The organism is Gordonia sp. 852002-50395_SCH5434458, assembly GCF_001665905.1.
Taxonomy (GTDB): domain Bacteria; phylum Actinomycetota; class Actinomycetes; order Mycobacteriales; family Mycobacteriaceae; genus Gordonia; species Gordonia jacobaea.
This window is the reverse complement of record NZ_LZTC01000045.1, coordinates 1-54350: the sequence shown is the minus strand read 5'-3', so window position 1 is coordinate 54350 and position 54350 is coordinate 1. Positions and strand designations below refer to the sequence as shown.

The 54350-nt window shown below is 66.7% G+C and carries 42 protein-coding genes and 1 pseudogene; 21 read left to right on the top strand and 22 right to left on the bottom strand.

The window, feature by feature from the left end; genetic code table 11:
- Window positions 1-248: 248 nt before the first annotated feature.
- From A5785_RS10900 to A5785_RS10890, 3 genes are all read right to left on the bottom strand, one after another.
- Window positions 249-701 (bottom strand): hypothetical protein, encoded by a 453-nt coding sequence (locus tag A5785_RS10900; protein WP_231894038.1) that lies wholly within the window; start codon window positions 699-701, stop codon window positions 249-251.
- A 135-nt stretch (window positions 702-836) separates the two neighbouring features.
- Window positions 837-1613 carry an SDR family NAD(P)-dependent oxidoreductase gene (locus A5785_RS10895; protein ID WP_049700373.1) on the bottom strand — a complete coding sequence of 259 codons (777 nt, stop codon included), beginning with the start codon at window positions 1611-1613 and terminating at the stop codon, window positions 837-839.
- A gap of 78 nt (window positions 1614-1691) precedes the next feature.
- Entirely contained in the window at window positions 1692-2261 is a 570-nt protein-coding gene (locus A5785_RS10890; protein WP_064866412.1) for a TetR/AcrR family transcriptional regulator, read from the bottom strand.
- Between the two features lie 105 nt (window positions 2262-2366).
- On the opposite strand from A5785_RS10890, the gene A5785_RS10885 reads away from it, so the two are divergent.
- Complete coding sequence (locus A5785_RS10885; RefSeq protein ID WP_064866410.1) at window positions 2367-2843, top strand: hypothetical protein; 477 nt, start codon at window positions 2367-2369, stop codon at window positions 2841-2843.
- 93 nt (window positions 2844-2936) lie between these two features.
- On the opposite strand, the gene A5785_RS10880 is transcribed toward A5785_RS10885, so the two are convergent.
- On the bottom strand, window positions 2937-4640 hold the full coding sequence (locus tag A5785_RS10880) for a VanW family protein (RefSeq protein ID WP_231894037.1): 1704 nt from the start codon (window positions 4638-4640) through the stop codon (window positions 2937-2939).
- A gap of 241 nt (window positions 4641-4881) precedes the next feature.
- Window positions 4882-6177, bottom strand: a complete 1296-nt coding sequence (locus A5785_RS10875; RefSeq protein WP_064866406.1) for an acetyl-CoA C-acetyltransferase — start codon at window positions 6175-6177, stop codon at window positions 4882-4884.
- 161 nt (window positions 6178-6338) lie between these two features.
- On the opposite strand from A5785_RS10875, the gene A5785_RS10870 reads away from it, so the two are divergent.
- On the top strand, window positions 6339-7703 hold the full coding sequence (locus A5785_RS10870) for a 3-oxoacyl-ACP reductase (RefSeq protein WP_049700470.1): 1365 nt from the start codon (window positions 6339-6341) through the stop codon (window positions 7701-7703).
- Window positions 7703-8605 carry a MaoC family dehydratase gene (locus tag A5785_RS10865; protein WP_064866404.1) on the top strand — a complete coding sequence of 301 codons (903 nt, stop codon included), beginning with the start codon at window positions 7703-7705 and terminating at the stop codon, window positions 8603-8605. The genes A5785_RS10870 and A5785_RS10865 overlap by 1 nt, the downstream gene beginning before the upstream one ends.
- Before the next feature lie 122 nt (window positions 8606-8727).
- Here A5785_RS10865 and A5785_RS10860 read toward each other — a convergent pair whose 3' ends face one another.
- Both A5785_RS10860 and A5785_RS10855 read right to left on the bottom strand, forming a co-directional pair.
- Complete coding sequence (locus A5785_RS10860; protein WP_049700367.1) at window positions 8728-9375, bottom strand: TetR/AcrR family transcriptional regulator; 648 nt, start codon at window positions 9373-9375, stop codon at window positions 8728-8730.
- Between the two features lie 90 nt (window positions 9376-9465).
- Entirely contained in the window at window positions 9466-10671 is a 1206-nt protein-coding gene (locus tag A5785_RS10855) for a glycoside hydrolase family 3 N-terminal domain-containing protein (RefSeq protein WP_197494433.1), read from the bottom strand.
- Window positions 10672-10685: 14 nt separating this feature from the next.
- On the opposite strand from A5785_RS10855, the gene A5785_RS10850 reads away from it, so the two are divergent.
- The 3 genes from A5785_RS10850 (at window position 10686) to A5785_RS24025 (ending at window position 16132) form a co-directional block, all read left to right on the top strand.
- On the top strand, window positions 10686-11291 hold the full coding sequence (locus tag A5785_RS10850) for a universal stress protein (protein WP_064866402.1): 606 nt from the start codon (window positions 10686-10688) through the stop codon (window positions 11289-11291).
- Window positions 11292-11322: 31 nt separating this feature from the next.
- Complete coding sequence (locus A5785_RS10845) at window positions 11323-11520, top strand: DUF2613 domain-containing protein (protein ID WP_005205438.1); 198 nt, start codon at window positions 11323-11325, stop codon at window positions 11518-11520.
- A gap of 112 nt (window positions 11521-11632) precedes the next feature.
- On the top strand, window positions 11633-16132 hold the full coding sequence (locus A5785_RS24025; protein WP_064866400.1) for an alpha-(1->3)-arabinofuranosyltransferase: 4500 nt from the start codon (window positions 11633-11635) through the stop codon (window positions 16130-16132).
- A gap of 14 nt (window positions 16133-16146) precedes the next feature.
- Here A5785_RS24025 and A5785_RS22905 read toward each other — a convergent pair.
- A pseudogene (locus A5785_RS22905) lies at window positions 16147-17220 on the bottom strand (acyltransferase family protein); the annotation flags it as partial.
- 170 nt (window positions 17221-17390) lie between these two features.
- Here A5785_RS22905 and A5785_RS10835 point away from each other — a divergent pair.
- The gene (locus A5785_RS10835; RefSeq protein WP_064866398.1) at window positions 17391-18695 is read left to right on the top strand and encodes a DUF3068 domain-containing protein; all 1305 of its coding nucleotides are present in this window, start codon (window positions 17391-17393) and stop codon (window positions 18693-18695) included.
- On the opposite strand, the gene A5785_RS10830 is transcribed toward A5785_RS10835, so the two are convergent.
- Window positions 18577-19863: a lipopolysaccharide biosynthesis protein gene (locus tag A5785_RS10830; RefSeq protein WP_156525577.1), complete on the bottom strand. Its 1287-nt coding sequence runs from the start codon at window positions 19861-19863 to the stop codon at window positions 18577-18579. The two genes, A5785_RS10835 and A5785_RS10830, sit on opposite strands and share 119 nt — an antisense overlap.
- A 41-nt stretch (window positions 19864-19904) precedes the next feature.
- On the opposite strand from A5785_RS10830, the gene A5785_RS10825 reads away from it, so the two are divergent.
- Both A5785_RS10825 and A5785_RS10820 read left to right on the top strand, forming a co-directional pair.
- A complete protein-coding gene (locus A5785_RS10825; RefSeq protein WP_064866396.1) occupies window positions 19905-20861 on the top strand; it encodes an HpcH/HpaI aldolase/citrate lyase family protein in 957 nt (318 codons plus the stop codon).
- A 44-nt stretch (window positions 20862-20905) separates the two neighbouring features.
- Window positions 20906-22627 (top strand): hypothetical protein, encoded by a 1722-nt coding sequence (locus A5785_RS10820; protein ID WP_064866394.1) that lies wholly within the window; start codon window positions 20906-20908, stop codon window positions 22625-22627.
- Here the strand turns inward: A5785_RS10820 and A5785_RS10815 are convergent.
- Complete coding sequence (locus A5785_RS10815) at window positions 22609-23751, bottom strand: glycosyltransferase family 4 protein (RefSeq protein ID WP_064866392.1); 1143 nt, start codon at window positions 23749-23751, stop codon at window positions 22609-22611. The two genes, A5785_RS10820 and A5785_RS10815, sit on opposite strands and share 19 nt — an antisense overlap.
- 110 nt (window positions 23752-23861) lie before the next feature.
- On the opposite strand from A5785_RS10815, the gene A5785_RS10810 reads away from it, so the two are divergent.
- Entirely contained in the window at window positions 23862-24590 is a 729-nt protein-coding gene (locus tag A5785_RS10810; protein ID WP_064866420.1) for a class I SAM-dependent methyltransferase, read from the top strand.
- Window positions 24591-24609: 19 nt separating this feature from the next.
- On the opposite strand, the gene A5785_RS10805 is transcribed toward A5785_RS10810, so the two are convergent.
- The 8 genes from A5785_RS10805 to A5785_RS10770 form a co-directional block, all read right to left on the bottom strand.
- Window positions 24610-25419, bottom strand: coding sequence for a hypothetical protein (locus A5785_RS10805; RefSeq protein ID WP_064866390.1), 810 nt, complete (start codon window positions 25417-25419; stop codon window positions 24610-24612).
- Window positions 25420-25631: 212 nt separating this feature from the next.
- The gene (locus tag A5785_RS10800) at window positions 25632-28190 is read right to left on the bottom strand and encodes an ABC transporter permease (protein WP_064866388.1); all 2559 of its coding nucleotides are present in this window, start codon (window positions 28188-28190) and stop codon (window positions 25632-25634) included.
- A 3-nt stretch (window positions 28191-28193) separates the two neighbouring features.
- The gene (locus A5785_RS10795) at window positions 28194-29090 is read right to left on the bottom strand and encodes an ABC transporter ATP-binding protein (protein ID WP_064866386.1); all 897 of its coding nucleotides are present in this window, start codon (window positions 29088-29090) and stop codon (window positions 28194-28196) included.
- 101 nt (window positions 29091-29191) lie between these two features.
- Entirely contained in the window at window positions 29192-30214 is a 1023-nt protein-coding gene (locus A5785_RS10790; RefSeq protein ID WP_064866384.1) for an esterase-like activity of phytase family protein, read from the bottom strand.
- A 44-nt stretch (window positions 30215-30258) separates the two neighbouring features.
- Window positions 30259-32085, bottom strand: a complete 1827-nt coding sequence (locus A5785_RS10785) for a phosphoenolpyruvate carboxykinase (GTP) (RefSeq protein ID WP_049700356.1) — start codon at window positions 32083-32085, stop codon at window positions 30259-30261.
- A gap of 217 nt (window positions 32086-32302) precedes the next feature.
- Complete coding sequence (locus A5785_RS10780) at window positions 32303-32653, bottom strand: DUF6802 family protein (RefSeq protein ID WP_064866382.1); 351 nt, start codon at window positions 32651-32653, stop codon at window positions 32303-32305.
- The gene (locus A5785_RS10775; RefSeq protein ID WP_064866380.1) at window positions 32650-33984 is read right to left on the bottom strand and encodes a hypothetical protein; all 1335 of its coding nucleotides are present in this window, start codon (window positions 33982-33984) and stop codon (window positions 32650-32652) included. The genes A5785_RS10780 and A5785_RS10775 overlap by 4 nt, the downstream gene beginning before the upstream one ends.
- 1 nt (window position 33985) lies before the next feature.
- Complete coding sequence (locus tag A5785_RS10770) at window positions 33986-34819, bottom strand: hypothetical protein (RefSeq protein WP_064866378.1); 834 nt, start codon at window positions 34817-34819, stop codon at window positions 33986-33988.
- Window positions 34820-34934: 115 nt separating this feature from the next.
- Here A5785_RS10770 and trmB point away from each other — a divergent pair, with 115 nt between their 5' ends.
- The 3 genes from trmB (at window position 34935) to A5785_RS10755 (ending at window position 39844) form a co-directional block, all read left to right on the top strand.
- Window positions 34935-35786 (top strand): tRNA (guanosine(46)-N7)-methyltransferase TrmB, encoded by an 852-nt coding sequence (trmB, locus tag A5785_RS10765; protein ID WP_064866418.1) that lies wholly within the window; start codon window positions 34935-34937, stop codon window positions 35784-35786.
- Window positions 35783-36574 (top strand): hypothetical protein, encoded by a 792-nt coding sequence (locus A5785_RS10760; protein WP_064866377.1) that lies wholly within the window; start codon window positions 35783-35785, stop codon window positions 36572-36574. The genes trmB and A5785_RS10760 overlap by 4 nt, the downstream gene beginning before the upstream one ends.
- 126 nt (window positions 36575-36700) lie before the next feature.
- The gene (locus A5785_RS10755; RefSeq protein ID WP_064866375.1) at window positions 36701-39844 is read left to right on the top strand and encodes an MMPL family transporter; all 3144 of its coding nucleotides are present in this window, start codon (window positions 36701-36703) and stop codon (window positions 39842-39844) included.
- 9 nt (window positions 39845-39853) lie between these two features.
- On the opposite strand, the gene A5785_RS10750 is transcribed toward A5785_RS10755, so the two are convergent.
- Genes A5785_RS10750 through A5785_RS10740 form a run of 3 tightly spaced genes read right to left on the bottom strand, consistent with a single transcriptional unit; the run spans window position 39854 to window position 43037 of the window.
- Window positions 39854-40522 carry a response regulator gene (locus A5785_RS10750; protein WP_064866373.1) on the bottom strand — a complete coding sequence of 223 codons (669 nt, stop codon included), beginning with the start codon at window positions 40520-40522 and terminating at the stop codon, window positions 39854-39856.
- The gene (gene macS / locus A5785_RS10745) at window positions 40519-41652 is read right to left on the bottom strand and encodes a MacS family sensor histidine kinase (RefSeq protein WP_064866371.1); all 1134 of its coding nucleotides are present in this window, start codon (window positions 41650-41652) and stop codon (window positions 40519-40521) included. The genes A5785_RS10750 and macS overlap by 4 nt, the downstream gene beginning before the upstream one ends.
- Window positions 41649-43037 (bottom strand): AI-2E family transporter, encoded by a 1389-nt coding sequence (locus A5785_RS10740; protein ID WP_231894036.1) that lies wholly within the window; start codon window positions 43035-43037, stop codon window positions 41649-41651. Before A5785_RS10740 ends, macS begins: the two co-directional genes overlap by 4 nt.
- 34 nt (window positions 43038-43071) lie before the next feature.
- Between A5785_RS10740 and A5785_RS10735 the strand changes: the two genes are divergently transcribed.
- Together A5785_RS10735 and A5785_RS10730 are read left to right on the top strand one after the other, a co-directional pair.
- Window positions 43072-44205, top strand: coding sequence for a lysylphosphatidylglycerol synthase transmembrane domain-containing protein (locus A5785_RS10735; protein ID WP_049700347.1), 1134 nt, complete (start codon window positions 43072-43074; stop codon window positions 44203-44205).
- 61 nt (window positions 44206-44266) lie between these two features.
- Window positions 44267-44710, top strand: a complete 444-nt coding sequence (locus A5785_RS10730; RefSeq protein WP_064866369.1) for a DUF3054 domain-containing protein — start codon at window positions 44267-44269, stop codon at window positions 44708-44710.
- Here A5785_RS10730 and A5785_RS10725 read toward each other — a convergent pair.
- Window positions 44686-46338 (bottom strand): NTF2-like N-terminal transpeptidase domain-containing protein, encoded by a 1653-nt coding sequence (locus A5785_RS10725; RefSeq protein WP_082937791.1) that lies wholly within the window; start codon window positions 46336-46338, stop codon window positions 44686-44688. The genes A5785_RS10730 and A5785_RS10725 overlap by 25 nt on opposite strands.
- A 297-nt stretch (window positions 46339-46635) precedes the next feature.
- Between A5785_RS10725 and A5785_RS10720 the strand changes: the two genes are divergently transcribed.
- From A5785_RS10720 to A5785_RS10695, 6 genes are all read left to right on the top strand, one after another.
- Window positions 46636-47403, top strand: coding sequence for a pirin family protein (locus A5785_RS10720; RefSeq protein ID WP_064866367.1), 768 nt, complete (start codon window positions 46636-46638; stop codon window positions 47401-47403).
- A 32-nt stretch (window positions 47404-47435) separates the two neighbouring features.
- A complete protein-coding gene (locus A5785_RS10715; RefSeq protein ID WP_064866365.1) occupies window positions 47436-49430 on the top strand; it encodes a M13 family metallopeptidase in 1995 nt (664 codons plus the stop codon).
- Window positions 49405-49950 carry a potassium channel family protein gene (locus A5785_RS10710; protein ID WP_049700343.1) on the top strand — a complete coding sequence of 182 codons (546 nt, stop codon included), beginning with the start codon at window positions 49405-49407 and terminating at the stop codon, window positions 49948-49950. The genes A5785_RS10715 and A5785_RS10710 overlap by 26 nt, the downstream gene beginning before the upstream one ends.
- Before the next feature lie 59 nt (window positions 49951-50009).
- Window positions 50010-52187: an MMPL family transporter gene (locus tag A5785_RS10705; protein ID WP_064866363.1), complete on the top strand. Its 2178-nt coding sequence runs from the start codon at window positions 50010-50012 to the stop codon at window positions 52185-52187.
- A 93-nt stretch (window positions 52188-52280) separates the two neighbouring features.
- Complete coding sequence (locus A5785_RS10700; RefSeq protein ID WP_064866361.1) at window positions 52281-53237, top strand: R2-like ligand-binding oxidase; 957 nt, start codon at window positions 52281-52283, stop codon at window positions 53235-53237.
- Window positions 53238-53285: 48 nt separating this feature from the next.
- Entirely contained in the window at window positions 53286-54143 is an 858-nt protein-coding gene (locus A5785_RS10695) for an alpha/beta fold hydrolase (RefSeq protein ID WP_064866359.1), read from the top strand.
- The last annotated feature ends 207 nt before the right edge of the window (window positions 54144-54350 follow it).

Sequence of the window (54350 nt, the reverse complement as noted above, 5' to 3'; positions counted from 1 at the left end):
TATGCGATCGTCGGCAGCGTCAGATGTGTATAAGAGACAGACCGAATCCGGTTGCGGGGCCGCAGTATTTGTCCTGGGGCTTGTCCGTGCCGGTCGCCTAGCACCGCTGCGGACAGGGCCTGAATGTGTGTTGAATCGAAGGATGTGGGTGCTGCAGCACCCACTTTTATCGATTGGACACACAGTCTCCAGATCCGAGTAGCAACCGCCAACCGGCAACGCCGCGGATCGATCCGTCCGCGTGGAGTTCAGCCGGCCTCACCGAGTCGTCGAATCAGACCGTTGTTGCCCGCGCGCATCATGTGAGAGTGGTTGAGCGCCAACAGCGGACGACACGCTGCCAGTAGCCAGGCGGGGGTCTTCTTGCGGAGCAACACTTCCTGAGTGAAGTCCGCGGTGGTGACGTCGTCTGTCTGCGACACACACCACTGACTCCAGCCGACGAGATCACCGGCAAGGGTCGCGCGGAGGATTCCGCGTCGGGGGTCGCGAACTTCTTCGACCGCACTGACGTACAGCGACATCGGGAGAAGCGAACGCAGTCTCGCAGTGCCCGACCGTTCGTCGACGCGGTGGACGTCGTGAACCTGCGGCCACCACGTCGGGTAGGCATCGGCGTCGGCCAACGCGTCGAAGACGGCGGTTCGGGCGAAGGGCAGACGCCAGCGACTCGTCATCCGGAAGAAGCGCGGATCGCCCACGGGTCCAGTGTGATCCGCGCACACCACATCGGCCAGGGCTGACACCAGCTCGAGACGCGAGAACTCCCACCGCCAACTCGTGCGGTGGGAGTTCTCGCCCTGTGAGAGTGGTCCGGGGTGACCCGACGCCGTCTACTACTTCGGTGGCATCCGGATGCCGCCGTCGACGCGGACGACCTCGGCGTTCATGTAGGAGTTGCTGACCAATTCGATGACCATCGAGGCGAGCTCGTCCGGCTCACCGAGCCGCTTCGGGAACAGGACGTTCTTGCCGAGGTTGGCCTTGAATGCCTCGGAGTCGGGGCCCGAGCCGTAGATCGGGGTGTCGATCAGGCCGGGAGCCACGGTGTTGACGCGGATGCCGACAGCAGACAGGTCGCGTGCGACCGGGAGCGTCATGCCCACGACGCCACCCTTCGACGACGAGTAGGCGGCCTGACCGATCTGGCCGTCGAATGCCGCGACACTGGCCATGGAGACGATGGCGCCGCGCTCACCGGTCTCGGTGGGCTCGAGGCGGCTCATCGCGGTGGCCGCGAGACGAATGGCGTCGAAGGTGCCGATCAGGTTGATCGCGATGACCTTCTTGTATGCGTCGAGGTTGTGCGCCGACGCGAATTCGCCGTCCTTGCCGACGGTGCGCTGCGCCCAGCCGATGCCAGCCGAGTTGACCAGCACGCGGAGCGGGCCGAGCTCGCTCGCCTGGTTGACAGCGGTTTCGATCTCGGCGGTGTCGGTGACGTCGACCGAGACGAACTCGCCGCCCACTTCCTTGGCCAGCAGCCCACCCTTGTCGGCGTTGAGGTCGGCGACGACGACCTTCGCGCCCTTGGCAGCCAACTGGCGAACCACTGCGGCGCCGATGCCCGACGCCCCACCCGTCACGATTGCACTTGCTCCGTTGATATCCACGTCGACAGCCTACGACGTACTGTGTCGCGGATAACAGTGGGGCCGAGCGATCGCTCGGGAGCGCGGATCGTCAGAGGTTCACGGCGCCCGATCGGTGAACATCGCGACGAGACGGTCGCGTCGCTGTGAGACCAGCGCGGGATCGAGGCGGTGCTGACGCGCGAGCGTGCACATGCCGTGCAGGGATGACCACAGCAATTCGGCGTCGACACCGACGTCTGGGTCATCCTGGCCCAGCGCGCGCAGGAACGGCGCGAACGCATCACGCATGACCTCCGGGGTGTCGTCGGCAGCGAACGTGACCCCGACAGGTAACGCGAACATCGCCTCGTAGGTGGCCGGATGCTTATCGGCGAAGGCAACGTAGCAGTCCACCAGCGCCGCGACGGGCTCGTCGGCGTTGCTGAGCGCAGCGTCAGCGGCGCGCGCAAACTCTGAAAATCCCTGCAGCGCAACGGCAGTCACGATCCCATCGCGACCGTCGGGAAAGTGCTGATACAGGACGGGCGGGGTGTATTCGATCTCGTCGGCGAGCCGCCGCGTCGTGACCGCTGCCCATCCCTCGCGTTCGGCGAGCGTCCGCGCTGCGTCGATCACCTTCTCGTGCCGAGCCGCCCGCTCACGTGCACGCCGTTCCTGAGCACCCATGGCTTCAATTTATCATCGTCATCCTAAACTGCCATTGATATGTAGATCTATCGCTGTTACATTCATGACAGGTCGCCGGAATCAGCACCCCATCAGGAGCAGGTCATGAGTTCAGCAATCATCCAGATCGTCGCCGGGATCTCGATCCTCACCAACGCGATCATCTACGGCATCGACGTCTTCGGTGGCGTCATCATGAAGTCGGTTCTTGCCGAGCTCGACGATGCGACGATGACGTCCGTCGCAGGTTGGGGCCACTACTTCGGCGACCGACGGCTGCCCGTCGCCGGCATCACCGGCCTGATGAGTGCTGTTGTCGCATCAGTGATTTCACTGACCACTGCTCACTACGCCGCCGCAGCCGCAACGCTCGTCGCCACCATCGCATTGGTGCTGTGGCTGGGCCTCTACGCAACTGCGGCGAAGCCGATCAACACCCTGCAGAAGGCGGCCGCACTGGGTGGAACCCTGCCCGACGACGCTCGCGAACTCCAAACCCGTTGGGATTCCCTGCTTCCGGCGCGCATCTCACTGCAAACGACAGCACTCGTCGCGCTCGTGGTCGCCGTCGCCCTGGCGTGAAATACCTGGCGCGAGATACCCAGTCGACGCTCCCGAGCGCACAGTCGGCAGTCTCGAGCGCACAGTCGGCAGTCTCGAGCGCACGGTCGACGGTCAGACGCAGCGGACGATCGGCTCGGGGTCGTACTTCACGGTGCGGGTGTGCCTGCTGATCTCGGCGCCCGTGGCGGCGTCGGAGATGACCCGCGTGTTCGACGTCGTGAAGCCGCGAATCCCGTTGTCGGCCAAGCAGTCGTCGCCGCGCGGCAACTCGACGACCGAGGGTGAGGTGTAGGCGTAGCGGTCGCCGGTGATCGACTCGACGTCGACCGACTTGGTGCTCCACATGCGTACGGTCACACCCGAGGCCGTCCAGCCGGTCTCGATCAGGATTCCGTGGCGGGTGTTGTTTCGGAAGACGAGGTCGATCGCGCCTTCGAAGACCGTCGCCTCACGCGCCTCCGGATAACGCGAGATGTAGTAGCTGTGCTCGGTGTGGTCGACGTCTTCGAGGCCCGCGAAGTACGACGCGTTGTACAGCGTCGTCGCGAACTGCGAAATCCCACCGCCGACCGCCTTCGACGGCCTGCCGTGATCGATGATCGTCGACGTCACGTAGCCCTGCGCCTCACCCCGAGGACCGGTGTAGGAGTTCAGCGAGAACGTCTCGCCCGGCAGCACCACGGCACCGTCGACCTGTTCGGCCACCAGCCTGATGTTCTCGCCGGACGCCGACGAGAAGCCGCCCGTGGTGAACTCCGAGACCACTTCCTTCACACCGAGACTCTTGGCCTTGTCGGTCGTCACCTTCGGTGTGCGCACCTGGTAGGTGGCGCTCACCGTGTCGGGCCGATCGTCGGCCAGCGCGGCGTCGACGATGGTCTGTGTCGTCTTTCGCCAGTCGATCCGTGCGCCGTCGCGGGCGGGCACGACCTGCGGGCTGCCGCCGCTCAACCGGAACGTCGCGCTGACGGGTGCTCGCTCGGTACGGCCCAGATCTGCGCCCACACGTTTCGACACCGCCTTCTCGTCGGCGCGGACCACGAGTCCACCGCGACCGTCGGCCACAAAGCGCAGCACCGCGCCCAGATCGTCGGGGCTCAACCGCGTCCGCGCCCCGTCGGTTCCCGTGACGGCCAGCGACGCCGACGTCGCGCGGGTGGCCGGGCCGTCGACCGTTCGACGCACCGTGTCGGCCGACACCGTCGGCGAGAACGGCTCCATCGGGAGATCGATCGGACCGGTGTCGTCGAGCCAGTGGTCGGCCAACTCGTCGGCAGCGCGCTCACGTACGACGCGGAGACCCTTGCTCGGCATCTCCGCGACCGGAGTGGCACCGCGGTAACGAACACCACCCTCGACGGCGGCCTTCTCCAGATCGGCCTTGCGTGCATCGAGCGTCGCGCTCAAGCGCGCCCGATCGACGTTGACGACCGGTTCGACGTCGCGTGTGCGTCCGAACAACGACGCCACGCGGTCGAAGAGGCTGCGCGGTTGCCGCATCAGACGCTCGGCGGTCGCATCGGCGTCGAAGGTGAGTCCGAGTTCGTGCGGCGCCACCACCGCGGTTCCCGATGGGGTCCTGACGGTGACGGGCTGCGCGGCTCGCTTCTGCAATTGCGTGAGCGACGGGGTCAGTTGCGTGCGTGAGAGGTTGCCGACGTCGAGACCCGCTGTGGTCGCGCCGCGCGCCGAATGTGAGTTCGTGACGACCAGATCGACGGCCAAAACCAGCGATGTGAGAAGCACCACACCCGTGATCAGCCGCGCCCCCATACGTCGTCGACGTGCGGAGGCGGGGAACACTTTGTCAGTCATACAGGACATTTCAGACGCGGGCGAGGTGGGCTCCGCTGACTCCATCAGGTCTCACTCTGCAGATGAGAGCATCTGACCTGGGAAAAGCAGGCGCTCCGGATGAGCTGTCGGGTCGGGGGTCTGACAGCTCAACCGGAGCTAACACGTATATCTACCCTGCATTCCGATTCGTTACATCTCGGTTGGAAAACCTTTGACGAATCTGACGCGAGGGGAGACTCGATCGATCCGGGGGAAGAACTCAGCCCTCGATGATCGCGGTGACGCCCTGGCCGCCCGCGGCGCAGATCGAGATGAGTGCACGACCGCCACCGTTGGCCTTGATCTGCTTGGCGGCCTGGGCCACGATCCGACCACCGGTCGCCGCGAACGGATGGCCCGCGGCCAGCGAGGAGCCGTTGACGTTGAGCTTGCTGCGGTCGATCGAGCCGAGCGCGGAGTCGAGTCCGAGGCGCTCCTTGCAGTACTCCTCGCTCTCGAACGCCTGCAGCGTCGCGAGCACGACCGACGCGAACGCCTCGTGGATCTCGTAGAAGTCGAAGTCCTGCAGCGTCAGGCCGTTGCGCTTGAGCAGACGCGGGATCGCGTAGGTGGGAGCCATGAGCAGTCCGTCGGGACCGTTGACGTAGTCGACGGCTGCGGTCTCGGAGTCGACGAAGTAGGCCAGCACCGGCAGGCCCTTCTCCTGTGCCCACTCGTCGGACGACAGCAGCACGGTCGACGCACCGTCGGTGAGCGGCGTCGAGTTACCCGCGGTCATCGTGGCGTCGCCCAGCGAGACACCGAAGACCGGCTTGAGCTTGGCGAGCTTCTCGACGGTCGAGTCGCCGCGCAGGTTCTGGTCGCGGATCAGGCCCTGGTACGGGGTGATGAGGTCGTCGAAGAAGCCGGCGTCGTACGCGGCTGCCATCTTCTGGTGGCTCGCCGCGGCCAGTTCGTCCTGGTCGGCGCGCTTGATGCCGAATTCCTTGGCGGTGATGGCCGCGTGCTCGCCCATCGACATGCCGGTGCGCGGCTCGCCGTTCTTGGGGATCTCGATACCCAGATTGGGCAGCGCCTTCAGGATCCCGAGCACCTGGTCCTTGGGCGACCGCGCACGGTTGACCTCGAGCAGCGACAGACGAAGGTCCTCGGAGACACCGATCGGGGCGTCGGACGTGGTGTCGACGCCGCCACCGACGGCGACGTCGTAACGTCCGCGCGCGATGCCGTCCGCGACAGCGGTGATCGCCTGCAGACCGGTGCCGCACGCCTGCTGGATGTCGAAGGCGGGGGTGTACGGCGAGAGCGGCGAGCCGAGCACGCATTCGCGGATGAGATTGAAATCACGAGAGTGCTTGAGGACCGCACCGCCCGCGACCATGCCGAGGCGCTCACCCTGGAGGTTGAAGCGGCCGACCAGGCCATCGAGGGCCGCGGTGAACATGTCTTGGTTGCCGACCTTGGCGTATGCCTTGTCCTGACGCGCGAACGGAATGCGGTTGCCGCCGAGGATCGCGACCGGACGCTCGTCGCGAGTCTTGGGTGTGTAAGCCACTTGGATCTCCCAGGGATGAGGGTTGACACTTATAGCGTATTCTTACTCCAGAGTAAGTTAGTTGTCGAACTGCTTCGGACCCCGGGTCCGTCGACTACCCGACAACCGACTCATCGATTCACCTGCACATGAGCCGCACATCACGATCAGAGGAGATTCACGTGGCTTCCAACGGAACCGCCGGTCTGTATTCGAGTTTTGTCCATTCCGGCCCCGGATCGTTCATCGCCAAGCAGGCAGGACTCCCGGTGCCCCCGACCCTGCGTCGGTACAAGCCGTCGGAGCCGCCGCTTCCGGGCCCGGTGCTGCTCGGCGGCAACGGCCGACTCGTCGAGCCGATCCGCGAGATCCTCTCCACTCCTGACTACACCCTGATCCACAACGCGACCACGGGTCGCAGCGCCGACAAGTACGGTGGCCTGGTCTTCGACGCGACGGGCATCAAGAAAGCAGCCGACCTCAGCGCGCTGTACGAATTCTTTCAGCCGGTCATGCGCTCGACGGCGGCCTGCGCGCGATTCGTCGTGCTCGGCACCACGCCCGAGCTGATCGACGACCCCGACGAGCATGTCGCCCAGCGCGCGCTCGAGGGCTTCACACGCTCGCTCGGCAAGGAGCTGCTGAAGGGTTCGACCGTTCAGCTCGTCTACGTCTCCCCCGACGCCAAGACCGGTGTCACGGGACTCGAATCGACGCTGCGCTTCGTGCTCTCGGCCAAGTCGGCGTTCGTCGACGCCCAGGTGATCCGCGTCGACGCCGACGATTCGGTCGCACCGTCGAACTGGGACAAGCCGCTCGACGGCAAGGTCGCGGTTGTCACCGGTGCCGCGCGCGGTATCGGCGCGACCATCGCCGAGGTGCTGGCGCGCGATGGCGCCCACGTCATCTGCGCCGACATCCCCGCCGCGGGTGAAGCACTCGCCGAGACCGCGAACAAGGTCAACGGAACGGCATTCCCGCTCGACGTGAGCGCCCCCGATGCGGGCAGCAAGCTCGCCGAGCACGCACTCGAGCGTCACGGCGGCATCGACATCATCGTCAACAACGCCGGAATCACCCGCGACAAGCTGCTCGCCAACATGGATGAGGGCCGCTGGAACTCGGTGATCTCGGTCAATCTCGTTGCGCCGCAGTCACTTGTCAACGCGCTCGTCGAGAAGGACGCGCTGCGCTCGGGCGGTGCGGTCGTCGACGTCAGCTCCATCGCGGGCATCGCGGGCAACCGCGGCCAGACCAACTACGGCGCGTCGAAGGCTGGTGTCATCGGCCTCGTCGACGCGTACTCGCCGATTCTCAAGAAGAAGGGCATTACCATCAACGCGGTGGCGCCGGGCTTCATCGAGACCAAGATGACCGCGGCGATTCCGCTCGCAACCCGCGAGGCCGGACGACTGATGAGCTCGCTGCAGCAGGGTGGCCAGACCGTCGACGTCGCGGAGACCGTCGCCTACTTCGCCAACCCGGCGAGCAATGCCATCACCGGCAACGTGGTTCGCGTCTGCGGCCAGGGATTCCTGGGGGCCTGATGAGCAAGACGATCACACTCGACGGCCCGCCGAGCACGCTCGACGTGTACTCGAAGGCTGTTACCGCGATGCTCCCGGTGATCGGCAAGTCGGGACCGGTGCGTCCCGATACCCCGCTACCGGACAGGCGGTATCGCCTCGAGAACGTGCGTGTCGACCCGGATCGACTGCAGGCGTACACCCTCGCGACAGGCCAGCAGTTCGGTCCGGTGCTGCCGATCACGTACCCGTTCGTGCTGCAGTTCCCCCTCGCGATGAAGATCATGACCGACGGCGACTTCCCTTTCGGCGCAGTCGGTTCGGTGCATCTGGAGAACACCGTCGAGCGGTTCCGTCCGATCGGCGTCGACGAGCCGCTGACCATCGAGACGCATGCGGAGAATCTGCGCGAACACCGCAAGGGCATTCTCGTCGACATGGTGTCGGAGTTCAGCGTCGGCACCGAGCCGGTCACGCGCCAGGTGGCGACGTTCCTCTCGCAGCAGCGCACCAGCCTGTCCGACGAACCTCGCGGCCCCGCGCCGCGTGAGCAGGCTCCACCACCGCCGAACGCGATCCTGTCGGTTGATCTCGGCCGCATTCGCGAGTACGCCGCGGCGTCGGGCGACCGCAATCCGATCCACATGAGCGATCTGAGCGCCAAGGCGTTTGGTTTCCCCAAGGCCATCGCGCACGGAATGTGGAGTGCCGCAGCGGCAATCGCCAACGTCGAGCCACAACTGCCCGACCACGTCACCTACGCCGTCAAGTGGGGCAAGCCGATCCTGCTTCCGGCGAAGGTCAACCTCTATGTTCGACGCATCGACGGGGTCGGCGGGAAATCGTCCGGCAACTTCGACATCGCGATTCTCAACCGGCGCAAGGGATATCCGTACCTGACCGCCACCACGCGAGGCGCCTGAGCCGCGCCCACCTGACACGACGCCGCCGCCCGCACTCTACGAAGTGCGGGCGGCGGTGTTGTTTTCTATGCGTATCGGCTCTATGTGTATCGGCGCCTGGAAACAGCGTGCGCGCGTGGCGGTCAGGCCTGCGCGCCGGAGTCCTCCGCGTCGACGCTCCCGCCGGCCACGGTGCCGCGCCCGACGCCCTTCAGGCCGCGCCAGGTGATGCCGACGAGAAGGTCGGTGGCCGTATCGATGTCGACGTCGCCCTCCGAAATGCGGTCGGCGACGGCCTCACCCGCACCGACAAGTGCCACCGCGGTGAGTTCGAAATCGATGTCACTCGCGCCCTCGACAGTTGTCCCGCGGCGGATCAGTTCGGCGACCATGTCGGTGACACGATCGCGACTGTCCCGCACGATCTGCGCGAAGTTGGCCGTGCCGATGGCGACGCGGTAGAGCACCTTCCACGACTGGCGGTGCTGGTCGACGTACCCCAGAAACTCACGGACCACCGTGCGGGCCTGATCACGCTGTCGCAGGGTGGGATCGAAGCCGATCGCCATCGCGTCGATGAATCTTCCGGACTCACGCGCGATGCACGCACTGAAGAGTTCGTCCTTGGAGCCGTAGTACAGGTAGAGCATCGGCTTGCTGATTTGCGCTTCTGCCGCAATCGAGTCCATCGAGGTCTCGCGGAACCCGTTCTCCGAGAACACCTTCACCGCGGCGTCGAGCATCTGTTGCTCGCGAACCGCGCGTGGGAGACGCTTGGTTCCGCCTGCCATCACTCATCTCCTCTTTGCGGCACTGCACATGTTGGGTTACCCACTAATTTTACCAGTGAGTAAGTTTGCGCGGCGGAACAACCGCCACTCTCAGCAGCGCAGCACGCCCTTCGCGCGCAGGATTCGCACGACGGACCGGTCGACGCGAGCCTGCGTGAGCGTGCCGGCGGTCACCGCGCTCTGCATCGAGTCGAGCACCGACGAAACGCGGTCGGTGGTGATCCACAGCGCGATGTCGCCACCGGCCTTGATGGACATCAGCGCGGCCTGCTCGATCGGATAGCGCTGGCTGATGGCGGCCATACCCGACAGGTCGTCGGAGAACACGACTCCGTTGAACGCAGGACCCCCGTAGGGCTTGCCCGTTCGCAGCATGGTCATCGCACGGGGACTGATACTCGCGGGCGTCTCGGGTCCGGTGAGTCCCGGCACGATCAGGTGCCCGACCATCACACCCGCGTTGCCGGGGTTGCGCAGAAGCGTCTTGTAAGGCACGAGGTCGCTGGTGATCAGCGACGACAGCGGCGGTGTGCGCACCACCCCGGTGTGCGAGTCGCCCGAGCCGTGGCCGTGGCCGGGGAAGTGCTTGTAGACCGGCATGATGCCCGCGTCCTCGAGTCCCGCGGCGAAGGCGCCCGCGTACTGGGTGACGACCTGGGGGTCGTTGCTGAACGAACGATCGCCGATCACCTCGTCGGCGCTCTCGTCGCTCACATCGGCGTCGGGCGCGAAGTCGACGGTGATACCGAGCCGCTTGAGCTGACCGCCGATCGACGCCGCAAGGGTGCGCACCTGGGCCGGCGTCTTGGTCTGAGCCAGCTCGCGCGCCGACGGACTGTCGATGCCGAGCGACGACAGCCGCGACACGCGGCCGCCCTCCTGGTCGACGGTCACCATCAGCGGGAATGGCTGCGAGCGCGAGAGCCGGGCGGCTGCACCGCTGGTCAGGATCGACTTGTCGGTCCAGCTTCCGACGAAGATGCCGCCGATGTGCTCACGTTGCACCACCTGCGTGGCCTCGGCAGTTCCCGTGACGCCGACGACGATGAGCTGAGCGAGCTTCTGTCGCAACGGCATTCGCGAAAGCTCCGGCGCCCCACACGCGTTGGGCGCCACGGCAGGCGACACCGCGGATGACGAGGCGACGCTCTGCGAAGAGGGAGTCGAGGCGTACGCCGACGTCACCGACGATCCACCACCGGACGAGCCGGTCTGGCATGCCGTCAGCGTTGCAGCGACAGCGAGCACCACACCAGCCGTCCGGACACCTGTGAAACGTCGTCGATCAAGGCGCATGTACCGAGTCTGGCATGTACGATTCCCCCATGGCTGCGGGGTCGTCACCCTCCCCCACCGGCCCACATGGCCCCGGTGGCGCTGACCAGCGCGAAAAGACCCAGCACGAGAACTCCCGCACCGGCCAGACTCTTCTGATCGCATACGACGGATCGCCCAATGCCGATCGCGCCATCCGATACGCAGCACGTTTCCTCCAGGCACGCGTCGCGCACGTCGTGACCGCGTGGGAACCCGGGGCCATGAGCGCTCCCCGGGTCTCGTCGCTGGCGGCCGGGATGCAGCCGTACCTGGACACAAGGGCAGAAATCGAAGTCGACGAGGCACTCGAGCGGGAGGCAACCGAGACCAATGCGCGCGGCGTCGCACTCGCGACCGAGTGGGGCCTGGATGCCACGGGAACGCTGGTCGAAGCGGATTCGACGGTCTGGTCGGCACTCATCGCGGCAGCGGATTCGTTAAATGCCGACCTGCTGGTGACGGGGACTCGCGGCGCCACCGGTTTCAAGGCTCTTCTTCGATCGTCCGTGGCGGAACGCGTCCTCAAGCACTGTCACCGTCCGGTCTTCATCGTCCCCGCCAAGTGCGAGTCGGAGCCACGCCCGGAGATCACCGTCTGAAGTCGACCGGCGAAATGGTAGTTTCGTCCGCATGCGCAACAACCGACTGATCGCCGGAGCCGTGGCTGGTATCGCCGGCATCATCGTCGGCCTGGGTGCGGTATTCCTCGGCGGAGCGATCGCGTCGGAGAACAGCCCGTCGACCGATGTCAACAACATCAACCCCAACAGCGGTTTCGTGCAGGGGTCCGTCGACTACGGCTCACGCCAGAACGCCGACGACAAGTGAGCGCACCTCGCATCGGACAATCTCGCATCGAATCACGCGGCATCTGAGGTCCCCCGACCGCTCGGCTGGTAAGGCCCGCTCGGCTGGTGAAGCCCACTCGGCGGATCGGACAATGAGTCGACGCGGCGTCGGCATCGTCTTCGGTGTCGCGCTGATCGTCAGCCTGCTGCAGTCGCCGGGGCGAATCTCCGCCGACACCAAACTCGACCTCACCGCCGACCCTCTCGGCTTCCTGGCACGGGCCGCTCATCTGTGGACGCCGACCGCTCCGATGGGCCAGGTACAGAACCAGGCGTACGGCTACTTCTTCCCGCATGGTGCGTTCTTTGCCGTCGGCGAGTTGGCGCACATTCCTCCGTGGATCACCCAGCGTCTGTGGTGGGCCATCCTGCTGACCGTCGGATTCGTGGGAATCGTGCGTCTCGCCGAACTGCTGCGGATCGGCTCACCGGGTTCCCGGATGCTGGCCGCACTGGTCTTTGTCCTGAGCCCACGAGTGTTGACGACGCTTGGCTCGATCTCGTCGGAGACACTGCCGATGATGCTCGCACCGTGGGTGTTGATCCCGGTGGTGCGAGCGCTCGACGCCGAACGGCCGTCGCCGTACCCGCTGTGGCGCGACGCGTGCCGGTCGGCGGTTGCGGTGGCGCTGATGGGTGCGGTGAACGCCGTGGCCACCCTCGCCGCGCTCGGCGTCGCCGTGGTGTGGTGGGTGATTTCGACAAGCTCAATCAGCGGTCGGGGCTCAATCAGCGGGAAGGGCCACCCGCTGGTCGAGCCGGGCGCGAGCGAAGCGAGCACCCGAGTCGAGACCACTCGCCGTGGCCTGCGCTTCGGCGTCGCGTGGGCGGGCGCGCTGGTGCTCGCGTGCGCGTGGTGGGTGGTGCCGCTGCTGATCCTGTCGCGCGTGTCGCCCCCATTCCTCGACTTCATCGAATCCTCGCGCGTGACAACGGAATGGACGTCGCTCACGGAGGTGCTGCGCGGGACCAGTTCGTGGACGCCATTCGTCTCGCCCGAGCGCGTGGCGGGCGCTGTGCTGACGACGCAACCCGCGGCGGTACTCGCCACCGGGACACTGGCGGCAGCGGGACTTGCCGGACTGTGCATGCGCCGCATGCCGTTTCGAGGACGCTGGGTCACCATCCTCGTCGTCGGCCTCGTCCTGATGTGCGTGGGCTACGCGGGCGGCCTGGGGTCGCCGATCGCCGAACCGATCCGCGCCTTCCTCGACGGTCCCGGCGCCTTCCTCCGCAACATCCACAAGTTCGAGCCGTTCATCAGAATCCCGCTGGTCCTCGGGTTCGCGCATCTTCTCGCCCGCGTGCCACTTCCGAGCACGGCGTCGGCGCGGGAGACGTTCTCCGCGTTCGCCCATCCCGAGCGTTCGCGTCCGGTCGCCGCGACCATGGTCCTCGTCGTCGCCCTGATCGGTGCGGGCTCGCTGGTGTGGACCGGGCAGTTGGCCCCGGACGGCACCTACCGCGCGATCCCCGGATACTGGCAGCAAACCGCCGACTGGCTGCGCGACCATGCCGACGGAGATGACCCAGACGGCAACAATCCCAGCAACTCAGCGCATCCCGGGCGGGCGCTCGTGGTGCCCGGTGCCCCGTTCGCCGATCAGCTCTGGGGACTCACCCGCGACGAACCGCTCCAACCGCTGTCGACGACGCCGTGGGCGGTACGCGATGCGATACCCCTGACACCGCCGGGGGCGATCCGCGCCATGGACTCCGTACAACGCGACATCGCAGCCGGGCGCCCCTCGCCAGGACTTGCCGCGACTCTCGCCGGTCAGGGCATCGACTTCGTTGTTCTACGAGCCGATCTCGACCCGGAGACATCACGGTCGGCCCGCCCCCTGCTAGCCCAACAGACGCTCACGGGTTCCCCGGGTCTCCGCCGTGTCGCTACGTTCGGCCCGCGGGTCGGCCCACCGTCTGCGCGAGGTGTTGTGCGAGACAACGGGTTACGACCCGACATGCCCGCCATTCAGATCTTCGCGGTCGACCACAGCGGCAACCCCGACGCCGCGTCGTTCCCGGGCACCGGTCCGATACTGACCGACACCTCGACCGCAACCCGCATCTCGGGCGGCCCGGAATCGATTGCCGCGGTGCAAGATCTGCGCGCACGACTCGGAATGCCACCACTCGGCCCGTCGCTCCTCGAATCCGACGCCACCCGCGCAGGTCTGGGCGACGCCCCGCTCGTGGTCACCGATACCCCGGCCGACCGCGAAACCGACTTCGGCCGCGTCGACGACCACAGCTCGGCCATCCGGGCACCCGGCGATGCACGCCGAACCCAGAACGCCGCGCCCGACTACCCGGTCGACGGCCAGCCCCTCGTAGAGGGACAGTGGCTTCTCGACAACGCGCCCGGCGAGGTATCGGTCTCCACGTCGGGCTCGGCGTCGGACGCCACCCAGCCGGGCCAGACGTCGCCCGCGAGTTCGCCTGCCGCCGCGTTCGACGGCGACGCGTCGACGGCGTGGGCAAGCAGCGGGCTGTCGTCTGCGGTCGGACAGTGGATGCGCATCGATTTCACCCGTCCGCGAAGCGATCTCGCCGTCCGGCTCACCACCGCGAAGGCGCTCGGCGAGGACGTGTCGTCGATTCTGGTCACCACCGAGGCGGGCACGACCGTCGCGCAGGGTGTCGAGCCGAACAAGCCGGTGACGGTGACCGTGCCCAGCGGCCCGACCCGCTGGATTCAGATCCGCGCCATCAGTACCGAGAATGGCTCTGCCGGAAACCAGTTCGCGCTCGGCGAGGTCGCACTCACCGACCTCTCGTCGGGCATACCGCTCACCATTCGCCACCGCGTGGTGCTGCCGACACTGCAGTCGGATACGAAGGTATCGAGTTGGGTCCTCTCCCAAGAACTCTCGGGTCGCTCGAGCTGTCTGCTCGACAACACCCCGGGTGATCCTGCCACCGATGTCGTGAGATGCGCTGGCGGACTCGGCCTCTCACCCGAGACGCCCGGGGTCATGACGCGCGCGCTGTCGGTGCCACAGCCGACCACCGTCGCACCAGTGATGGTGCTCAGGCCGAAGCCGGGCGACGTACTCGACGCGCTACTTGCTCGTCCGGGAACCGTGACAGCACGTGGCCCGTCGTCGGTGTCGGATACGAGAGGCTCCGCGCAGGCGGCGGTCGACGGCGATCCGACAACCGTGTGGACCGCACGCGACGATGACAAGGACGGTGACAAGCCCGGCCGTAAGTCCCGCCCCCGACTCGACATTTCGCTGCCCACGCCGCAACGCGTCGATCGTCTGCGCCTCGTGCTGCCGCGCGACTATCCCGCGGCACCGACACGCGTGTCGATCGACCTCGGAACCGGCCCACAGGAACGCACGGTCGGAAGTGACGGCGTCGTCGAGCTGAATCCCGCAGTCACCGATCGTATTTCGCTGACAGTGCTTGCACGGCGAGACCTCATCGACGTCAACAGCCTTGGGTTCACCAGCGTCGCACCGACCGGGATAGCCGAGGTGAAGGTAGAACCCGCCCCGCAAGCACCGCCACTCGACGACGAACGCCCGATCTCCGTCGGATGCGACGGCGGCGTGGGGATCACGGTGTCGGGTCAGGTAACCGGAATGAAGATCCAGACCACCGCCGGAGCACTTCGCCGAGGTGAACCGGTGATCGCGACGCCCTGCACGCCGACCATGCGTCTCGGTGCGGGCGAGCAGGAACTGTCGGCGAATCCCGGCAACGCTTTCACTGTCAACACCGTCGGACTCGACGCCGGCGGCGGCTATGGCACACCAGCGTCGTCGAACAGCACTGCTACACAGCCACATTCAAGCGAGATGCCGCGCGTCGTCACGTGGTCGTCGACGTCGCGTTCGGTACAGGTCGACGCCGCGGACGCCGCGCGGCTCCTCGTCGTGCCCGAGAGCGAGAATCCCGGATGGGTTGCGCGCCTGGGAGGCACCGGGTCGGGAAGCGCTGGGTCGGGAAGCACCGAGCTGCGGCCGGTCGTCGTGAACGGCTGGCAGCAGGGGTGGGAGGTTCCGGCCGGAGCGTCGGGAACCGTCTCTCTCGAGTTCCGTTACGACACTCCGTACCGCTGGGCGCTGCTCATCGGATTCGTCTTGCTCGCACTGCTTTTCGCGCTTGCCCTGTGGCCGATTCGCACTCGACGAGACCCCGACAAGGCGCCCGAGCCGACCGTCGAGTCGTCGACGCCGCTCGCGGCGTGTGCATGTGCGGGTGTCGGCTGGCTGGCCGCCTCCTGGCTACTGACGGGATGGTGGGGCCTTGCGATCTCCGTCGTCGGCGGCGCAACCGTTGCGGCACTGAGCCCGCGAGCGCGGGTGGTACTGACATTCGTCGCGATGCTGGCGGCGACGATCGGACTCGCGGCGGCGCCGTGGCACGCCGAGTCCGGATACAACGGATTCGCTTGGTGGGTTCAGCTTCCCGCGTTCGTCGCGGTCGCGAGCACCGTCTGGTCGGCACTCGTCTCTGCTGTGCCGGAGTCGTCGCGAGACGCGCTGTCCCGCTGGCTGCGCGCGGCAGGTGTCACTCCGCGGCGCCGCGCTTCCCGAGAGCGCAGCCAGTTGCGCGACGGCTCCTCGACGAACGCGTAACTCGCCGCCGAAATCCCGATACTGAGAACCGCGGTGATGATCCAGACCACCGCGGTGTGGCCGGTGAACGGGACGATCCCGAACAGCCCGAACACCACCGCGAGCACGGCCACATGCCAGATGAAGATGCCGTACGACCACCGCCCGAGCGCGAGCATCACCGGCGAGGTGAGGAACGGGAACGGTCGGTCGGACAGCCGGGACAGCACCCCCGCCCGACCATCCGAGCAGATCAGCGGCGCGAGCAGCGTGAAACCGCAGATCGCCCCCAGCGTGGTCTTCACGGCGAACTGCCACGGCTCGAGATCTCCGAGTCCCGTCGGTCCCGCGAGAGGTGTGCACGCCAGTCCATACGCGACGACGAACACGACGAGCATCAGTCTGCGTCGTGCGCCGACCGCGGCGACAACCCGTGTGAAGCGAGTCGGCTGGCCCAGTTCGTCGGCACCCGCCACCTCGGCGAGCACCAATCCAGCGATGAACCACGGAAGATGCCCGACCACCCAGTTCGTCGGCTCGACGCCGTCGGGTGTCGGAAGGAGTTCGGCGATCCACCCCCAGGTCAGGCTCACCACGCCGAGCGCGACCAGCACCGGGATGCGGGCGGACACGCTGCGGCCGCGCAGTGCGAACAACGCGAATCCCAGAATCGGGAGGAGCAGGTAGAACGCGACCTCGACCGAGAGACTCCACATCTGGGTCAGGCCCGCGGTCAGCGACAGCGGGACAAACACCTGCGTGAGCGTCAGATTGGCGAACCACACCGTCGCGTCGGCGCCCTGCGCTTCGGGCAGCAGAGTCAACACGACGACCACGACCACGAGGTAGGCGGGCCAGATGCGCACCACACGGTGACGCAGGTAGCGGCGTATCGGCGGGTGCGCCGCGTGATCCGACCGGCCCGCACCCGACCAGCCGTGCGCGCTCGCCACCCACGGCCGCCACAGCAGAAACCCCGACAGCGCGAAGAACAGTGCGACGGCGAGATCGAGTCTGCCCAGGATCGGGCCGATCCCCGGCAACGCGACGGCACCCGTCTGGAACGCTACGTGCGTGGTGAGCACCCCGAGTGCAGCAACCGCACGCATGCCCTCCAACTGCGGAAAGAACCTGCGCGCCGGGCCACTCGACGACGAGGTGATCTGCGTCGTCGATGGCTCTGGCACCAGCCCAGGATACGGACCTTCGCACGACGCGTATGCGGCCACCGAACCGGCACCCGACAGGCGAACAGCACCCGAACAGTAGTGTCGTGCCCATGTCGCAGGCCCGGACCCCGAGTTCACCCACCCCGGGCGCCCCGACCGCGAGCCGATTCAGCACGGCCGATCTCATCGGGCCGACCCTCATCTTTCTCGGCGCATTCCTGATCGCGGTGACCATCGCGTTGCCGACGCTGTTCGTCGATCGCCTCCGCACCATCCCGCTCAGCACCGATCAGACAACGGTGTCGACGGCCGGAATGTCCGACGACGAGCACGCGCAGATCCTCGACCGATGCTCGCTGAACACACCGCGCGCACGTGTCCTCGACGCGACGCTCGTACGCCAGCAACGTGTCGTCGCGGTGCGTCCCGCCGATGCACGACGGGTCACACTGCAGGCAGGCGCATCGGTGCAGGCCGACCGCATCTGGCTCGACGGGAAGGAATCCGAGTCCGACGCCGCTCGACCGGGCAGCGAGGTCGCGCCCACCGAGGGCGCCGACGCGTGCACGTCGCCGACGGTGTCGGCTGTCCGGGACCGCGTCACGCTGAACCGTCGCTCGGCGCTGCCCGACCTCGGGGCCGTCGGCGGAACGCGGGGCAACTCCGAGATTCAGTACGACAGCAACTCCGCGCCGGTCCAGGCGTCGGATCGTCGTGGCTACACCTACGTGCTGCCCTTCGATCCGCCGACGTCGGGCGCCCGGTACTTCGACGTCACCACGCGTCGAACCGTGCCACTCGTCGACGCCGGGGAGTCGCAGGTGGGCGGCCGTACCGCGATCCGGTACCGCGCCGAGATCCCCGACACCGACCTCGCCGCCATTGGCTCGGGCACGCCCTCGGGCACCCCGGCCACGCGCATCACGCGACCGGCGTCGTGGTTCGGCATCACCGACGGTGACCCGAACCGACAACTCACCGCGACCCTGCACCATCGGGCTAAGTGGGACATCTCGGTCGACGCCGCGACCGGCGTGATCCTCGACGAACGCGTCGACGTCGAACAGACCTATCGCGTTGCCGGTTCTGATGGATCTCAAGGCCCAGACTCGGGTGTCGCAGACTCGGGTGTCGCGCTCACCAACCTGCGCGCGACGTTCGGCTTCGACGGCTCGACGCAGCGCGCGATGGCCGACGACGCGGCGTCGCTCGCCGGGCCCGTCACGATCTGGGGGCGCGTGGTGCCCCTGATCGCGGGAATCGTCGGTGCGCTGGCGCTGATCGCGGGTGCGCTGCTCACGTTCCCGGGTCGGTGGCAGCGCTGGGTCGACGATCGCCCGCCTCGTCGTCGGAGGCACGACGACCAACCGCACCGTCGGACACACGACGATCCGGAGTCCGATGCGAAACCTTAAGGGCCACAAGAGTCGTCGTGACCGCGGAGACTGTCGCGGCGACAGCGGCGATCACCGCGAGCCGCATCACGCTGTGCCCGAGCAGAAGGATCGCGGCCGCCTCCATGGCAAGGAAGAGCCAGGCGAGGATCGAAATGCGGGTGCGGTCGTGCGCAATGGCCGCGAGCAGGGCAACCTGTAGCACCGCGAACGCCGCGCCGGTGTAGGCGAACAGTCCGAGCAGGTCGGTCAACTCCCGATAGTCGTCGCCGATAAGCGTGGGCAGCAGTGGGCCGGCGAGGGCGCCGAGCACCGTGATCACCAACCCGATCGCGGCAACCACCCCGACTGCCTGCCGCAGTGACCGACCAGACGACGCCGGGTCGGCGAGTTGCGGATAAAAGACAACGCCGACCGCCTGTGGCAACCAGAAGGCCACTTTCGTCGCGATGGCACCGAAGGCGTAGACGCCCGCATCACGCGGGTCGAGGACGGTGCGCGAGAGCAGCACGTCGAGCGAGACCGCGACGACGAGCACCAGTTGCACCTGCGACGCCCGGACGACGGTCGACAGGCCGGCACCCGGCAGTCCGGCACCAGCCGTGCTCCCGGCAGGCATGCGCGCACGGGCAAGGCCCCACACGACCGCAGCGGCGACGGCGGTCCCCACCGCTCCGGCGAGCAGCGCTCCTGCCGGTCCGGCGCCCGCGGCCAGTGCCGCGATCGTCGGAGCAGCGCGCACCACCCCGACCGCCGCGAGGACGACCCCGAGCGTTCGGAATCGTCGACGCCCCTGCAGCACACCCTGACCACCGCCGACGACGGTCAGCAGCGGCGCGGCCGCCAGCCCTGCCGCGGTAAGCGTCCACGACGTCGACGCGACCGCGGATACGACCGGGACGGCGATGACCGCAAGTACCGCGACGGCGAGCGCACACCGCATGGTGAGAGTACGTATCCGCAGGTCATCGCGGCCATGAACGACTTCGCGCGCAACCACGGCCTGCAGCGCGAGCGCGGGAACGGTGAGCACCAACTGTGCCGAGAGCGCGACGGCCAGTTCGCCGTACTCCGCGGGCGTCAGCCACCAGCGGCCAGCACCGAGATGGACCGCGTACGCGCAGACGTTCGCGAGCATCGAACCGACAGCAACCCACCCGACTGCATCGACGACGGGGGAACGCACCATGTGGTCAAGTGTGCCTCTCCGGTGTGAAACGATAGACAGCGATGTATGACCAGAACACGCAGACCGACGTCGAGAGCACCGACGTCGGCTTTCGCATCGACCCGGTTCTCGCGCGTAGCTGGCTGTTGGTCAACGGCGCCCAGCACAATCGATTCGCACACGCTGCGCGGTCGCGCGCCGACATCGTCGTGCTCGATATCGAGGATGCGGTCGCTCCCAAGGACAAGCTCACCGCGCGCGACAACGTCGTCCAATGGTTGACCAGCGATCCCGGCTCCGGCCCCGACGGCAACCCCCTTCCCGGCGGCGCAGGCGACTGGGTGCGTGTCAACGGCTTCGGTACGCCGTGGTGGGCCGACGACCTCGAGGCGCTCTCGAAGACCCCGATCGGCGGCGTGATGCTCGCGATGGTCGAGTCCGTCGACCACGTCACCGAGACCGCCAAGCGGCTCCCCGACGTGCCGATCGTCGCACTGGTCGAGACGGCACGCGGGCTCGAACGCATCAGTGAGATCGCGTCGGCGAAGGGCACCTTCCGGCTGGCGTTCGGTATCGGAGACTTCCGCCGCGACACCGGCTTCGGCGACAACCCGATGACCCTGGCGTACGCGCGCTCGCGGTTCACCATCGCGGCGAAGGCGGCACACCTACCCAGCGCCATCGACGGCCCCACGGTGGGATCGAGCGCACTCAAGCTCAGTGAGGCGACGGCCGTCAGCGTCGAATTCGGCATGACCGGCAAGATCTGTCTGACACCTGATCAGTGCGCTCCGGTGAACGAGGGCCTCACACCGTCGATCGACGAGATCACCTGGGCGAAAGAGTTCTTCGCCGAGTTCGAGGCCGACGGCGGCGAGATCCGCAACGGCTCCGACCTTCCCCGCATCGCCCGCGCGACCAAGATCCTCGACCTCGCCCGCGCGTACGGGGTGACCGGCACGGAGTACGAGGTCGATCCCGGGCACGCGTCGGCACCGTCGGACACCTACCACTACTGAGTTCGCCGGACTCAGATCACCGGACCCAGATCACACGGCACGCCATGCACCGGTTGCTGCCGACGCTCTGGGTGATCAGCGCAGCGTTGACCGCGCTGATCCTCGGTCCGCTGCTGCGCCCGGGATATCTGCTCTACCGCGACGCGGTGTCGACGCCCCGGTCGTACGTGACCGACACGACGTTGGGGATCGGCGACCTACCACCGCGTGCCGTTCCGCAGGATTGGGCTGTGGCACTGGGGAGTTCGGTGGTCGACGGCGGATTCCTCGTCACGGCAATCCTGTTCGCGGCACTGACCGTAGGCGGCGTCGGATACGGCAGACTTGCGGCGCATCTCGTACCCGGCGCCGGCCGGACCGGCGCCGTCGCGGCCACGATCGTCTCGTTGTGGAATCCCTTTGTCGCAGAACGACTTCTCCAGGGCCACTGGGGGCTTCTCGTCGGGTACGGCGCGCTGGGATGGATCGCGCTGGCCGCTGCGCAATACCGTGACACAGCGTCGATGCGCCGCTGGTGTGTATTGGCGGCACTTCTCGCCGTCGCCGGATTCACGCCGAGCGGTTCACTTTTCGGCCTCGTGGTTGCAGTGGTCTGCGTCCGCGCGCGGCCGCTGATCGGGGTGCTGGCGGCGTGGGTGTTGTCGGCGCTGCCGTGGCTGGTGGCCGCGCTGCTGACCTCTGCGTCGACCTCGACGGACGGCACTGCGGGGGTGCGCGCCTTCGGGTTACGGTCCGAACCAGGGCTCGGACCGCTCGGAACTGTGCTGGGTCTCAGCGGTATCTGGAACGCCGACGCCGCACCTGCGAGCCGCACGTTCTGGTGGGCAGCGGTCGCGACGGTCTGCCTGATCGCAGTCGTCGGGGTCGGGTCGATCACGTTGTGGCGCAGGCGCGAACTGCTTGTCGACGCTCCCCTCGTACGAGCGCTGGCCGTGCTCGGTGTTGTGGTGGTTGTTGGTCTGGCGATCACGGCCTTCGGACCGGGCAGCGGCGCGCTCGCGGGGGTCGTCTCCGCGATCCCGGGCGGTGGGCTGCTGCGCGATTCGTCGAAGTTCGTGGCGCTGGTGATGCCTATCGTCGCGGTGGCGAGCGCTGCCGCGGTGTGGCGGTTACGTGACCTCGTCCCTTCGGGTTTCGCGCTCGCGGCGGTGGTTCTTCTCGTGGTGGCACCGCTGCCCGACCTTGCGTGGGGAGTCGGCGGACGACTCTCGACGGTGCAGTATCCCGACGATTGGGCGCGCGTTGCGCAACTCGTTCCCGCCGACGCGGGCGACGTCGCGCTATGGCCTCCCGGCACCGTGCGGCAGTACCCCTTCACCGACTCGCCATCACTCGATCCGGCCGCACGCATGCTGCGCGCGCCCGTCGTCGAATCGGGCGAACTCGTCGTCGACGGCGCGACCGTCGACGAGGCGACACCGCGCGCACAGCAGGTGACCGAAGCGCTGCGCACCGGTGGTGACCCGATAACTCTCGCTCGGCTCGGCGTCGGCTGGGTGCTCGTCGAAAATCTCTCGGGCACAGCTCAACCCGATGTACCGGCCACGCTGGCCGACCGCGCGGACGTCGTCTTCCGCGGCCACGATCTCGTCCTGTTCCGTATCGCCGACCCGACCGACGTCGGCGACGCCTCCAGCGCAGCGCGCGTAACGGCCTACGCGGCACACCTTGTTTGGGCTGCGCTGATCATCTGCGGCGGTGTGGCTACGCTGTGGCCGCTAGGGCGCCGCCGGGCTCGCAGTGAGGTTCAGCCGCGCGAGGACTGATCGAAGACCGACATGAAGCCGTCGGCCGTCGCCGACCACGAATAACGTTGCGCGCGTTCGCGTGCGGCCACTCCGAGGCGGTTGCGTTCGGCAGGATTGTCGAGGAGTTTTCTTGTGGCGGAGAGCATCTCGTCGACGCCGTCGACCAGTAGTCCGGTCTCGGCGTCGTCGATCGATTCCGCGAGTCCGGTGGCGTGGCGGTAGCCGATGGTCGGCACACCCATCTGTGCCGCTTCGATCACCGCGAGTCCCCACCCCTCCTTACGCGAGGGCATCAGGTGCACGTCAGCCTCCGCGAGGACCTGATACTTGCGTTCGTTCGACACGTGCCCGTGGAAAGTCACAAGACGCTCGACACCGAGTTCGCTTGCAGCCGAACGCAATCGAGACGACCACCAACCGTCGCCGATGACGTCGAGATGCACATCACGCTCACCCGCGCGGTGCAGGTCGGCAAGAACCCGCAGCGCATCCTCGACCTGCTTGTGCGGTACGAGACGCGAGAGCACACACAGCCGAGCCGGCCCGTGATCGTCACGCAGTACCGGCACCGCCAAGTCAGGCGTCGGGTCGATTCCGTTGTGCACCACGGTGATCCGGTCGTCGTCGACACCGAGTTCGACGAGCTCGCGCGCCGACGGCGCCGACACCGTCACATACCGGTTGCGACGGTGGACCCGCGGCGACACCCGCGACTCGAGGAACCATCCCAGTCTGCCGAGGAGTCGGCCGGCCACCGGCCACTGCTCTCGGTGACAGTGATGCACGAGCACGATGGTCGGCGACGACGAGACCAGTGTCGCGAAGAACGGGATGCCGTTCTGTGTGTCGACGATGGCGACGGGCGAGACTCCCGCGAGCGGACCGAAGCCCAGCCGACCGGCGAGGAGCACGGCCAGGATCGCCGGATACACGGTGATCCGACCCCCTGCGCGTACGAAGCGCATGCCGTCGCGGTCCTCGGTGCGCAAGGCACCCGGGTACGTCGACGTCAGGTAGGTGACGCGCATTCCGCGTCGAGAGAGTTCCGCACCGACCCGCTCGAGGTAGGTTTCGCTGCCTCCACCCTGGGGGTGGCGGGTATCGCGCCAGCACAGCAGCACGACGTCGGACGGGGTGTTCATCGCCGACAATGCTACGCACCCACCCCGGTAGCATCTCCGACGTGCCGCGACCGAGAACGACCAAAGACTCCTCGACGGCGGGCTCGACCACGACACGTGCCGACGCCGGGATGGCCCGAATCGCCACGCTCGCACGCGCGGCGGGGCTGCTCAACGACTTCCGCTTCGAGCAGTCCGATCCCGCCCGCTTCTACCGCGCCCTCGCCGACGACACCGCCGACCTCGTGGGCGCCTTCGCCGAGCTCGACGGTGCCGTGGTGCTCGACGTCGGCGGCGGTCCCGGCTACTTCGCCGATGCGTTTCGCCAGCGCGGGGCGTCGTACCTGTCTGTGGAACCCGACCCGTCCGAAATGCACGCGGGCGGTCTGGAACATCGGGGATCGGTGCGGGCGTCGGGCCAGGAGTTGCCGTTCGCCGATGGCTCTATCGACATCTGCATCTCGTCGAACGTCGTCGAACACACGCCTGCGCCGTGGGAGATGGCCGACGAGATGCTGCGGGTGACACGTCCCGGCGGCATCGTGATCGTCAGCTACACGCTGTGGTGGGGTCCGTTCGGTGGACACGAGATGGGTCTGCGGCACTACTTCGGCGGCGCCCGGGCCGCGCGCTGGTACACGCGGCGCAACGGGCATCCGCCGAAGAACCTGTTCGGGACGTCGCTGTTTGCCGTGACCGCCGACGACGGTCTGCGGTGGGCTCGGTCCCGACGCGGCCGCGCACGGCTGGTCGCGGCCTTCCCGCGCTACCTGCCGAGCTGGGCGTGGTGGGTGCTGCGCATACCGCTGGTGCGCGAGGTTGCGGCCACGAACCTGGTGCTGGTGCTCGAGCCGCGCTGAGGCTTGGGCGCCCCTGTGCTCAGCCGAGCCCCGCTGCGCAGCGCAGTGTGCCGCCGTTGCTGGTCGCCGAGGCGAGCAGTTCCTCACCGCGAAGGATGTTGCAGGTCACCGGGCCACGCACGACGACTGCGGTCAGTTCCGCGTCGGTGCCCGTGACTGTGGCCTGCCGTGACCACGGGGTTCCGGTCGCCGCGACGATCTCGTAGTCGTTGCCCTTGCGGAACCGCAGTGCGACGACGTCGCCGTTGCCGGTGATCTGGTAGGTCACCGCCCCTGCCGCCGGCGCGGGTGTTGTCGTGGTGGTGGTCTCCTCGGTGGTGGTTTCCTCGGTCGTCGTCGTGGTGGGTGTCGTAGTCACCGTGGTGGTCGCGGGCGCGGTGGTCGCGGCCGTGCCGCCGTCGCCTCCGGAACTGCGGATGATCGCATAGGCGACTACGGCGATCAGAGCGATGACCGCGATGATCGCCACCACCAGGATCGCGGTGCGTTTCCCGCCGCCCGACGAGTCGGGGTCCTGCCCTGGCTGCTGCTCGTTCCCGTAGCCCTGCCGGCCGTACTCCTGGTTGCCGTAGCCCTGCTGGCCGTAGCCCTGGTCGGGGTAGCCCTGCTGGCCGTAGCCCTGGTCGGGATAGCCCTGGTCGCCGTAGTGCTGCTGGTCGCCGTAGTGCTGCTGGTCCCCGTACGGCTGGTTGGCGTAGGGATCGTGCTGCGAGTAGGCCTCGGTGCGCGCCGTCGGGTCGCCGCCCGCCGAAGGGTCCTCGTTGGGGTCGAACGCCCGGGTGTGCGGGTGCTCGGCCGGGTCGTTCGGGTCCTCGGGTGGTCGCGTCATGGCGCCGATTGTGCCAAACCGCCTGTCGCCACATGTGGGACTGGTCCAAGACCTCTCACTGTGGACAGCACAGCTTCGGCGAACAGGCCGCGCCGTGTGCCAGCTCGATCCGTATGACAGTCAGCGCCGATTCCGGGCGGAACGTCATACGGATCGCTGGACATCTGCGCGCCCGGGCTCGCCGCCCGGGGCTCGCCGCCCGGGCTCGGCGCTCACGCCTCGGCGATCGCCTCGAGTGGTCGGGTGCGGGCGGCGCGGTTGGCGGGCCACAGCGCGGCGAGCACTCCGACGACGCCCGCTCCGATCAGGGTCACGACGATGAGCGTCCACGGCAGGACCGGATCGCCGAGTCCCCAGCGCGCAAGCGTGCGCACCAGCGCCCACCCGACGACCACGCCGATCACCACACCGACGAGCGCACCGTATATGGCGATGAACACCGACTCGAGGTAGATGCTGCGTCGAACCTGACCGCGCACCATGCCGACGGCTCGGAGCATTCCGATCTCGCGGCGTCGCTCCACCACCGACAGCGCCAGCGTGTTGACGATGCCGAGGATCGCGATGACCAATGCCAACCCGAGCATGGCGTACAGGACGCCGAGCATCTGGTCGATCTGCTGCGACACACTGCTCTTGAACTGTTCACGATCCTGCACCTGCACCGTGAGGTACGAACTGGTCGCGTTCTCGAGATCTGTTCGTAGCGTTGACGAGTCGACGCCGGGCTTCGCCTTGACGAACACTCCGAAGCTCATCCGCGCAGGCTCGGGCATCAGTGACTCGTAGACCTTGCTGCCAACGAGCCACGGCTGCAACGTCTCGTTGTCGGCGTACACGCCGTCGACCCGCGTGGGAACCTGCTGACCGAGCGACGAGGTGAAAGTGACTGTGTCACCACGCTTCCAGCCCCTGTCGTTGCTTGTTCGCTGGCTGACGAACATCCCGTTGTCCGGGAGTCTGTCCGACGCACCGTCGAGCATGTCGATGTTGGTGACGGAACTGATCTGGCCGCCGAGTGGCGAGAAGCCACTGACCTTGGTGTCGCCGACCCGCGCCTGCGCCACACCGAAACTGACCGAATCCTCGACGCCCTTCACACCTTTCACGGCTTCGGCGACGGCTGGCGAGATCGGCAGGTTGTTGGTGCCGGTCACGATGTAGTCGGCGGTGATTCCCGTGTCGACGGCGGTGTCGACGGTGCCCTTGAATGATGTGCCGAGCGTGCCGATCACAGCCACGAGGATCAGCCCGAGTGTCAGCGCGAAGGCTGTCGCGGAGCTGCGTCGTGGATTGCGCATCGCGTTGGTGCGGGCCAGGTAGCCGATCGACCCGAAGGGTGCGCCGATCACTCGTCCGAGCACACCGACGACGGGCTGCAGTAATGCCGGGCCCGCGAGTACGGCCGCCAGAATCGCGGCGCCCGCGCCGAGACCGACGACGATCGCACGCAGCATGCCCTCCCCCATGGCACCCCACACGATCGCGACGACGGCGATCACACCGAACACCACTCCTGCGATCGTGCGGTTTCGCAACGACGACGCGCGCTCGGCGTCGCTGGCGCGCATCGCCTCGACGGGCGGCACTCGGGCCGCACGCACCGCGGGAACCCACGCGCTGACCATCGTGACCACGACGCCGACGAACAGTGCCGCGAGTACCGCCCACACACTCACGTTGAGCGACGCCTGCGGCAGCCCCGACGTCGACGACGTGATGGCCTTGAGCGCAGCCGCCAGCCCGATGCCGACACCGAGACCGACGAGTCCACCGATCACACCGACGACGAACGCTTCGAACAACACCGATCGCGACACCTGGCGCTCGGTGGCACCCACCGCACGCAGCAATGCGAGCTCCCGATTGCGTTGCGCCACAATCATCGAGAAGGTGTTGTAGATGATGAATGTGCCGACCACCAGACCGATGGCGGCGAAGGCGAGCAGGATGCCGGTGAAGATTGTGAGGAACTGGTTAACGCGGTCCTTCTCGTCCTGGCGCACCTGATCGCCGGTACGGACCTTGAGCGCATCCGACGCGAGGAGCTTCTGGACGCGATCGCGCAGTTCGGTGTCGCTGACGCCCGCGACGGCGGACATGTCGACGGTCGCGACATGCTCACCGTCGGAGAGCAGTTGGCTTGCCGCTTCGCGTTCGAACTGCACGTTCACGAATCCGCCGGTGTCGCCCGTGAGCTGGCTGATACCCACGACCGTGACGTCCATTGGCTGGCTCGAGCCCTGTCCGACAACCACTTTCGTCTGCGAACCGACCTTGAGATCACCCTTCTCCGCCGCCGATTCGTTGAGGACCACTTCCTGGTATCCGGTCGGTGCACGTCCGCCGGGCAGCAGCTTTCCGTCGTCGGGAGACAGCGACTCGTTCGGCGGAATGTACGCCGAACCAATGCTCGGCGCCCCGCCGGTTTGCAGTGCCTTGCCGCTCGAATCGGCAATGGTCACCAGGCCCGAGTAGTTGGTCGACAGCTTGTCGATACCGAGCTGTTTCTTCTGTGAGTTCAGTTGGTCGACAACCGACTTCGACACCCCGGCGGAGTTCGAATCCTCCGGGGTCACTTCGACGGACACACCGGGTGCGGCGTTGTCGAAGATCGAGTTGAAGGCCTGCGAGATGGTCGACGTGAACACGATCGACCCCGCGACGAACGCGGTACCCAACACGATCGAGAAGACCGTCAGCGCAAGTCGCAGTTTGTGCGCACCCAGATTGCGCAGCGATACCTTCCGCATCACCGAGGACGAGGCCATGTGTCAGCCCGCCTGCGTCGAATCCGCACCGGACCCGGCGTCCGCAGCGTGCCGGCCGACGCCGGATTCGGGTGCGACAGAGCCGGATTCGTGCTTGCCCAGTTCTGCGCCGACAGTCACATCAGCAGTCGCACCGGCATCCGAGCCGGAATCGCCTGCGGGAACGTCGTCGAGGTTCTTCATCACCTCGAACACGTCGTCGGCCGTTGGCCGAGGTAGTTCGCGGACGATCTTGCCGTCGGCGAGGAAGACGACGCGGTCGGCGTACGACGCCGCTCGCGGGTCGTGCGTCACGATGACGACGGTCTGACCGAACTCGTCGGTCGCCGCACGCAGGATGGACAGCACCTCTCCCGACGAACGAGAGTCGAGGTTTCCGGTCGGTTCGTCACCGAAGATGATCGCGGGCCTCCCGACGAGTGCACGCGCACAGGCGACACGCTGTTGCTGACCGCCGGAGAGCTCGCTGGGCAGGTGATCGAGTCGGTCGCCGATACCGAGTCGGCTGATCACCGTGTCGTACCAATCCTTGTCGACCTTGCGCCCTGCGATGTCGGACGGCAGCGTGATGTTCTCAGCGGCGGTCAGAGTCGGGACGAGGTTGAACGACTGGAACACGAAGCCGATGCGGTCACGTCGCAGCAGCGTCATCTTCTTGTCGGACAGGCCCGTCAGATCTGTGTCGCCGATGTGGACGTGACCGCTGGTCGCGACGTCGAGTCCGGCGAGGCAATGCATCAGGGTCGACTTCCCCGAGCCGGACGGCCCCATGATGGCGGTGAACTCGCCGGACCGGAACGACAGCGTGACGCCACGCAGTGCGTGGACCTCCGTGTCACCTGATCCGTAAGTTTTGACGAGATCCTCGGCGCCCGCGCTCGCGCCCTGCTCTGATGTCATGGCTTAACCGTGCCAAAAATGGCACCGCATTGCCATCGGGTGATTCCCCTACAGTGTTTCCCCACAACACCCTGAGATCTCAGGGTTGCCGCGACGACGCGTCAGCGGGGCAGCTGGACCTCGAAGGAGTGCACCCTGGTCGGCCCGGCGAAGGCGTTGTTCGTGACGACGAACAAAGTGCGGGTGCGGAAGTCCTGCCACGGCAGATCGGGCTGCCAGTTACCCCACGCCATCGACGACATATTGCCCGTCGAGAGTCGGGGTGTGCCGTCGGTGTTGAAGATCGACTGCTTGGGCATCGGCTTCTCGGCACCCGAGAGGTTGGCCCTCCCGCCGACCTGATCGGCGCCACGGGTCGTCGCCCAGTAGATCGCCGTGCTGCGGCCTTTACCGCGCTCGAGGACGAGGAAGTCGGTGTTGTTGACCGCGAGGACGTCGGCAGCGTTCTTACCCGGATCGGTGCGATACACGAACTCGGAGTTCGTCTTTCCGAACGTCAGCAACCGCGCCGACGTTGCGGGGTCCTGACGGAGACCTCCCGCCGTGATCACGCTGATCTGCCCGCGTGGTCCCACAGCGACGCCGGTGAGTCCACGCTGACCGGCAAGACCCGACTTCTTCGATGGCCGCCACGCCGCGGGCAGCCCGAGGTCACGAATGTAGGTGGCCACCGGCCCGGCGCTCTGCAGACGCACGAACTGATGGTCGCCACCACTGACGACGACGTAACCACCGCTCGTGGCGCGGATTCCCTCGTACTGTGCCGAACCCGGCAGCGGCGGAATGTTGCCAGGGCCCAGCAGCACACCGCCGCCGTCGATTCCGGGATTCGACGTGAAGCCCGCGGCACCCGAGGTGTAGCTGAACTGGCTCGTGAAGAAGCGTGCTGGTCCGCCGCGGCCGACGTCGGTCGAGATCATCGCGAATCGGTTGGCGCCGATCCGATCGATGCCCGAGATCGCTCCGAACGTCGGTACGCCACTGACGTAAGCAGTGTCGGTGTAGCGCGCGATGATCGGCGTCGCAGAATGCGCAGTTCCGGCGGACATACCGGATATGCCGAGGAGAACTGATGTACCCAAAAGCGCAGAGACGACCGTTGCCCCCCACGAGCGAAGACTCATAGGGGGCAACGATACCTCAGTTACAGATGTGACAGAAGGTGAGATCAGGCCAGCCGCTGCTTGAGGGCGTCGAGCTCATCCTGCAGGCTTGTCGGGAGCTTTTCGCCGACGAACTCGAAGAGTTCTTCGATCAACGGGAGCTCACGACGCCACTCGTCGGGATCGACGGCGAGTGCCGCCTCGAGATCCTCGGTGGGGACGTCGAGCCCGGAGACGTCGATCTCCTCCGGCTTCGCGACGATGCCGACCGGCGTCTGCACGCCTTCGTTCTCGCCCTCGATGCGGCCGATGATCCACTTCAGCACGCGGCTGTTCTCGCCGAATCCCGGCCACAGGAAGCGGCCGTCATCGCCACGACGGAACCAGTTGACGTAGAAGACCTTCGGGAGCTTCGACGCATCGGCGTTCTTGCCCAGGTTGATCCAGTGCTGGAAGTAGTCGCCGACGTGGTAGCCCATGAACGGCAGCATGGCCATCGGGTCGCGGCGGACGGTGCCCACCTTGCCCTCGGCGGCCGCGGTCTGCTCGGAGCCGACCGTGGCACCCATGAAGACGCCGTTCTGCCAGTCGCGGGCCTCGGTCACGAGAGGCACCGTGGTCTTGCGACGACCACCGAACAGGATCGCCGAGATCGGCACACCCTGGGGGTCGTCCCACTCCTCGGCCAGCGAGGGGCACTGCGAGATCGGTGTGCAGTAGCGCGAATTCGGGTGCGCGGCAGGCTCATCCGAGTCGGGCGTCCAGCTACGTCCGAGCCAGTCGGTCAGGTGCGCAGGCTTCTCGCCTCCGATTCCCTCCCACCAGATGTCGCCGTCGTCGGTCTCGGCGACGTTGGTGTACAGGGTGTTTCCGGCGTCGATGGTCTTCATCGCGTTCGGGTTGGAGTCCATGCTGGTGCCCGGTGCCACACCGAAGAAGCCGAACTCGGGGTTGATCGCGTAGAGACGGCCGTCGTCGCCGAAGCGCATCCAGGCGATGTCGTCGCCGACGGTCTCGGCCTTCCAGCCCGGGATGGTCGGCTGGATCATTGCCAGGTTGGTCTTCCCACACGCACTCGGGAACGCAGCGGCGACGAAGTAGACCTTGTTCTCCGGGCTGGTGAGCTTCAGGATCAGCATGTGCTCGGCCATCCAGCCCTCGTCACGCGCGATCACCGACGCGATGCGCAGCGCGTAGCACTTCTTGCCCAGGAGCGCGTTGCCGCCGTAACCCGATCCGTACGACAAGATCTCGCGGGTCTCGGGGAAGTGGGTGATGTACTTGTTCGGGTTGCACGGCCATGCGACGTCGGCCTGACCGGGCTCGAGCGGAGCGCCGACCGAGTGCAGGCCCTTGACGAAGAAGCCGTCGTCGCCGAGCAGGCGCAGCACCTCGGGACCGACGCGGGTCATGATCTTCATCGAGAGCACGACGTAGGCGGAGTCGGTCAATTCGACGCCGAGCTTCGGGTCGTCGGAGCCGAGCGGGCCCATGCAGAACGGGATGACGTACATCGTGCGGCCGCGCATGCTGCCACGGAAGAGGGGCGTGAGGGTGGCGCGCATCTCGTCGGGCGCGACCCAGTTGTTCGTGGGGCCCGCATCTTCTTCACGCTCGGAGCAGATGAAGGTGCGCGATTCGACGCGCGCGACGTCGGCGGGATCGGACTTGGCCAGGTAGGAATTGGGCTTGTGCTCTTCGTTCAGCTTGAGCAGCGTGCCCGACTCGACGAGTTCGGCGGTGAGACGATCCCACTCCTCGTCGCTGCCGTCGGACCAGACCACACGGTCGGGCTGAGTGAGCTCGGCGACCTCGGCCACCCATGCCAACAGCGCTTCGTGTTTAGTCGGAGCGGTGCCGGGTTCCAGACCCGGAATCGTGGCGGCGGTCATATTTCCTCCTCCGAGGTGGCGACCCGCATTGGCCGCCCCGTATGGGTTGCTTATCCCCAGGATACTGTGACCGAGCGTGCGCTAGGGCCTGGGGTTACGAGATGCGGTATAGGCCACATTCGCACACCCCGGAGGGGGCTTGCAAGGTGACCGATGTCGGATTTCCGAGGACTTGCAACCCACTGCCACCAGGACTTTCTGCTCTATGCGAACCCACTCACTCGAGTCTGCCGGAGTCCGTGGCGACCCAGATGCCGGTGTCGCGGTCGAGTGTTCGGGAGGCGAACGAGCCGTCGGAGCCCACCTGTGTGATGCGATCGACCTGACCGTCGTGGTCACTGTCGGTGTACACCGTCAGGCCCCCGGGACCACTGCGAGTCAACGAATCGGGCACTCCGTCTGCGTCGGTGTCGACGTCTGCGGGGCCGAGGTCCCAGATGCGGCCGTCGTCGTGCATCAGCAGGTTGTCGGCGGGCGAATCGGGCTGCGACCCCGGCTCGGTGAGGCCGGCCCAATCCCGGTTCTCCTCACCGGATACGTCTCCGAAGTCGAACGAGTCGATGTTCACTGCCTACCCCCACTGACTGCACCGCCCGCTGCGCGGAGCTCTCTGAGACGTTGATCGATCTCGGCGACCTCGTCGGCGATTCGACGACCCTGGCGATCGTATGCGCGCAGCACTTGGCCGCCGATGCGCGATTCCGCCTCGGTGAGCTGCATGGCAACCCGACGTTCAACCCGGGCACGGACGTCGGCGAGAACGTCGTTGACCCAGGTGCGCACCTGCGCGCGCACGGTTGCCGCACGCCGCATCCGGATCACCCACACCGCCACCGCGAGTCCGAGCAGGAGCGCCGCGGGCATGCTGATCCACTGCAGCGTGTGCACCGAGGCCAGCGGCGCGACCGCGAGTCTGCCGATACCGATACCCGTCGACGCACCGATCAGCAGCAGCATCGCGTCCTCGCCCGTGCGTCGCCCGGACGGCAGATCGCGACGCGCGACGATCGGCTCGTCGTCTCGGTGCGCGGGCGGATCGTCGACGTCGAGTCCGACGAGGGTCGACGACGCGACGGCGTCGAGTCGGGTGTCGGTGATGGCGTCGAGGTCGGTGACGAGACCGTCGATCTCGCGGTCGAGCCACGCGGCGTCGGCCTCGACGTCGGAGCCGGTGGTCGCGGCGCCGCGGTGTTCGGCGCGCGCAACGAGCGCACGGACCCGCGCCGTGATGTCGGCGCTGCTCTGCGCACGCACGCGAACGATCCCCGCGCGAAGCGACGCCAGCCGGTCCGCCCGTCCCCTGTCTCTGAGCGCCAGCAATCGTGCGCGACGGATTGCCAAGGCGTCGGGGTCGACGCGGTCGTCGGTATCCACAGGGGTCGGTGCTTGCGGGGTCTTCGGTTGCGGGATGCGTGCAGTGGGCTCGGCGTTCGGTGTCGCGAACCAGTCGAGCAGATCGCCGATCCCCGACTCCTCGACGGCGCCCGCGAGTGCCGCGGCCGCCGACACCGCGAAGACCGGTAGCGCTCCGGCGGGATCGAGTTCTGACCGATATCCACGCACGATCCGCGGCCAATCCCAGAACGACTCGATGCGGCAACAGACCAGAGCGACATGCTCCACCGCCGAGGTCAGCTCCCGCAGCGCGGCAAGATCCTCGTCGTCGACGACCGCCGATGCCGGATCGATGACCAGCACCGCAGCGTGGGCGCCCGCGAGGTCGCGGTTCGGATCGAACGTCACGAAGTCGATGGCCGAACCTGCAGCACCCCCTGTCTCAGCCGCTACCGCCCGACACGCCTCCACGAGAGGCTCGACGTCGACACCTTCGGCGGCAGCGACGGCGACCCGACACAGCGGAACGAGACCGGCGGCGAGCGTCGACAACTCGGAGCCCACGTCACACACCTTCCGTCCGCAGGAGCCGTTCGACGCTGTCGCGGTCGGCGCCGGCTGCCGCCGCCAGCTCGAGCGATGCGCGCACCTGCGCACCCCGATGGGCAGCGACCGCGGGCATGCACGTCTCGATCGCGTCGCGCAGAGCGTCGAATCCGCTTGTCGCTCGTAAGTATCTAGTGAGTGCCGCTGCGGTGGCGGCCGCCGGGTCGTCGACGGCCAGAAGAGTTAGCGCACGCCCGATACCAGCGGCGTCGAGGCGTCGAATCAGATCGGCGCGCATCTGCAATTGAGGCCGTGCGGGCGCGAGAAAGTGGCCGGACATCGCCGGCATCGCCTCACCGTCGGCAGCGAGTGTGCGGAGGAACTCGAACTCGTCGTCGGACACCCTGGCGCACGCCGACAACTGCGAGACCGCGACGACCGGCCTGGCGAGTGACTCACTCGCGGCGCATACGAGCCCATCTGCGGCGTCGGCTGCGAGTGTGTCGGCCTTTCCGAGGACGACGACGGTCCGCTCGCGTGGCGAGGCGGCGAGCATGTCGTGGTCGGCACGTCGCGGCGCTCCTGCGAGCACATGCACTCGAAGATCGGCTCCGGCGAGCACGCCCGACCCACGCTCGGCCACGAATGCCGCGACCCCGAACCGCTCACACAACGCACGCGCCATCATGTCGCGACCCACCCCGCGCCGACCGACCACCGCAACCGACAGTGGCTGCACGTAGCGTCGCGCGGCGGCGTCGAGCGTGCCGAAAGCGGGCGAATCGGGCGCGACGAGCTGCCCGATCGATCCCGACGACAGTGCGAGAGCGAGCGGACCCGTTGGATCGATCACGCACTCACCCCCACTCGAGACCGGCCGATCTTCCCTGGTGGAAGGGTAGTCGCAGTTGGGTGAGGTGGCGCAGCAGATTGCACAAGCGGGTGTCGACGTGTGCATGACCGACCCGATGGGCCACGATGGACCGGTGAACTCCTCCCCCGGACCGGCCGACGGCCAAGGCGACGCGTCACGCCTCTACCCGCGTGTGACCAGCTTCCGCTTCCGCCGCGGCTCGCTGACGCCGGGCCAGCAGCGCAACTGGGAGACGCTGTGGCCGGTGCTCGGCCGCGACCTGGCAACCGACCCGGCCCAGACCCCGGAACCACCCATCGACTTCGACGCACTGTTCGGGCGCGAGGCACCCCGCGTGCTCGAGATCGGCAGCGGAACCGGCATCTCGACGGCCGCGATGGCGGCAGACGAACCCGACGTCGACGTGATCGCCGTCGAGGTCTACAAGCCGGGCCTGGCACAGCTCGTCGGGCTCGTCGACCGCGCTGGCCTGACCAATGTGCGCATGATCCGCGGCGACGGCGTCGTCGTGTTGCGTGAACTGATCCCGTCCGGATCGCTCACCGCGATCCGCCTCTTCTTTCCCGACCCCTGGCCCAAATCGCGCCATCACAAGCGCCGCTTCGTCCAACGAGGCACCATCGAACTCATGGCTGACCGACTCCGGCCCGGCGGCGTCCTGCATATCGCCACCGACCATGCGGACTACGCGGAGTGGATCGCCGAAATCCTTGCGACGCAGAATCCCGAGCGGGTCCACGTCGTACCCGCGACCACTGCGGTGCCGGTCTCGCTCGAGCGTCCGACCACCAAGTTCGAAGGTCGCGCAGAACGCGAGGGCCGCGAGGTCAACGAGTTCGTCTATGTCCGACCCCGTGAGAAGGCGACGGCTGAGGGCTCAGACAACCCAGAATCTCCAGAAACCCCTGAATCTCCAGAGATCCCGACAGGCGGCGATGGCTCATGACCGACACCCGTGGCACGGCCGCACGCTTCGCCGACACGATCTCCGGACAGAGCGGCGCGCAGCGCGTCCTTCTGGTCTGGGACGCACCCAACATGGACATGGGCCTCGGGTCCATTCTCGGCGGACGGCCGACGGCGGCGCATCGACCGCGGTTCGACGCGCTCGGCCGCTGGTTGCTCCAGCGCACCGCCGACATCTCGGCGCAAGCGGCCGTCGCGGCCTACGACCGGTCGGTCAGCGACGACAACGCCGATGACAGTGCGATCGACGATGACGATGCTCTCGACGGCGATAGTGATGTCGACGACATTTCGACGACGTCGGACACCGCGGTCCAGATCGAACCCGAGGCGACGGTCTTCACCAACATCGTGCCTGGTAGCGCCGACGTCGTGCGGCCGTGGGTCGACGCGTTACGCAACGTCGGGTACGCGGTGTTCGCCAAGCCGAAACTGTCCGAGGACAGTGATGTGGACTCCGACATGCTCGACCACATCGAGCTTCGCAGGCACACTGTTGGGTTAGCCGGGCTTATCGTCGCGTCCGCAGATGGTCAGGCGTTTCGGGATCCACTGATCGAGATCGCAGCCGAAGGCGTTCCGGTCACGGTCATCGGGTTCCGCGAACACGTGAGTTGGGCGCTGTCGACGGACGGACTCGAGTTCGTCGATCTCGAGGAGATACCCGGTGTGTTCCGGGAGCCGCTGCCTCGGATCGGGCTCGATTCACTGCCAGACGACGGCGCGTGGCTCACCCCGTTCCGGCCGCTGCGCGCACTTCTCCGCTGAGAGAACAGTCCGCTCGGACCGCAAACCCAGCCCGAAACACCAAGAGCCAAACCTCAGCAAGCACTCAGGCACCACTGAAACAATCTCGGCAACTATCTCGGCGAGACTTTCCCGAAAGGAGTCGGCGTGTTCGGAGCCATCGGAACATTCGTCTTCCGGATGCGCTTTGCCGTCATCGCGGTGTTGGTCGCCATCATGGGCGGCCTCGGCCTCTACGGACTCGGCCTCGGCAACCACCTGTCGCAGAGCGGCTGGTTCGACCCGACCGCCCAGTCGTCGAAGGGTTCGGTCGTCGCCGACACCGCCTTCGGCCGCGACCATCGCTCCGACGTCATCCTCCTCATCACCCCGCCCGCAGGCACGCAGGTCGACGACAAGGAGTTCGGCACCAAGGTCGAGAAGGTCGTCGACGATCTGCTGCAGCAGCATCCCGATGTGGTGCAGCGAGCAGCTGAGGCTCCCGATTCGACCGATCAGCAGGCCTACGAGAACGCGCTGCGCAACAACCACGAGATCATCGACCCCTTCTATCTGAAGGACGACACGGTCGCGCAGAAGGCGGCACAGGACACCATCAGGTCGCGGACGTTCACCGCGGACAAGAAGCAGGCCTTCATCAGCATCGGCGTCGCGGGCAACGACGACACCTCGGTGCTCGCGAACTACCAGAAGGTCGAACCGTTCCTGCAGGGCGTCGTCGACGATCCCGGCAAGTACGGTCTCGAGGGCACCCGATTCCAGTTGGCCGGCCTCCAGCCCGTCGCAGGAGCAATGGCCAGCGGCATGGACGACGACATCCGACGCGCCGAGGTCATCGCGCTTCCGCTGGTCGCGGTGATGTTGTTCTTCATCTTCGGCGGTGTCATCGCCGCCTGTCTCCCGGTGTTCATCGGCGGTCTGACCATCGCGGGCTCGCTGGGCATCATGAACATCATCGCCCAGCTCACCGAGCTCAATATCTTCGCGCAGTCGGTGGTCACCCTGATCGGCCTCGGCATCGCGATCGACTACGGCCTGTTCATCGTCAGCAGATTCAGAGAAGAACTCGCAGAGGGTTACAGCACCAAGGCCGCGGTACGAAGAACCGTGATGACCGCGGGACAAACCGTGGTCTTCTCGGCGACCATCATCGTCGCCGCCATCGCATGTCTGCTGATGATGCCGCAGGGCTTCTTGAAGTCAGTCGCGTACGGCGCGATCTTCTCGGTGTCGTTGGCCGCGATCCTCTCGATCACGGTGCTGCCGGCCATCCTGAGCATCCTCGGACCGAAGATCGACGCCTTCGGGCTGCCGTTCCTCCGGCGCACCAAGACCAAGGCCGAGATCGAGAACGGCTTCTGGGGCCGCCTGTCGGGGTGGGTCATGCGCCACCCGGTCGCCACCGCGGTGCCGACCGTCCTGATCCTGCTCGTCCTCACCATCCCGATCGGCGGCATCAAGTTCGGCGGCATCAGCGAGGCTTATCTGCCGCCGGACAACCCGAGCCGTGTCGCGCAGGAGGACTTCGACAAGGCGTTCCCGAAGGAACGCACCGAAGAGGTCAAGCTCGTCATCTCCTACGACGTCAACGACCCCGACAGCGGCACCAAGATCCAGCAGATCGCCGACGAGGCCAACAAGATCCCCGGCTTCACCAAGCAGTTCAGTCCGTCGGCCGACGACGGAGCACTCACCGGGACCTACGGCTTCAACGGTCCGCAGGTCATCCAGATGTCGGCGGGTCTGGTCAATCGCGATACCGCCGGCGCGGCCGTCAAGGACCTGCGCGCCATCGACAAACCCGCGGGCATCCAGATGTGGGTGGCCGGAACTCCGGCACTCGTGCAGGACTCCATCGACGCCCTGCTCACCCGACTGCCCCTGATGGCGATCCTGCTCGTCCTGGTCACCGGATTACTGATGTTCCTGGCGTTCGGCTCGCTGGTGCTACCGATCAAGGCAGCACTGATGTCGGCGCTGGGTCTCGCCGCGACGCTGGGCATCTTGACGTGGATCTTCGTCGACGGTCACGGCGCGTCGATCGCCAACTTCACGCCCGGCCCGCTGTTTGCGGCGGTCCTGGTGCTGATCATCGCGATCGTGTTCGGTTTGTCCACGGACTACGAGATATTCCTGTTGTCCCGCATGGTCGAAGCGAGACAGAAGGGCGCGAGCACCACGGAAGCGGTCCGCGTCGGTACAGCACACACGGGTCGGATCATCACCGCGGCGGCTGCGATTCTCATCGTCGTGACGGGCGCTTTCGGTCTGTCCGACATCGTGATGATGAAGTACATCGCGTACGGCATGATCGCGGCCCTCATCCTCGACGCGACCATCATCCGCATGTTGCTGGTGCCGTCGACGATGAAGCTGCTCGGCGACGACTGCTGGTGGGCACCGCGCTGGATGAAGACCATGCAGCGCAAGATCGGCCTCGGCGAGACGATCCTCGACGACGAGCCCGACGCCAAGGTCGCCGGTGCGGGCGCCGGCACGCAGGGTATGCGCGCGGGCACGCTGATCTCCGAGGTACCGACGACCGCCATGCGGGCAGCTCCCCGTGCCGCCGCAACGGTCTCGGCGGGCGCGGCCACACGCTCCATGCGCGCCGGTTCGGCGCCGCGGCCAACCCCCGCGCCCCAGCCGACCCCGGCGCCGCAACCGATGCAACGTCGCGCTGCGCAGCCGGCTGCCCAACCTCCTACTGCGCAACCTGCAGCAACCCAGCCGGCAGCGCGCAGCGGGCCGTCACGGCCGCCGTCGGACCGACGCCCCGCCCTGCGCGACCAGCGTCCCGCACAGACTCTCGACGAGATCGAGCCGGTACGTACGCGCACCGCTCGCCCGCCGTCACCGCGTCGTCAGAAGTCCGATCGTCCCGACACCGGCGGGTGGATGCTCGGCGAAGGCGGCATCCGCCTGAACCAGCCGCAGTCAGGCGCCACGGGCCCGTCGCCGCTGGGTCGACGCCCCGATCTCGACAAGACCGGCAAGCGTCCGCTCGTCGCGTCACTGTCGCCGGAGCAGGCGCGGGCAACGCAGCAACGCGCACCCGAGGGTGCACAGTCGCCGATGGAGCGGGGCCTCTCCCCCGACGCGGCGCGCCGAGCACAGCCACCCGTCGCACCGGGCGAGGAACATCAGACCCGCACGACGCCGCCTCGGCGTTCGCGCCCCGACGATGGACCGAGTCGGTCCGATCGCCACGCACGCGCCGACGAGACGCCAGGCGAGAACCGGCAGATCAGCGTGCAGGAGTTGTTGCGCCGCAGCCGTTCCGGCGAGTAGCAGGTCAGCTCACTCGTCGTCGATCCCGTGCTCGATCGCGTACCGCGCGAGTTCGACACGGTTGCCGAGCTGTAGTTTGCGCAACGTCGACTGCACGTGATTCTCGACGGTCCGGTGGCTCAAGGTCAGCTTCCGGGCAATCTGCTTGGCGCTCATGCCCTTTGCGACGTAGCGCAGCACCTCGGTTTCACGCTCGGTGAGCACCGGGGTCTGTGGCGCACGGTCGGGTTCTGACGACATGCGCCGGAATTCACCGAGCACGAGACCCGCGAGTCCCGGTGTGAAGACCGCCTGGCCGGCAGCGGTCGCCCGCACCGCGTCGATCAGTTCCTCCTTCGACGCACTCTTGACCAGATAGCCACTCGCGCCGGCCTTTACGGCGTCGAGGACGTCGTCGCGCTCGTCAGACGCCGACAAGACCAACACCCGCGTCTTCGGCGACACCTCGAGGACCGCCGCGGTGGCCTCCGCCCCGTTGCCGTCGGGCAGTTGCATGTCCATGAGCACGACGTCGGGTCGCACCGCACCGGCACGACGCCCCGCCGCGCCGGACGAATCGGCGGTCGCCACGATCTCGAACCCCGCGTCGGAGAGATCGCGCGCCACCCCGTCCCGCCACATCGGGTGGTCGTCGACAACCATCACCCGCAGTCGGCTGGCATCTTGCGTATCGCTCATTTCTTCTCCCGCGTCACCGGTACCGTCAGTTCCCACTCCGTGCCTATTCCCTCGTCGGAGTCGAGTATCGCTGTGCCACCGAGCGATTCGATTCTCGCGACGATGGACTGCGCGACGCCGAGCCTGCCGGCGCGACGCGCCTCGTCGAGCCGTCCCGCCGCGATACCCACACCGTCGTCGCGGACACTCACGACCACGGTGTCGTCGAGGTCTTCGAGGAGTACGTAGGCCCGCGCCCCCGCACCCGCGTGATGTGTGACGTTGTCGAGTGCGTTGATCACCGCAGCGCTGATCTCGCGTGCCGTCGTCGCGTCGATGATCACCGGGTCCGCGGGCGCGCTCACCGCGGCGACGTCACCACCGGCAGCGCGCAGCAGCGCGGTCAGATCCGCAGTCCCACACGTCGATTCACCGCCGACGTCGACATCGGAGATCAGGCGACGCAAGGCGACCTCCTGAGTTGCCGCGAGGTCGGCGAGTTGCGCTGTCGGACCGCCTATCTCACGCCCACGTTTGGAGATGAACGAAAGTACCTGAAGCACACCGTCATGCACCTCGCGGGACAGTCTCTCGCGTTCGGTCGCAGCCGCCGCGACACGCGCAGCAGCGGCCAACTCCGCCTGCGCCCGACGGGCGTTGACCGCGGCGAGTCCCACCGCGACGCCAGACGCCATCATCACGAGGATCGTCGCGTTGCGGCCGAAGTTGAGGTCGAGCCAGCCCTTGACGAAAGCGCTTGTGCCGCCGACGACCAGACCTGCAACGAGGCCGACGATCGGCCCGCCGAGCAGTGCCGCCGAGATCACCGAGTTGGTGGCCCACAGCGTCGTCGGCCATGTCTGATTGTTCAGCGCCCATGATTCGCTGGCCACATACGATGTCGACAGCATGAGTGCGCAGGCGATCACCAATTCTGCGCCGACCCAATACCAATTGCGGCCGAAGCCAACGTAATACGCGATGCCGCAGGCCACGGTCCACGCGGTGAGCAATCCGAACAACACCCACGTCACACCCGGGTGCAGCAGATCGTCGTCGATCGCGATCCGGAAGCCGAGCGCGTAGAGGTACGACAACAGTCGCAGCACCTGCGCGCCGCGCCAGAGCGGCGTGACCGGATCACTTCTCATGACGTCTCGTCGGGGTCCTTCGCGGGCGTGGTGTCACCGGGCGCTGTGTCGTCGGTTGCCGTGTCTCCCGTGTCGTCCACGCGAGCACCATCACCGTCGAGCCCTCGCTCGACGTCGGCCTCGGCGTCGGCTTTCGAGACACCGACGCCCTCCTCGACCGCGACGCCCGCCGAGGCGGTCGCGGCATCGAGATCTCGGTTGTCCCAATGAGGTTCGTCGGGTTCGGCGTAGTGATACGAACCCTCACCACTCGAGATCGGCAGGTTGCGGTGGCCCGCGAGATATCGCACGGCGGTATTCGCGAACGCGATGATCGGTACGGCGAACAGGCCGCCGATGATCCCCGCCCCGACGATGCCCGCGGCGATTGCGAGGATCACCGCGACGGGATGCAATCGCACCGACCTGCCGAGCAGGAACGGTTGCAGCACATGGCCTTCGAGCTGCATCACGCCGACGAGGATGGCCAATACGATCACGGCGGTCAGCCAGCCCTGCGTGACCAGCGCGATCACGACGGCGAGCGAACCACTGATCAGTGCGCCGACGATCGGTATGAACGAGAACAGGAAGATCACCGTTGCCAGCGGCAGGGCCAGCGGAACGCGCAGGATCGCCAGCCCGATGCCGATACATACGGCGTCGACGAGGGCGACGATCACCGTCGCACGCACGTAGCCGACAAGGGTGCCGAAGCCCGCGACTCCCGCGGCAGCGACCCGACCTCGGGTATTGCGAGGTACGAGTCGGCAGCAGAACTCCCAGATCTGACCGCCGCCGTAGAGGAAGAAGATCGTCAGGAAGACCATCAGCAACGCGCCGGTGACCAGTTCGGTCGCCGTCGTTGCCGTGGCGACGGCACCACCGGCGAGTTTGGCCTGGTTGTGCTCCATCAGGTTGATGATGTTCGACCCGAGGTTGCGCACCTGCGATTCGTCGACGTCGAGTGGGCCGTCGACCAACCACTCCCGGGTGCGGTCGATGGTGACCGTGATCTCGGCGGTCAGTGCGGGGAATCCGTGGACAAACGCTCGGCCGACAAACGTCAGGACGGTCGCAACGACACCAAGCGCGACCAGCATCATCACGACGACGGCGAGCGAGCGCGGCAGACCCTTCCGATCGAGCCAGTCGACGCCCGGCACAAGGAATGCCGACACCAGAATCGCCAGCGCAACCGGAACGAGTACCTCGTCGAATTGCAGGAACAGACGCCCGAGGACGTAGATGGCGAGGAGGATCAGCAGGAGCCGCCAGACCCACTCGGCTGTGGCACGGACAAACGGGTGGACCTTGGATCGGTCGAGCTCGGCCAGCGACCTGCCCGACGCACCCGCTTCTGCATCTTCGGGATATCCGTCGTTCGTTCGAGCGGCATGGTCCACGGAAGTCACACTAGCTGTCGTTACCCTTGGCCGTATGACGTCGGATACACCGGCGGTCCACCGCACCGCCACGCGCTCACGCTTCTGGTGGGTTCGGTGGGTGCTGGTGGCGGTCGTGGTGGTCGTCCTGGCGGTCGAGATCGTGCTGATCTGGCCGAAACTCGAAGAGGCCGCGCACCGAATCGGTGATCTCGATTGGGTGTGGCTCGTCGCGTGCATCGTCGCCGCATTGCTCTCGATGGACAGCTTCGCGCAGGTACAGCGAGCGCTGCTGCGCTCGGCGGGTGTCCGTGTGTCCGAGTGGAAGTCGCTGTCGGTGGTGCTCGCCGCGAACTCGGTCAGCCAGACGCTGCCGGGCGGTCAGGTGCTCGCGCCTGCCTTTACCTACCGCGAGACCCGAAAGTGGGGTGCCACTCCCGTCATCGCGTCGTGGCAGGTCGTCATGTCCGGACTGCTCGCGGGTGTGGGACTCGCAGTGCTCGGCTTCGGTGGCGCACTGCTCGCGGGCGCCAAGACCAGCCCGTTCTCGGTGGTCTTCTCCGCGGTCGGATTCATCGCGGTGGCTGTCGTGCTGCAGTACCTCGCCAGCCATCCGGAGTCGTTGCAGTCGACAGGCGAACGCGTACTCGGCTGGATCAACCAGGTACGCAGCAAGCCGGCCGATCACGGGGTGGCGCGGCTGCTGGAGACACTCGAACAGCTGCGGGCCGTCCAGCTCACGCGCCGCGACACCAGCGTCGCCTTCGCGTGGAGCTTGTTCAACTGGATCGCCGACGTCGCATGTCTGATGTTCGCGTGCTGGGCGGTCGGGGCTCATCCGAGCATCTCCGGCCTGATGGTCGCCTACGCGGCGGGCAAGGCGGTCGGTACCGCCATCCCGCTGCTCCCCGGAGGCATCGGTGTGGTCGACGCCGTGCTCGTCCCGGCGCTGACCAGTGCGGGGATGCCTGCCGCCGACGCGCTGACAGCGGTGCTCGTCTACCGCATCATCAGCTATGTGTTCATCGCCTTGATCGGGTGGATCGTCGTGTTCTTCCTGTTCCGGTCGCGTATCCGAACCGACGATTCGATCGGCGAGGAGATCGATCGCGACGTCGAGTCGGGCGATTTCGACCCGGCCGCGAATCCCGGGCAGAAGGAGTTGGGGCCCGAGCCGCCCCCCTCATGAAAGCCCCACCCCGCGACCCGCAGCACGTCGTCGACGGTGGGTGGCGCTACCGTGGATACCCATGTCGAAGTCTGACGTGAGCGATCCGACCAGCAGTCGGCACTCGACGACGTTTCCGCTGGCCGCGGCAGCGCTCTGCGACGCCGTCGCCGTCGTCGTGTTCGTACTGATCGGCAGGGCGAATCACCACGACGGCTTCGCGCTGATCGGAGTGCTGCAGACCCTGTGGCCGTTCCTGGTCGCCACCGCCGCGGGCTGGTCGATTGCCTACGTCTATGCGCACGTCCGGTCGAGTGAATGGTTCGGCAGCGACTTCCGACCTGCCCGCATCATCCCGTCAGGTCTGATGATCTGGATCTGCACCGTCGCGATCGGCATGGTGCTGCGCTACCTGCTGCACCAGGGCGTCGCTCTGAGCTTCATCATCGTCGCGACCATCGCGCTCGGCCTGTTCATGCTCGGCTGGCGCGCGGTCGTCGCCTACGCGATGCGGAAGTACTTCTGAGCGACCTGTAGCGCAGCGGTCCCCGACTTCTCACCCTCGGTGTAGATCACGATGACCTTGCCGCCCTGGATGCCGACGAACCAGCCCGGACCCTGCGGTCCGTTGGTGCCGACCAGCGCTTTCAGGCCGGGCGCACGGGTCAGGTCACTGGCGTCGCCGGTCTTGGCCGTTGTCGTCATGGCCGCGAGGATCGGTGCGCTCACCGACTTGTCGATCGCGCCGAGCGAACCTCCGTCGACCTTGGTCGGCGCTCCCGAGATGACTGCGGGAGCAACCGAGCTCTGATCCCCCGCATCAGCGCGTGCCATCGACACACCGAGCGCAGCCATGTTCAGCATGGTCGCCGTCGCCGACTGTGGTCGATAGTCGATGGTCGCGACGCCTGGCTTCGGCGTCGTCGGCGTCGACGCACCGGGAACCGTGAAGGTGACGCCGAGCCCCAGCCTGTCGAGCGCCGTGTCCGACGACTCCTTGTTCGACGACTGCTTCTGCGACGTGGCCTTGTCGACGGCCGAGAAGACGGGATCGAGTGTCGCGCCGACCGGATACGCCTGGTCGACGCTGTTGCCGCGCTCGGCCGCGTAGTCGTTCTGCGCAAGCCCGAGAATCCGGCCCGACCCGGCGTCGAGCGCCATGATGGTCGCGGGTTGCCCGACCTCGACGGCCGCGTCACCGAGGGTCAACTGCACCTGCTGGTTGATCGACGTCGCCACGTCGGGACCGGGAGGCCCCTGCTCACCCGCGAGCTTGCGCGGCGCGAGACCGGGGCCGACCATCTGGACCTGCCATCCGGCCGTCGCGTCGCGGATCGCCTGCCAGTAGTTGGTCAGTGCCGGTTCCAGGGGCGACGAGAGTCGACGGTCGGCCATGACGAGCATGCCGGTCTTGTTCACCGAGACTCCGGGAACCGCAGCAGGATCGCTGGTCATCACACCCATGTCGGGATCGCGCAGGGTCACCGCGACGATCGGCTTGTCCGGTGTCGCCGCGAGCTTCGCGTTGATCACCTCGGGTGTGATCAGCGGCGCGATCGGCGCCAGCGTCCGCGAGAGGGCGCGCACCGACGCTTGCAGATCCTTGGTCTTGGCCGGGTCGAGAATGATCTCGTTGACCGGCGCCAACACCATGAACGGCTTGCCGGACACGCTGTTGACCGTCGGGGCCGGCCGCGCATCGGTCCGGATCTCACGGAGGTTGCCGCCGACGGGCAACCCCTGGGCCAGAAGAGCGGGATCCCACGTGATCTTCCAGCCGGAACTCAGGTGTCGAGCAGTACCCGACGTCGCCGACTCGAACGAGCGGTCCTTGTCCCACCGCCAGGTGGTCTTCAGATTGAACGACGCGGTGCCGTCGCTGTACTCCTCCGGCTTGTCGACGTCGACGTCGATCGATTGAGGGTTCATCGCGGTAACGGTCTGCGTCAGGGCATCCGCCGCCTGTCCGGGGGCGGTGGTGAACGACGCTGCTGCGGTGGCGTCTTTCCTGCTCAGTGCGCTGGCGAACTCGCTGACCGCCGCCGCGGCACCGGTGTCTGGACCGCTCGTGACCATTCGCCAGGTGACGAAACCACCGGCACCGACGAGGACTACGCAGGCAACAAGAGCTACCCACCGCAAGCAATACTTCATAGTCCCATTCTTCACTTTAGTCACACGAGTAACACCATCAACCTGCTTGCGGTCGGAACTCGGACTAGTCACGATCTCGTCTCGGCCCCCGTCGGTCTCACGGTCGGCCGTGCGATCGGGGGCGTCGGCCAGGGACTTCGCGGTGGCCGGGTCGATGAGCTTCTCGCCGTCGGAATCATCGTCTCGCGGACCGGAGTCGACGAGGAGGTCTGAACCCTCAGCCACGCCGGAGTCAACCTCTGCTGCAGCGCGGTGGCGGCCTGAACTCCGCGTCAGAGCCGATGCCCATAATGGGTCATGGTCTTCACGGTGCTCCGGGCCGAAGTCCGGGAGGTGACGTCGACCGATTGGTTGACCTCCCGTCACTCGTTCTCATTCGGCGATCATTACGATCCATCAAACACCCATCATGGACTTCTCATTGCATGCAATGAAGAAGTTTTACTACCCGGACATGGATTCGATGCCCACCATCATTCGGATTCCGAAATCGTCACCTGGGTGGTCTCCGGCACGTTGGTGCACACGGACTCCGCTGGTCACACCGGCGTCGTCTATCCCGGTCTCGCCCAACGAATGAGCGCCGGCTCCGGCATCGACCACACCGAACGCAACGATCCGTGGCCTGACCTGCACGAATCGGGTTCCGAACCGGTCCACTACATACAGATGTGGCTGGTACCCGACGAGTACGGCATCACGCCGTCGTACGAGCAGCGCGACATCTCCGCAGCACTCGCCGGGGGCGATCTCGTCGCCGTGGCGTCGGGCGACCCATCGGTCGATGCCGCGATCACGATCAGCAACCGCGCCGCGACGCTTTTCGCCGTCCGTATCGCACCGGGCGCCTCTGTCGGCATCCCCGACGCCCGGTTCACCCATGTCCTCGTCGTCGACGGCCGGGCCGTGCTGTCCACAACAGATCAGGCCGCCGAGATCACCCTCGCAGCAGGCGACGCTGCGCGCGGCGTCGACACCTCCGGGGCCACGCTGCGCACGGACGCGGGAGATGGACCCGCCGAGATTCTGATCTGGGCCATGGACAAAGCACTCGGAGAGCCGTAACTCAACTGAAGGTAGCCGGGCGGCGTGACAGGATGGATGCCGTGACTGCTTCGAAGACCGATTCCCTTCCCTCCGGCATCGACCTCGAGTGGGTCGACGACGCCGTCCGCGTTCAGGACGACCTGTTCGCCCACGTCAACGGCAAGTGGCTCGACACCCACGAGATCCCCGACGACCGTTCCGTCGACGGAGCGTTCCACGTGTTGCGTGACCGCGCGGAGGAGAACGTCCGCGACATCATCACCGCATGCGCCAAGGCCGATCCGCCGAGCGGCTCCGACGCCCAGAAGATCGGCGATCTCTTCGGGTCGTTCATGGACACCGACCACATCGAGGCACTCGGGATCGGTCCGATCCGCGGTGAGATCGAAGCCATCGAAGCGGTCGCGTCGACCGACGAACTCTCCGGCCGCATCGGTCGCCTACAGCGCCACGGCGTCGGCGGACTCTTCGGTTTCTACGTCGACACCGACGCCAAGCAATCCGATCGATACCTGGTGCACGTGGTGCAATCGGGTCTCGGACTGCCCGACGAGTCGTACTACCGCGACGACAACCACGCGGAAACCCGTGAGGCATACCGCGATCACGTCTCGCGAATGTTCGCGCTCGCAGGCTACGGCGACGCCGACCAGCGCGCGACCACCGTCCTCAACCTCGAGACCGCCATCGCGGGCCATCACTGGGACGTGGTTCGACGACGCGACGCCGACCTCACCTACAACCTCTTCACGCTCGGCGAGTTCGATTCGCTCGCTTCGGGTTTCAACCTCCACGAGTGGTTCGGCGGCCTCGGTACCGTCGGAGACGTCACCTTCGCGGAGGTCGTGGTCAGTCAGCCGTCGTTCATCGACGACGTCACCACCCTGTTCGCCGAGTCGCCACTCGAGCACTGGAAGACGTGGCTGACCTGGCGGCTGCTGCATTCGGCCGCGTCGTACCTGTCGTCGGAGTTCGTCGACGAGAACTTCGCTTTCTACGGCCGCACCCTCACCGGAGCCGAGACCATCCGCGACCGCTGGAAGCGCGGCGTCGGATTCGTCGAGGGCGCAATGGGATTCGCCGTCGGTAAGCTCTACGTCGAGGAGCACTTCCCACCCGAGGCCAAGGCCCGGATGGACGAGCTCATCGCCAACCTCGTTGCGGCGTACCGCCAGAACATCTCCGACCTCCCCTGGATGACGCCGTCGACCCGTGAGCGCGCGTTGGTCAAGCTCGAGAAGTTCACCCCCAAGATCGGCTACCCCGCGCAGTGGCGCGATTACAGCGCACTGTCGGTCGATCGTGGCGATCTCATCGGAAACTACGCGCGCGCAGCATCATTCGAGAACGAGCGCGAGTTCTCGAAGATCGGCTCGCCCGTCGACCGTGACGAGTGGTTCATGACGCCGCAGACGGTGAACGCCTACTACAACCCCGGCATGAACGAGATCGTTTTTCCCGCAGCGATTCTGCAGCCGCCGTTCTTCGATCCCGACGCTGACGACGCCGCCAACTACGGCGGGATCGGCGCGGTGATCGGCCACGAGATCGGACACGGATTCGACGACCAGGGCGCCAAGTACGACGGCGACGGCAATCTCGTCGACTGGTGGAGCGATGCCGACCGCACCGAATTCTCCAAGCGCACAAAGGCATTGATCGAGCAGTACGGCGAGTTCACCCCCGAGGGACTCGACGACAAGTACAAGGTCAACGGCGAGTTCACCATCGGTGAGAACATCGGCGACCTCGGCGGACTGTCGATCGCACTCGTCGCCTACCGCCTCGCCACCGAGGGCACCGAGCCCCCGGTCATCGACGAATTGACCGGCATCCAGCGTGTGTTCTACAGCTGGGCGCAGATCTGGCGCACCAAGACCCGCGACGCCGAAGCGATCCGTCGACTCTCCATCGATCCCCACTCCCCGCCCGAATTCCGTTGCAACGGTGTGGTTCGCAACATCGACGCCTTCTACGACGCGTTCGACGTCGCCGAGGGCGACGAGTTGTTCCTGCCCGATGTGGACCGTGTCCGCATCTGGTAAGTCTCCGAGTTCCGGCGGCAACTCGGCGATCAGTGGCCCACGCCTCGCGAGCGCACTTCTGCGTCCGGCGCTCGCGGGGTTGGTGTTGCTCGTCGGCTATTTCCTGCTGCCGATCAACCAGGACAACGACGCCAAGTTCATCGGCCTTGTCGTGGGGGCACTGCTGCTGACCGCGTTCTGCGGCTGGGAGATTCGACATTTCATCCGGTCGCCGTATCCGGTCGCCACAGCCGTCGAGATGATCGCAGCACTCGCGACGTTCTATATCGTCGCCTTCGCCACCACGTACTTCCTGCTCTCCGAGTACGGCACCGACAGCTTCAATCTCCGACTCACGCGAGTCGACGCGCTCTACTTCAGCCTGACGGTGTTCACGACCACCGGCTTCGGCGACATCGCGGCGGCGTCGCAACCAGCGCGCATCTTCGTGTCGATCCAGATGGCGAGCAGCTTCGCCCTGATCGGCCTCGGCATCCGCCTTGTCACGCTGCTCGTCTCGTCGAAGCGCTCGTCCGACTGAGCAGCGCAGGGACCCCTGACTCAGCCAGGCATTTCGGGCAGCGTGCCAAGATAGACGGCATGGCCACCCCGCAGCGGACCGCGTCGTCGACCTCCCGTCTCCGCTGGCTCATCCCGGCACTCGGCATTCTCGCCTGGATCGTCGTCGGCTCGTTCACCGGACCGTTCGCGGGCAAGCTCGCGTCGGTCTCGACCAACGACAACACCGCGTTCCTGCCGGCCTCGGCCGAGTCGACCCGCGTCAACGACGAACTCGCGAAGTTTCAGGACACCAGCTACATCCCCGCGATCGTTGTCGCCGAACGTTCGTCGGGATTCACCGACGCCGACGCGACCTATCTGACCGACACCATCACGCCGCTCGCCGGGACCGAGGGATTCGGGAAGGCATTCTCACCGGCGATCCGCTCCGCCGACGGCAAGGCAGCCGAACTCATCGTGCCGATCTCGACGGCGGGTGAGCCCGCCGACACCGTCGAGAAGCTCCGCGATCTCCTGGCGAATCCGCCCAACGGGCTGAGCATCTACGTCACCGGTCCTGCCGGGCAGGTCGCCGACCTCGGCGAGGCCTTCGCGGGTATCGACGGCCTACTGCTGCTCGTCGCGGGCGCGGTGGTGATCGTCATTCTCGTCATCGTCTACCGCAGTCCCATCCTCCCGTTTGTCGTCATCATCTCGGCGGTCTTCGCGCTCGGACTCGCGTCCGGTGCCATCTACTTCTTGACCAAGCAGGGCGTTTTCGAGCTCAACGGTCAGAGCCAGGGCATTCTGTTCATCCTCGTGTTCGGCGCCGCAACCGACTACGCACTCCTCCTGGTGTCTCGCTTCCGTGAGGAGCTGACTCAGACAGCAGACAAGTATCAGGCGATCAAGGTTGCGTGGCGAGCGACGATCGAGCCGGTCGCGGCGTCGGCCGGCACGGTGATCCTCGGAGTGCTGTGCCTGCTGTTCTCCGACCTCAACTCCAATCGCAGCCTCGGCCCGGTTGCCGCGATCGGCATCGTGGCCTCATTCCTGGCGTCGATGACCTTCCTGCCCGCGGTTCTCGCGCTCCTCGGCCGAACCGCATTCTGGCCCGTCCGACCCCACCTCGCCGAGTCGGGCACCGAGACCTCGACGCATCGCTTCTGGCACAGGATCGCCGAAAAGGTCGCTGCCAAGCCGCGAGCCATCTGGGCATCCACCCTGATCGTGCTGCTCATCGGTGCCGCGTTCGCCCCGATGTTCCGCTCCGACGGCATCGCCCAGACCGACTTCTTCCTCGGCACCGTCGAGTCCGTCGAGGGCGCCGACGTCCAGGCGCGCCACTTCGACGCGGGCAGCGGCTCACCGACGTGGATCATCGTCGACGCCCCGCAGGCCCCGGCGGCTCTCGACGCCGTGAAGAGCGTCGACGGCGTCGCGCAGGCACAGGTCTACACCGCGGGCCAGACACCGGTGGTCCGCGACAACCGCGTGGCCATCGAGGCGACGCTGACCGACAACGCCGACTCGCTCGCAGCGCAGGACACCGTCGTGCGGATACGCGAGCGTGTCCATCCGATCGACAACGCGAACGCTGTCGTGGGCGGAACGACGGCCACCGACCTCGACACTCGCACCACCGCCGAACACGACCGCAATCTGATCATCCCGATCGTCCTGCTCGTGGTGCTCGCGGTGTTGATCCTGCTGCTACGCAGCATCGTTGCGCCGGTCATCCTGCTCGGCACCACTGTGCTGTCGTTCGCGACGACGCTCGGCGTCGCGGCGTTGCTTTTCAACGGACCGTTCGGTTTTCCGGGCGCAGACCCCGTCGTGCCGTTGTTCGCGTTCGTGTTCCTTGTCGCGCTGGGCATCGACTACAACATCTTCCTGATGACACGCGTACGCGAGGAATCGAAGACTCATGGCACGCGCCAGGGTGTGATCCGCGGGCTGACCGCGACCGGCGGCGTGATCACCTCGGCAGGTGTCGTGCTCGCCGCGACGTTCGCGTCGCTTGCCGTGATCCCGCTGCTGTTCCTCGCCCAGGTGGCGTTCCTCGTGGCGTTCGGCGTCCTGATCGACACGCTCATCGTGCGCACGTTGCTCGTGCCCGCGCTGTCGATCGACATCGGGCGACGAATCTGGTGGCCGAGCGCGCTGTCGCGCAAGAGTGAGACCGCACAGGGCGAGACCACCCAGGGTGAGACCATCCAGAAGGGGTCACCCCGGAGCGAGAACGCACTCGCGAACGGCGACGCAAGTGACGCGTGAGTAACCTGAGAGTTCGCGCAATCCAACCGGTCTGGTTCGATCGCGGCGCTAACGTCAGCATATGAGTTCCGAACGATCGTTGATCGGCGCGCCATGACGCTCGCCGACCGCCCATCCATCGCGCGTCAGGATTTCGCGTCACTGCGTCGCGGCGGCCTCAACTGGCAATCCCTGCCGCTGCGTCTCTTCGTGAAGGGCAACGCTCGGTTCTGGGACCCCACTGCCATCGACATGTCCCGAGACGCCGCCGACTGGTACGAGCTCGACGCCGAACAACAGCGCAGCGCAACGTTTCTCGTCGCGCAGTTCGTCGCGGGCGAGGAGGCGGTGACCCAAGACATCCAGCCGTTCATGAAGGCGATGGCCGCCGAGGGACGGTTCGGCGACGAGATGTACCTGTCGCAGTTCTGCTTCGAAGAGGCCAAGCACACTGAGGTATTCCGCCTCTGGATGGACGCAATCGGCCTCACCGACGACCTGAACCCCTACGTCGCCGACAACCCCTACTACCGACAGCTCTTCTACGAAGAACTTCCCGAATCACTTCACCGCCTCGACAACGATCCATCGCCGCTCAACCAGATCCGCGCCAGCGTCACCTACAACCACGTCATCGAGGGCTCACTCGCTCTGACCGGTTACTACGCCTGGCAGCGGATCTGCACCAGGCGCGGAATCCTGCCCGGCATGCAACGAATCATCAAGTTCATCGGCGACGACGAGCGTCGCCACATGGCGTGGGGCACCTTCACGTGCCGTCGCCATGTCGCGGCCGACGACAGTCTGTGGGAGGCGGTCGGCGTTCGGATGGGCGAACTGATGCCGCTCGCGCTCGGGATGATCGAGTGGGTCAACGCGCAGTTCGACGAGCCGCCGTTCGGAATCGACAACTCCGAGTTCCTCTCGTACGCCGCCGACCGCGCGCAGCGTCGACTCAGCGCCATCGAATCGGCGCGCGGCCGCCCCGTCGAGGAGATCGACCTCGACGTCTCGCCCGAACTGCTCGAAGAGCGCTTCGGCGAGGAGGACGCCGAATCCCTGGGCACCTGAGCACCCCAACTCGTGACAAGAAACTAGAACACGTTCTAGTCTGATCGTGTGGATGTCACCTACGACGAGACCAAACGCGAACTGAGCACCGCCAACGGCGTGCTGCGCTATCACGAAGCGGGCGACCCCGACGCGCCGCCGCTGATCCTGCTTCACGGCTCCGGCCCCGGCGTGACGGGTTGGCGCAACTATCGCGGCAACCTCGGGGTCTTCGCGGAGACACACCACTGCTTCGTTCTGGAGTTCCCCGGCTTCGGCGTCAGCGACCCGTGGGAGGGCATGCCGGTGCTCACCGCAGGCAAGTCCGTGCTCGCGTTCATGGACGCGCTCGGGATCGCCGCCGCACCGATGATCGGCAACTCGATGGGTGGCGTCGTCGGAGTCAATCTCGCAATTCGCAAACCCGACCGCGTCGAGAAGCTCGTCACCATCGGTGGCGTCGGGCCAAACCTGTTCAGCCCGAGCCCAAGTGAGGGACTGCGACTACTCCAAGAGTTCGCCGACGATCCCGACCGCGACAAGCTGATCCGCTGGCTCCGCGCGATGGTCTACGACAAGGACCTCGTCACCGAGCAGCTAATCTCCGAGCGGTGGGAGGCTGCGATGAATCCCGAAGCGCTCGCCACCGGCCGCGCGATGTACGGCTCGGCATCGTTCGAGATGCAACAGCAATTCCTCGCAACCTCCGACGTCCCGCCCTACTGGGCCATGATGCACAAGATCTCCTGCCCCACACTGCTCACCTGGGGCCGCGACGACCGCGTGAGCCCACCCGACATGGCCCTCGCCCCCATGCGTCTCATCCCCGACGCCGAGCTGCACGTCTTTCCCCGCTGCGGACACTGGGTGATGATCGAGGCCAAAGAGGCATTCGAGTCGACGGTCGCCGCGTTCCTCGCGCGCTGACGCGCCTGTGTCCGCTGGTTGAGCGCGACCCACCCCGCTGGTCGAGCGCGCCCTATCCGCTGGTTGAGCGCGACCCGCCCCGCTGGTTGAGTGCGCCTATTCCGCTGGTTGAGCCGGCGCGAGCTTGCGAGCACCGAAGTCGAAACCACCCCACCCCAGCCCCAACTCCTGTCTCTTATACACATCTGACGCTGCCGACGATCGCAT

Bases quoted from the DNA above. Each gene is read 5' to 3' on its own strand.
- A5785_RS10800 (WP_064866388.1), bottom strand. From the start codon at position 28,190: ATGGCCTCGTCCTCGGTGATGCGGAAGGTATCGCTGCGCAATCTGGGT.
- A5785_RS10825 (WP_064866396.1), top strand. From the start codon at position 19,905: ATGTATGACCAGAACACGCAGACCGACGTCGAGAGCACCGACGTCGGC.
- A5785_RS10880 (WP_231894037.1), bottom strand. From the start codon at position 4,640: ATGACTGACAAAGTGTTCCCCGCCTCCGCACGTCGACGACGTATGGGG.
- A5785_RS10885 (WP_064866410.1), top strand. From the start codon at position 2,367: ATGAGTTCAGCAATCATCCAGATCGTCGCCGGGATCTCGATCCTCACC.
- A5785_RS10735 (WP_049700347.1), top strand. From the start codon at position 43,072: ATGACGTCGGATACACCGGCGGTCCACCGCACCGCCACGCGCTCACGC.
- A5785_RS10865 (WP_064866404.1), top strand. From the start codon at position 7,703: ATGAGCAAGACGATCACACTCGACGGCCCGCCGAGCACGCTCGACGTG.
- macS (WP_064866371.1), bottom strand. From the start codon at position 41,652: ATGAGAAGTGATCCGGTCACGCCGCTCTGGCGCGGCGCGCAGGTGCTG.
- trmB (WP_064866418.1), top strand. From the start codon at position 34,935: ATGGGCCACGATGGACCGGTGAACTCCTCCCCCGGACCGGCCGACGGC.
- A5785_RS10705 (WP_064866363.1), top strand. From the start codon at position 50,010: ATGGCCACCCCGCAGCGGACCGCGTCGTCGACCTCCCGTCTCCGCTGG.
- A5785_RS10720 (WP_064866367.1), top strand. From the start codon at position 46,636: ATGGTCTTCACGGTGCTCCGGGCCGAAGTCCGGGAGGTGACGTCGACC.
- A5785_RS10835 (WP_064866398.1), top strand. From the start codon at position 17,391: ATGTCGCAGGCCCGGACCCCGAGTTCACCCACCCCGGGCGCCCCGACC.
- A5785_RS10830 (WP_156525577.1), bottom strand. From the start codon at position 19,863: ATGGTGCGTTCCCCCGTCGTCGATGCAGTCGGGTGGGTTGCTGTCGGT.
- A5785_RS10850 (WP_064866402.1), top strand. From the start codon at position 10,686: ATGTACGATTCCCCCATGGCTGCGGGGTCGTCACCCTCCCCCACCGGC.
- A5785_RS10855 (WP_197494433.1), bottom strand. From the start codon at position 10,671: ATGCGCCTTGATCGACGACGTTTCACAGGTGTCCGGACGGCTGGTGTG.
- A5785_RS10860 (WP_049700367.1), bottom strand. From the start codon at position 9,375: ATGGCAGGCGGAACCAAGCGTCTCCCACGCGCGGTTCGCGAGCAACAG.
- A5785_RS10730 (WP_064866369.1), top strand. From the start codon at position 44,267: ATGTCGAAGTCTGACGTGAGCGATCCGACCAGCAGTCGGCACTCGACG.
- A5785_RS10795 (WP_064866386.1), bottom strand. From the start codon at position 29,090: ATGACATCAGAGCAGGGCGCGAGCGCGGGCGCCGAGGATCTCGTCAAA.
- A5785_RS10725 (WP_082937791.1), bottom strand. From the start codon at position 46,338: ATGAAGTATTGCTTGCGGTGGGTAGCTCTTGTTGCCTGCGTAGTCCTC.
- A5785_RS24025 (WP_064866400.1), top strand. From the start codon at position 11,633: ATGAGTCGACGCGGCGTCGGCATCGTCTTCGGTGTCGCGCTGATCGTC.
- A5785_RS10810 (WP_064866420.1), top strand. From the start codon at position 23,862: ATGGCCCGAATCGCCACGCTCGCACGCGCGGCGGGGCTGCTCAACGAC.
- A5785_RS10710 (WP_049700343.1), top strand. From the start codon at position 49,405: ATGTGGACCGTGTCCGCATCTGGTAAGTCTCCGAGTTCCGGCGGCAAC.
- A5785_RS10815 (WP_064866392.1), bottom strand. From the start codon at position 23,751: ATGAACACCCCGTCCGACGTCGTGCTGCTGTGCTGGCGCGATACCCGC.
- A5785_RS10890 (WP_064866412.1), bottom strand. From the start codon at position 2,261: ATGGGTGCTCAGGAACGGCGTGCACGTGAGCGGGCGGCTCGGCACGAG.
- A5785_RS10760 (WP_064866377.1), top strand. From the start codon at position 35,783: ATGACCGACACCCGTGGCACGGCCGCACGCTTCGCCGACACGATCTCC.
- A5785_RS10820 (WP_064866394.1), top strand. From the start codon at position 20,906: ATGCACCGGTTGCTGCCGACGCTCTGGGTGATCAGCGCAGCGTTGACC.
- A5785_RS10750 (WP_064866373.1), bottom strand. From the start codon at position 40,522: ATGAGCGATACGCAAGATGCCAGCCGACTGCGGGTGATGGTTGTCGAC.
- A5785_RS10805 (WP_064866390.1), bottom strand. From the start codon at position 25,419: ATGACGCGACCACCCGAGGACCCGAACGACCCGGCCGAGCACCCGCAC.
- A5785_RS10790 (WP_064866384.1), bottom strand. From the start codon at position 30,214: ATGAGTCTTCGCTCGTGGGGGGCAACGGTCGTCTCTGCGCTTTTGGGT.
- A5785_RS10700 (WP_064866361.1), top strand. From the start codon at position 52,281: ATGACGCTCGCCGACCGCCCATCCATCGCGCGTCAGGATTTCGCGTCA.
- A5785_RS10785 (WP_049700356.1), bottom strand. From the start codon at position 32,085: ATGACCGCCGCCACGATTCCGGGTCTGGAACCCGGCACCGCTCCGACT.
- A5785_RS10715 (WP_064866365.1), top strand. From the start codon at position 47,436: ATGGATGCCGTGACTGCTTCGAAGACCGATTCCCTTCCCTCCGGCATC.
- A5785_RS10845 (WP_005205438.1), top strand. From the start codon at position 11,323: ATGCGCAACAACCGACTGATCGCCGGAGCCGTGGCTGGTATCGCCGGC.